We start from the raw sequence: 57,671 nt of genomic DNA on the forward strand, positions 1-57,671 counted from the left end.
GGCGGATCCCGGTGTGGTCGATGACCTCATCGACAACAGGCAGAACCGAAAAGGCGCCTGAGCGCCGACGGACTTCGGACCAGAAATAGGCCGCCCGGCATGACGCCGGGCGGCCTTTTCGTTTGGGCTCTTATTGGTGCAGGCGCGTCCGTCAGGCGCCTTGCACGGGTGCCGGGGCCTCGTCCTTCTTCGGCTTGTCCCGCGAGAAGGTCCGCATCACGAAGACGAAGAAGATCGGCACGAAGAACACGGCCAGCACGGTGGCCGAAATCATGCCCCCGATGACGGCCGTGCCGATGGCGTTCTGGCTGGCCGCGCTGGCGCCGGTGGCGATCGCCATGGGTATGACGCCCATGGTGAAGGCCAGCGAGGTCATCAGGATCGGCCTGAACCGCAGATGCGCCGCCTCGACGGTCGCTTCGATCAGTCCCTTGCCTTCGGCACGCAGATCCTTGGCGAACTCCACGATCAGGATGGCGTTCTTGGCCGAAAGTCCGATGATGGTGATGATGCCGACGGTGAAGTACACGTCGTTCTCCAGGCCCCGCAGCAGCACGGCGGCGACGCAGCCGATGATGCCGAGCGGCACGACGAGCATGACCGCAAAGGGAATGGACCAGCTTTCATAGAGCGCCGCGAGGCACAGGAATACGAACAGCATGGCCATGCCGATCAGGATCGGCGCCTGCGAGCCGGATGCGATCTCCTGCAGTGACTGGCCCGTCCATTCGAAGGCGAAACCCTGCGGCAGGTCTCCCGCCAGCCGCTCCATCTCGGCGATCGCTTCGCCGCTGGAGAAGCCGGGAGCCGCGGAACCGGTGATACGGGCCGAAGGATAGCCGTTGTAACCGATCAACTGCGACGTGCCGACCGTCCAGTCCACCGTCGCCACCGCCGACAGCGGCACCATGCCGCCCTGGGCGTTGCGCACGTTGAGCTGGAGCACCTGCTCGGCATCCATGCGCGCCCTCTCGTCCGCCTGCACGATGACACGCTGCATGCGGCCATTGTTGGGGAAGTCGTTGACGTAGTTGGACCCGAGGCTTGTGGAGATGGTGTTGTTGATGTCGGCAAAGGTGATACCGAACGTGTTGGCCTTTTCCCGGTCGATATTGATGATCAGCTGCGGCCCGTCCGGCAGGCCGTCGAAGCGGACATCCGTCAGGACGGGGCTCTGCGAGGCCGCGCCCAGCAACTGGTCACGGGCAGCGGCAAGCGCTTCCGGGCTCTGGCCGCCCCTGTCCTGAAGGCGGAACTCGAAACCGCCCGCATTGCCGAGACCCTGGATGGGCGGCGGCGACAGGGCGAAGGCGATGGCATCGCGGAACTGAAGGAGACGCATGGTGAAGGCGCCTCCGAGCTCGCCCGCGCTCTGCCCTTCGCCGGTCCGCTCCGACCAGTCCTTGAGCGTGATGAAGGCGAGGCCCGCATTCTGCCCGGTGCCCGAGAAGGAGAAGCCCTGGATGGTGATCATCTTGTCGACGGCCGGGTCGGCAAGGATGAACTCCTCGCTTTGCCGCGTCACTTCGCGCATGCGGTTGGCCGTCGCGCCGGCGGGGCCCTGGAAGCTGGCGATCAGGTAGCCCTGGTCTTCCTGCGGCAGGAAGGCGCTCGGAATCTGGACGTAGAAATATCCGAGACCGGCCAGCAGGGCGATATAGATGAGCATGAGGCGCCCGGCCTTTCGCACCGAGCGGCCCACGATGTTGCTGTAGCCGCGCGAGGTCTTGTCGAAGCCGCGGTTGAACCAGCCGAACACGCCGCCCTTGGCATGGTTATGGCCAGCCTTCACCGGCTTCAGGAAGGTGGCGCAAAGCGCCGGCGTCAGCGACAGGGCCATCAACGCCGAGAACAGGATCGAGGTCACCATCGTCAGCGAGAACTGACGGTAGATGACGCCGACGGAACCCGGGAAGAAGGCCAGTGGGATGAACACCGAAGCGAGCACCAGCGTGATGCCGATAATCGCGCCGGTGATCTGCGACATCGCCTTGCGGGTAGCCTCCAGCGGCGGCAACCCTTCTTCCGCCATGATGCGTTCCACGTTCTCGACCACCACGATGGCGTCGTCGACGAGAATGCCGATGGCGAGCACCATGGCGAACATGGTGAGGACGTTGATGGAGAAGCCTGCCGCAAGCATGACGGCGAGGGTGCCTGACAAGGCAACCGGCACGACGAGCGTTGGAATGATCGTGTAGCGGAAGTTCTGCAGGAAGATGAACATCACCACGAAGACGAGCACGATGGCTTCGATCAACGTGTGCACGACCTTCTCGATCGATGCCTCGACGAAGGGGGCGGTATTGTAGGGGATGTCGTAGGTGACCCCCTGCGGGAACAGGGGCTGCAGCCGCGCCATCACCGCTTCCACGCCCTCGGCCGCGGCCAGCGCGTTGCCGGTGGGCGATAGCTGGACGCCGATCGCGGCGCTGGGCTGGCCGTTCAGGAAGGTGGTGAAGGCGTAGGATTCGGCGTCGATCTCCACATCCGCGACGTCGCGGAGGCGGACCAGCGATCCGTCTTCGTTGGATCGCAGAACGATGGCTCCGAATTCCTCCGGGGTCGACAACTGGCCCCGCACCAGGATGGTCGCGGTGGTCTGCTGGCTGACCGGGTTCGGCTGCGCGCCGATCGAGCCGGCTGCAACCTGCGCGTTCTGGGACTGAATAGCGGTGGTAACGTCGCCAACCGAGAGATTGAGCCCGATGAGCTTGTCGGGATCGAGCCAGATGCGCATGGCCCGCTCGGAAGCGAACAGCTGGGCGCGGCCGATGCCCGGCACACGCCGGATCTCGTTGATGACGTTGCGGCTGAGATAGTCGCCCAGCCCGACGGCGTCGAGGTTCGAATTTTCATCTGCGATCAGCGAGACGACCATCAGGAAGCTTGAGCCCGCCTCCTCGACCTGGAGGCCCTGCTGCATCACGACGGACGGCAGCGACGCTTCCACGCGCTTGATCCGGTTCTGCGTATCGACCACTGCCTGGGCAATATTGGTGCCGGATTCGAACGTGACGGTGATCTCGACCCGGCCGCTCGCATCGCTCGTCGATTCGAAATAGATCAAGCCGGGAACGCCGTTCAGCTCTTCCTCGATCGGCTTCGTGACCTGCAGATAAAGGTCTTCCGGCGACGCGCCGGGATAATTCGTCGAGATGGTCAGCTGCGGCGGTGCGACGTTCGGGTACTGGGAGATCGGCAGGCTCGGGATCGAGATCACGCCGGCCAGTACGATGAAGATCGCGACCACCCAGGCAAAGATGGGTCGGTCGATGAAAAAACGAGGCATCTGGCTGTCGGTCCCTTATTCGGCCGTCTGGGCGGCCGGAGCCGCATCGCCTTGCGGCGCGGCCTCGGTCGGGGTTTGTGTCTGGGCAGCGCCCTCATTCGCCGCGGCCGGATCGGCCCCGGCCGGCTGGGCCTGGGACGGATCGGTCCATTCGACAGGCTCGACGGTTGCGCCCGGACCGGTCTTCTGGAACCCGTCCACGACGACGCGCTCGCCCGCATCCAGACCCTGGGAAACGACCGCACGGTTGCCGATGGCGCGGCCGATGACGACGTTGCGGAGCATGATCTTGTTGTCCGGGTCGAGCACGAAGAGCTGCGCCCGGCCCGCCGTATCGCGCTGCACGGCCTGGCTGGGCACGGCGATGGCGGCCTGGTCGATACCCTGCTCCACCGCGACGCGCACATACATGCCCGGCAGGAGATTGCCGTCGGCGTTGGGGAACTCGCTGCGCAGCGTCACCTGGCCGCTGGCCGGATCGACCGTGGCTTCCGAGAACAGGAGTCGTCCCGGCTCGCCATAGCTGGAGCCGTCGTCCAGCATCAGGCTGACCTTGGCGACGTCCGGCTCGATCTGCTCCAGCTCGCCGCGGGCCAGCGCGTTGCGCAGGCGGATGAGCTCCGTTACCGGCTGCTGGACGTCGGCGTAGACCGGGTCGAGCTGCTGGATGGTGGCCAGCGCTTCAGTATTGTTCTGGCTGACGAGGGCACCCTCCGTGACCAGCGCACGGCCGATCCGGCCGGCGATCGGCGCCCGGACCGTAGTGTAGTCGAGGTTGATCTCCGCGCCGCGCAACGAGGCCCGCGCCGATGCGAGGTCGGCCTCCGCCTGCTTCTGCGTCGCGATTGCGGTGTCGAGGCTCGACTGGCTGGTCGTACGCGTCGAGACAAGCTGGCGTGCGCGTTCGGCGTCCTGGTTGGCCTGCATGAGCACGGCCTCGGCGCGCATGACGGCGGCACGGGCGGCCTCCACCTCGACCTCGTAGGTCGCGCGGTCGATCTCGAACAGCGGCTGGCCCTCTTGCACGTCGGAGCCCTGTTCGAAGACGCGGCGCACGATGATGCCGCCCACGCGCGGACGCACCTCGGCGATACGGGTCGGGGCGATGCGCCCCGGCAGATCGGAGACGACGGGCAAGGCCTCGCGCTGGGTGGTCACGATGCCGACCTGGGCTGGCGGCATCTGCGGAGCGCCGCCGCCGCCGGCCTGCTGCTCGTCCCGGCAGGCGGCCAGAAACAGTGTCGATGCCACGAGGGGCAGCAGGACGAGTGTCTTCAATCTACGCATCGGGATGCCTTTGCTGTTGCGGCGTCGGGCCGCACGGGCGACAGCGCGGACTCCGGGCATGGGTCGACGCGTCTGATTTGCAGTGCGACATAGATACATCGGTGCATGTATGTTCGCAACCCGGGCGTATCGTGAAAATCGCCCGTGCGCGCATTTTGCAATGCAGCATCGCTCCGTCGCAATGGTGCGAGGCTGGTGTTCCCCGACCGCAAGATGCTGCATAAGACGTCCAGTCGCAAGCGCGGTGAACAGCGCGCGTCCTCGGGAGGTCACCAGAATGTCCGCATCGGATCAGTCCGTCGTCATCGTCTCTGCCGTCCGTACGCCGCTGGGGCGGCTGTCGGGTTCCCTCGCGCCGTTCGAGGCGCCGCAGCTCGGCGCCCATGTGATCGCGGCGGCTCTCGAGCGGGCGGGGATCGAGGATGGCGCATCCGTGGACGAGGTGCTCATGGGTTGCGTCCTTCCGGCCGGCCAGGGCCAGGCGCCTGCGCGGCAGGCGGTGCGCGGTGCTGGCCTGCCCGACAGCGTCGCCGCCACGACGATCAACAAGGTCTGCGGTTCGGGCATGAAGGCGACCATGCTGGCGCACGACCTGATCCGCGCCGGATCGGCGTCGGTGGTGGTCAGCGGCGGCATGGAGTCGATGTCGAATGCCCCCTATCTGTTGAAGCGCGCCCGCAGTGGCTACCGCGTCGGCCACGACACGGTGTTCGATCACATGATGCTGGACGGTCTTGAGGACGCCTATGAGAAAGGGCGTCCGATGGGCGATTTCGGCGAGGCGGTCGCCGCCGCCTATCAGTTCTCGCGGGCCGACCAGGACGCCTTCGCCATGGAAACCCTGACGCGTGCCCGGTCGGCGGTGGCCGACAGCGCCTTCGCGGCCGAGATCGTGCCGATGGCCCTATCGGGAAAGGGCGGCGAAACCGTCGTGGACACGGACGAGCATCCGATGAAGGTGCAGCCCGAGCGCATACCTGGTCTGAAGCCGGCGTTCAGGCCCGATGGCACCATCACGGCGGCAAGCGCCTCGGTCAACGCGGATGGCGCGGCCGCGCTGCTTCTGACCACGTCCGCGCACGCACGCGCACACGGCCTGCCCGTGCTGGCCACGATACTGGGCCATGCCACCCATGCCCAGGAGCCGGCATGGTACGCCACGGCGCCCATCCCGGCGATCGCCAGGCTGCTCGACCGGCTGGGCTGGAGCGTCGGCGATGTTGACCTGTTCGAGATCAACGAGGCCTTCGCGCTGGTGGCCATGGCGGCCGCGCGCGAACTGTCGATTCCGCGCGAGCGGCTGAACGTCAATGGCGGCGCCTGCGCACTCGGCCATCCCATCGGGGCGACGGGCGCGCGCCTGATCGTGACTCTCGTCCACGCCCTTCGGGCCCGGGGTCTTCGGCGCGGCATCGCCGCCCTTTGCATCGGCGGGGGCGAGGCGACGGCCATCGCGGTGGAGTGCCCGCCGGCCTGAGGCGCATTGCCCTTGGCCGGCGCCGACCCACATCCATACGGACTCTCAGAATGGAGACCCGATAATGAGTGAAACGGACGAGCGTGCGGCCCTGGATAGCGAGATCCAGATGGTGGAAGCCAATATGCGCGACCTGACGGAGGCCGCGGCAGCGGCCTCCGGGGCAGCCAACGAGGAAAACATCGCCCGTCGGCTGGAAGAGCAGCAGGAGACGCTGGACGAACTGCACCGGCGTCGCAAGGCGCTTGGTGGAGAATAGCTAGCGCGTTTCGGCGCGATGGGCCGCGGCCAGGTCTGCCATGCTGTCGAAGCGAAAATCGACGTGCGGCATGACGCCGGGGTCCATCGTCGCGCCGAAGCCCGATTGCGCGTGCCGACGATAGATCCAGCAGCTTTTCAGGCCTGCGGCGTTGGCGGGCCCATGGTCGTGGAAGAGGCTTTCCGCCGTATGCAGGATACGGCCTTTTTCCACCCCCAGCGCTCCGAGATTGTCCAGCATATACTCGAAGTTCCGGGCGGCCGGCTTGTAGGAGCCGATGTCCTCGGCCGTATAGACGGCGTCGAATGCGACCCCCAGTTTGCGCTGGCTGTGCGCGAAGGAACGATTGTCGACATTGGACAGGATCACCAGGCGATAATGCGACTTGAGGTAAGCCAGCGCCTCCGCTGAATCCGGGAAGGCCGGCCAGTCCTTGACGCTGTCGCCATAGGCCTCGCAGTCCGCCCACGAAACCTCGATCCCCCATTCTTCCGCGAGGCGCTTGTAGACGATGGCCAGGAGGTCGCGGTAGGGGCGGGCCGGGGTCCATGCCTGCTGGGCGGACTCGTGCCGGGCATGCGCCTGCAGGATCTGATCGCGGGTCAGGCTGTTCTTCAGGCGCCCGGTCAGGCTGCGCAAGCCCTCCATCATGCCGCTCTCCCAATCGATGAGCGTTCCGTAGCAATCGAAGGTCAGCGTGTCGAAGTCGGTCAGTTTCATGGCGCGTCCGCCCCGTCTTGATTGGATCGTAGCCTTGGGTAACCGGTTTTGCCTGCCCCGGATTGACGATTTCTACGACGAAGCGGCGTTTTCTCGCATGGCGCGGCGATAGGCGGCCGGCGTCGTATCCAGGGTGCGGCGCATGGCGCGCGACAAGGCGCTCTGGTCGCCGTAGCCGGCGGCAAGGGCGACGTCCGCCAGCGGCAATGTTCCGGTGGCCAGCAGATCGCCGGCCCGCCGCAGGCGCGCCGCGTCCAGGAAGGCGTGCGGCGTGGTGCCCATCGCCGTCCGGAACCGGTCGTGCAGGCGGCTGACGCTCATTCCGGCGGCCTGCGCCATCGAACGGGTCGTCCAGCGGTCCTGCGGGCGTGTATCCACGGCCGCCAGCATGGCATCGAAGGCATCACGGGACGTCGGCCCGGTATCCGCAAGACTGTCGACCAGAAGCGCCAGCCACGGCTGCGCCCCAAGCGCCGCCGTATCGTGCGTGCCTGCCGTCGCCAGCGCCATGTATTCGACCAGGCGGGCCGACATGCGCGATATGGCTGGAAAGGGACGAAGGCGAAGCCGGTCTATCTGGCAGGCCGGCAGCAGCGTCATGTCGACATCGACGATCAGGGACCGGTTTGCGCCGGTCGCCTCCTGGCAATGGGATACGCCTTCTTCCACGAAGGCGGCGCGCATGGGAGACACACGATTTGTGCGTCCGCCGATCTCCATTTCGAAGCTGCCGCGCAACGGCAGCACGAACTGCGCGAAGGTGTGCCGCTCCGGCGGGTGGCACAGTCCGTAGCTTCGGATGTGGAAGGCTGGCTGCAGCATATCCCGGCGAAGTCCGACAGATTGAAGCGTTGTGTTGCCTCTATACTGCGGGACCCCGCCAGGGCATAGGCCTTATCGGTTGGAGAGCCCGGCCGACTGCTCGTCCATGCGGCCGATCCCGAAGAAGAGCGTCTCGCCGGACGAGTCGTCGACACCGTCATTATCGGTGACCACAAAGCCGTAGCCTTCGGCGTCGATGGCGAAGCCTTCGACCTTGTCCACCACGTATCCGTTGGTCTGCGACTTGAGGTCCGGAATGAAGTCGCGGACAAGCTCCTTGCGAACGACCGGAAGGTCGCCGCCCAGCGCGGCCGGCTGCATATCGGCAAGGCTGACGCGCGTCAGGCTTTTCAACGCGGCCTTGTCGCCGATCAGATTGTCGCGCTCGATCAGATAGGCATACCCGTCATGGATCGTCAGCTCCGACAGGCCGACCCAGGCGCCCTCTTGCGCCGGCGCCTCCAGCGGGTAGCGCACGGCGCCCCACTGCTGCGTCTCAAGGTCATAGGCGAGCAGCTTCGTCGTGCCGGCGGGATCGTCGCCCCATGGGCGCTGGATGGCAACCCAGAGCCTGTCGCCGTCGAGCGCGATACCCTCGGCGCCGAACCGCGTCTGGCCGGCCAGGAGGATCTCCGGAAACGCAACCGTTTCGACGATGGCGCCGGATGCGTCGACATGCACCAGCCTGTGTGGAACCTCCTTCGCGGCATCGCCTTCGCTGGCGAGCCAGAAGCGGCCCTTGCCGTCGATGGCAAGTCCCTCGATATCCAGCCTGCCCGCGGGCTCGCCGTTCTCCGTCACGGTGATGGCATCGACGATCCGTGCGGGCGATGCCGTGGCGTCGATGGTGAAGATGGTCGGCGCGCCCTTGTAGACGCTGTCGCTGGCGGCATAGAGCCTGCCGGCCCGCGTGGCATCCGAGGCGAGCGCCCCCAAGGCGCCCCAGCCGATGGGTCTGCCGTCCCGATCGTCGGAAACGAGCTGCGGATAGGCCGGCTTGCCCTCGCCACGCTCGAACAGCATGACATGGCTGCGCGCGGCGCCGTCTTCCACCAGGTCGGCCTCGTTGGCCGTCGCCAGAAGATTGCGTCCGGGGATGGCGACAGCGCCCTCCGGCGATATGCCTGAGGGCAGCAACTGGACGAATTCGGGCTCACCGCCCGTATCGCGGTAGACGCCGACGACGGAGCCGCGCTCCGACAGGACGAAGATCAGGTCGTCGTCGCCGAAGCGCGCGACCTCGAGCCCCTCCGGCTCCACCCCCTTTGCGTCGGACCGCTTGTCCGGATAATGGCCGGCCCGCGCGGCATGCATCTCGAACGACGGCCCGGATTCGTAGGAAACGGTGCCATCGCGGTTGAAGATGGTGAACCCGCGCGTACCGCCCTTCCAGTCGCCTTCATTGGCGATCACCAGACGCTCTCTGCCCAGCCATTTGACGGCATCGGGCTCGCGCGGGCGGGCGTCGAGCGTGTTCGAGTAGGAAAGGACGCCGTCGTCCTCGGTGTCGATCCCCTCCAGCGCAACGGTCCCGGCGCTGAAATGGCCTGTGACGGCACCGGACGCACCGTCGATGATCACGATGTGGTTGTTCTCCTGCAGGGTGACGGCCAGCTCGTTGGCATCGTTGAAGGCGACGAATTCGGGTTCCGGGTCCTCCGGGGCGATTTCGGCAAGCTCCGTCACGTCGACCTTCCTGAGGCTTTGGCAGTCCGGAAGTCCGTTCGACAGCGCAAGCAGCACCACATAGCCGGCCGGCATCTGGGGCAGGGCGCCGTCGTTCAGATCTTCGTCGCGCTCGTTCTCGATCGCGACTGCCGCCAGCGTTCCGTCCGGCGACACGGCGACGGAATCCGGCTGGCCGCCGAGGTCGCAGGTGGCCACGACCTGATGGCCGGACAGTGAAACGACGGCCAGTTCACCCGTCGGGTCCGTCTTCGAATCCGATGTACGAAGGCCCACCAGTACATTGGCCCCGGCCGTGGCGACGGATGTCGGCTCACCCTCGAAGGTCACGTATCCGGCCGCCTTCGGGGCCCTGGCATCCGTGATGTCGATGAAGCCTATGCCGCCATGCGGGCTGTCGGAATAGACGAGCATCGACCCGTCACTGGAAGCGGCGATGATCTCGGCAGAGGTCTCGCTGTCGCGGTCGACACCCTCGGGCAGGTTCAGCGCGACCGGAAAGGACGCGATGCGGTTGAACACGGGCTCGGCCGTCGCGGACAAGGCCGATGACGTCAGAAGCAATGCGGCGAGGGGCAGGGTCATGGGGTGGCGCACGGGGGCGAACCTCTTGCTGTGGCGATGCCGCTTCCAAGCAAAAGGGCGCTACACCCGCATGACAACTCGATGACGAAACAATGACAGGTTGTGCCTGCCGACCGGTCAGAACGGGGTCGCGAGACCGTCGTCGGCTATGCGCAGGAGATACTGGCCATAGGTGCTCTTGCCGAGTTCGCGGCCGAGCGACCGCAACTGGTCGGCATCGATGAACCCGTTGACGAAGGCGATCTCTTCCGGGCAGCAGACCTTGAACCCCTGCCGCTGTTCCAGCGTCTGTACGAACTCCGCGGCCTGCAGCAGCGAATCCGGCGTACCGGTGTCGAGCCAGGCGAAGCCACGTCCCATCGGTTCGACGGCGAGTTTGCCTTCCTCGAGATAGATCTTGTTGAGGTCGGTGATCTCGAGTTCGCCGCGCGGGGAGGGCTTGAGGCTGCGCGCGATCTCAGATGCGCGGCCATCGTAGAAATAAAGGCCGGTGATGGCCCAGTTGGATTTCGGCTTTTCCGGCTTTTCCTCGATGGAAACGGCGCGGCCGTCCGGGCCGAACTCGACCACACCATACCGTTCGGGATCGCTGACGTGGTAGGCGAAGACCGTGGCGCCGTTGGCGCGGCCGGAGGCGTTGCGCAGCAGTTCGGGCAGGCCATGGCCGTAGAAGAGGTTGTCGCCCAGGATCAGCGACGATGGCTCGCCGCCGATGAACTCCTCGCCGATCAGGTAGGCCTGCGCCAGGCCGTCCGGGCTGGGCTGCTCTGCGTAGGAAAGTTTGATCCCGAGCCGTTCTCCGCTGCCAAGCAGGGCCTGGAAGCGCGGCAAATCGTGCGGCGTGGATATGATGAGGATCTCGCGGATCCCGGCGGACATCAGGACAGACAGCGGATAATAGATCATCGGCTTGTCGTAGACGGGCAGAAGCTGCTTCGATGCCACGAGCGTCATCGGATGCAGACGCGTTCCGCTTCCGCCGGCGAGGATGATCCCCTTCATAGGCCTGTCCCACTCCATGCAAACAATCGCCGCCTTCTACCGGAAGACTGCCGGCTGCGAAAGATTTTCCTGCATAGCGCGGCGATACGCCTACCAAAGGGCGATTTTCCTTTCTGCCGGATTTGGTCTAGAGCGATCTGAAACGAATATGCATCGTGGGCCACCCTGCCGAGGTGGCGACTTTCATGGAGAGATGATGCTCGATATACAAAGGCTTGCCTTGCAGGACGTGCTTGAGATCAAGCCCCGCAAGTTCGGCGACGACCGTGGCTTCTTTGCCGAAACATATAATCGGCAGCGCTTTCACGATGCGGGCGTCGGGACCGATTGGATTCAGGACAACCAGTCATTCTCGGCCGAACCGTTCACCCTGCGCGGCCTTCATTATCAGGAGCCACCCTTTGCGCAGGACAAGCTGGTCCGCGTCCTCAGGGGCCGCATCCTGGACGTCGCTGTGGATATAAGAAGGGGTTCGCCTACTTTCGGCAATTGGGTCTCGCTGGAATTGTCGGCGGACGCCTTCAACCAGATACTGGTGCCTGCGGGGTTCGCGCATGGCTTCCTAACGCTGGAGCCGGATACGGAGGTCTTCTACAAGGTTTCCGCGCCCTACAGCGCCGCGCATGACCGCTCCATCCGCTTTGACGATCCCGATATCGGCATTGATTGGCCGCTGGCTGGACAGCGGCCCATTCTTTCGGCGAAAGATGAAGCGGCGCCGCTCCTCTCGCATGTCGAAACGCCCTTCGTTTATGGAGCTTGATCGATGAAAATCCTCGTGACCGGCGGCGCCGGTTTCATAGGCTCGGCGGTGTGTCGTCATCTCATCCACGATACGGAGCATGAGGTCGTCAATCTCGACAAGCTGACCTATGCAGCGACGCTCGGGTCGGTGGCGGAGCTGGAGGGCAACACCCGCTACCGCTTCGTGCAGGGCGATATCTGCGACCGGGCCTTCGTGGAAGGGGTCCTTGGGGAAACGCAGCCGGATGCGATCATGCATCTTGCCGCCGAAAGCCATGTCGACCGCTCGATCGATGGGCCTGGGGATTTTATCGAAACGAATATCGTCGGCACCTATCAGCTGCTGGAAGCGGCGCGCGGATACTGGTCTGGGCTTGATGATGCCCGCAAGGAGCGCTTCCGCTTCCACCATATCTCGACCGACGAGGTGTATGGCCAGCTTCCGCTGGGCGGCGGGTTGTTCACCGAAGATACGCCTTATGCGCCGTCTTCGCCTTATTCGGCCTCCAAGGCGTCGTCTGACCATCTGGTGATGGCCTGGCATCACACCTACCATATGCCGGTGGTGCTTTCGAACTGCTCGAACAATTACGGACCGTATCACTTCCCTGAAAAGCTCATTCCCCTGGTCATCCTGAATGGTTTGGAAGGGAAGGAGCTGCCGGTCTACGGCAAAGGCGAGAACGTCCGTGACTGGCTGTTCGTGGAAGATCATGCCCGCGCGCTGGTGCTGGTCGCCACCAACGGAGAGCCGGGCCGATCCTATAACATCGGCGGGCGCAATGAGCGGTCCAACTTGACCGTCGTCGAGACGATCTGCGATACGCTAGACAGGCTCCGGCCGCTTGCCGACGGGGGCAAGCGCCGCGACCTGATCCGCTTCGTCACGGACCGGCCCGGCCACGATCTGCGCTATGCGATCGATGCGACACGTATCGAAACGGAACTGGGTTGGAAGGCGCAGGAGAACTTCGAGAGCGGCCTCGAAAAGACCGTGCGCTGGTACCTCGACAACGAGGCCTGGTGGCGACCCATCCGCGAGAAGCGCTATAGCGGCGAACGGCTGGGCCAGAAGGTTTCCGCATGAGGCTGAAGCTGCTTGTTACCGGGCGGGATGGGCAGGTGGCGCAGGCGCTTTTGGCGCAGGCTTCCGACGATCTGCAAGTCGTCGCCATCGGCCGGCCGGTGCTGGACCTGACGGATCGTGCTTCCATTGAACGAGTCATTGCGGCAGAGCGGCCGGACATCGTCGTGAATGCCGCTGCCTATACTGCGGTCGACAAGGCCGAGAGCGAGGAAGAGACGGCCTTCGCTGTCAATGCCGAGGGCGCCGGCAATGTTGCCGCGGCTGCCGCCGCCGCGGGGCTTCCCATCATTCACATCTCCACCGACTACGTGTTTCCCGGCGACAAGGCGTCGCCCTATGTCGAAACCGATCCTACAGGGCCGCAGGGCGCTTATGGCCGCAGCAAGCTGGCAGGAGAAGCGGCCGTCGCCGCCGCCAACCCATGTCACGTCATACTGCGTACGGCCTGGGTTTACAGCGCGTACGGCAACAACTTCCTCAAGACGATGCTGCGCGTTGCGGAGACGCGCGATACTTTGCGTGTCGTCGCCGACCAGCATGGCACGCCCACCTATGCGCCGGATATTGCCGAGGGCATCGTGGCCGTTGCACGCCGGCTCGCCTCTGATGGGAACACGCCGGTGGGCGTGTTCCACATGGTGTCGTCCGGCGAAACGACCTGGGCTGGCTTTGCTGAAGAGATCTTCCGCCAATCGAAGGCCCTCGGCGGCGTCCATGCCGCCGTCGAGCCCATCGGCACTGAAGATTACCCCACGCCGGCGTGCAGGCCCGCCAACTCGCGGCTAGACACGGCCCGCTTCACCAGCGTGTTCGGTACGAGGCTCCCGGAATGGGAGTCGGGCGTCGCGCAATGCCTGAAGGCCCTGGGTCAGACGGATTGATAAGAGCAGACCCGCATACGCGCTCCAGCGAAAGCCGCAAACTTGCCTTCATCGTCACGGAGGACTGGTTCTTCGCATCGCATTTCCTGCCGATGATCCGCGCGGCCCGCGATGCGGGACTGGAGCCCGTCGTGATCGCGCGGGTTCGCGAGCATGGCGACAGGATCGCCGAGGCCGGTGCGCGGGTCATCGCATTCGAAGCCGACAGGCGAAGCCTCAATCCCTTCGCGATCCTTGGGTCGATCGCACGCATGGCGGCGATCCTGCGTCGAGAAAACATCGACCGGGTGCATCTGATTGCCTTGCGCTCCATCATCGTGGGCAGCGTGGCAGCCTCGCTTGCCGGCATCGGCAAACGTGTTTTCGCGGTCACCGGCGGCGGTGTACTGACCGCACGAACGGATGGGGTGGGTCGCCTTTCGGCCTGGACACTTGCCTTCCTGGTCAAGGATGTGCTTGCGACCGGTTCGACGCAATATCTGTTCGAGAACAGGGACGACCCTGTCCGCTTTGGGCTGCATCCGGACAGTCCTCGCGTTACCATCGTTGGCGGAGCGGGCATCGATCCGGATCGTCTCCGTCCGTCGCCCATGCCCGGAATGCCGCCTCTGAAGGTTGCGATCGTTGCGCGTATGGTCTGGTCGAAGGGCGTGGACCTCGCGGTCGAAGCCGTGCAACGCGCAAGGGCCCGGGGTGCTGACATACAGCTGTCGCTCTATGGCGCACCGGACGAGCATAATCCGAAGGCGATATCGCAGGCCACTCTGCGGTCTTGGTCCCGGATCGATGGCATAGCCTGGATGGGCGTTTCGCGCGATGTCCGGGCAGTGTGGGAAAAGCATCATCTGGCCTGCCTGCCGTCGCGCGGCGGTGAGGGGCTTCCTCGAACCCTTCTGGAAGCCGCGGCCTGTGGGCGTGGCCTGCTGACGACGGATGTACCGGGCTGTCGCAGTTTCGTTCGCAACGATATCGATGGGCTGGTCGTCGCCCCAAACGATGTGTCGGCCCTCGAAGACGCCTTGATGACCGTCTGGGCCGAACCCGACCGTGTGGGACGCTACGGCGCGTCGGCTCGCGGCAGGGTCGAAAACGGCTACACCGTCGACGACGTCGTTGCAGCGACGACAGCGCTGTATGTCAGGTGGGATGCCTGATGCGGGTGGCGGAACCTTCCATCGCTGTCGCAATAACCGTGTACAGGCCGGACCTCGCCATCTTGCATCGTACGCTTGCGGTTCTGAGGGCAAGCGTGCCGGCCGTTTTTCTCTTTATCGACGGCCCCGTCGGCGAAGCGGTCACCACGGATGAGCTTGCATCGTTGCAGGCCATGCCTTGGGTGCGGATCATCCAGTCGGATCGCAATGTCGGCATCGCCGCAGGCCTGAACAGGCTTGCGGCGGCTGCCGGCAAAAACGGTTTCTCGCGGCTTGTTTTCTTCGATCAGGACAGCGATGTCGGCATCGGGCTGGTGGCGGATCTATCGGCGGCCATGTCCCGCATTGCCGTCAAGGGGAGGCGGCCCGCTGCGCTCGGCCCTTTACCGATCTCGGCTCTCGACAGCGCGACGAAGGCGCCGACCTACCGTGAGTTTGGGCCACGAGTCGGTTCGCTCGCCGATGTCGCCTATCTGATCGTTTCCGGTTGCTGCATCGATTTGGACGCCTGGCGTGACGTCGGGCCCTTTCTGGAAGATCTTTGCATGGACGGCGTTGACCTGGAGTGGTCTTTTCGCGCCAGGAAGCGCGGATACAGCCTGTGGTGCGATACGGCATCGCCGATGCCCCATCGCGTCGGCACCGGTACAGTTCGTCTGGGCCCCATCATCTTTCCGCTGCAAGGCGAGAAGCGGATGCTGAACTACGTTCGAAGCCAGGCCTTGATGCTGCGTCTGCCGCACGTGCCGCTGTGGTGGAAGATCCGATCTTCGCTGTATGTCCCGTTGCAACTCCTTGCATTCGCCATTAGGGGGCATGCGCCGCGCGGCATGGTCCGGCGTGCTATCATGTCGGCGCGGGACGGGTTTTCCGCCGGAGGTGGCCAATGACCGCCGTCGTCGTGTTCGTTCATATCCACTACCCAGAGACATGGCTTCCGATCAGGGACCGTCTCAGTGCGTGCATGGACGTGCCCTTCCGGATCGTCCTGACGACGACCGCGGAGCATTCGGCATTCGATCCGCCGGCTTCTGAGCAACTCGTCGACATGAAGGTTCTTATTGTCGAGAACCGCGGCCGGGACGTCTTGCCGTTCCTGAACGCGCTGCGCGCAACGGAGCCGTTCGAAATCGGGCTGAAGCTGCATGGCAAGAAATCGGTGCACCGGCTGGATGGCGAGTCCTGGCGCGATGCACTCTTGCAATCCCTGCTTCCCGAACGGCCAGAGACGAGGGCGCTCGTCGATCATATGCGGCAAGATTCGCGCGTCGCGCTCGCTGCGCCCTCGTTTTCTCTTTGCTCCATCGACCGTCATATCGGCAGGAATATGGGTGCGATGCGCCGCATAGCTCGCCGCCTTGGCATAGATCTGGCCCCCGCCCTTGCCGCCACGCCTTACTTCGCGGCTGGAACCATGTTTTGGTTTCGCCGTGAAGCACTCGAACCCCTCCTGAAAGTCGATTTCAACGAGGACTTCGCCGTGGAGCGTGGGCAGACGGACGGGACCGCTGCACACGCATTTGAACGACTGTTCTCTGTAGTTGCAGAACAGGGCGGCCGCGTCACGGTGACTGCGGGACACTTGAAGAGCATGAACGGTTGCGTCTCTGCTGCCGATATGCGCCATGCGACAAAACAAACGGTCGATGTCGATACGACCCATGTTCGCCGACCCGGCCGGCTCGGTGCTTTTGCCTTACGCTACCTCTGGTTTGTAACACCCATTTACGCGGCGCTTCCAGGATCCGTGCGCCGTCGGATCAAGAGAGTGCTCCGGCCATTGGCCAGTATTGACGACGGCCGCCCGGCAGCTTGATCCATTGGACACGATAACTCCGTTCGGGCTATAGGCGCTGATCCGAACGATGCGGGATCATACCGAAAGTTAAGTGACGCATCACGATGCAGGGTCGAACTCAGATGACACGTGCGACTGCCCAACATGTTCTGATTACGCGTGGAGGACAGTCTCCCGCTCAGCGGCTGGGCGACTTTTTCAGCGACCTGCGCAACGCGATTGCCATGCGCGAGCTATGGCTGTTCCTCGGATGGAGGGATGTTCGGCGGTTGTATCAGCGATCTGTACTTGGGCCGCTCTGGCTGACCCTGTCCATGGGCGTGATGGTCGGCGGGCTGGGACTGCTCTACTCGCAGATATTCGGCATGGATGTTTCGACATACCTGCCCTTCCTCGCCATAGGGCTGATCATGTGGGGCCTTATCGGCAGTTCGATCAACACCGCTTGCACGGTTTTCACGGCCGCTGCCGGTTCGGTTCGTCAGATTCATCTGCCGCTCATGGTCTATGTGCTTCAGTTCACTTGGGCACAGCTCATAACTTTTGCGCACAACATGCTGATTTACCTGATCGTCGTCATCCTATTTGGAATCAACCCGGGGTGGACCGTTCTCCTGTTCATCCCGGCGCTGTTTCTCATAACCTTGAATGTCGCGTTTTGCGCCATGATCCTCGGCCCGTTCTCGGCCCGGTTCCGTGACATGCCGATGATCGTGCAAAGCATCACGCAGGTCACGTTCTTCATGACGCCGATCCTGTGGAGTGCCACGCAATTGCCGGAGCGTGCGGTTTTCGTGCACTTCAACCCGTTCTATCATTTTATTGAGATTGCCCGCGATCCCCTGCTGGGCGGAACGGGGACGGTCGAAAACTGGGTTGTCGCATCGTTGCTCACCCTCACTCTTGGGGTGGTCGCCACTCTTTTCTTCGCGCGGTTCCGCGCTCGTATCGCGTACTGGGCGTAACAATGGCATCGATCAGCTTGCAAGGGGTCTCCGTTGACATCGTCGTTTTCGATGCCAGCAGCCGCTCTTTGAAAAAGAAGGTCCTTTCGGCGGCAACCGGCGGTCAGATCAGGCCGCAGGAAGGAAAGGGCAAACTCTCTATCCGCGCAATCGATGACCTGACGCTGGACCTACCGCATGGAACGCGGCTCGGACTCGTCGGCCATAATGGTGCCGGTAAGTCGACCCTGTTGCGTGTCCTCGCTGGCATCTACGAGCCGACGGCAGGCACATTGCGTGTGGAAGGCGAGACTGCAGCCATGTTCGACATCGGCTTCGGTATGGACCCGGATGCGTCGGGCTGGGACAATATCATCCTGCGCGGCATGTTCGTCGGGTATAGCCGCAAGGAGATCGAGGCACGGCAGACCGAGATCGGTGAGTCCACCGGGCTGGGTGACTTCCTGAACATGCCGCTTCGTACCTACAGCGCCGGCATGTCGACGCGCCTTGCCTTTGCGATCTCCACGTCCATTACGCCGGAGGTGCTTTTGATCGACGAGGGGATCGGTGCCGGCGATGCCGCGTTCCTGGAGCAGGCAGAGCGCCGGCTGAACGAGTTCATCGGCCAGGCTGGGATGCTCATCATGGCTTCCCACTCGGAAGAACTGCTGCGCAAATGGTGCACGACCGGCCTGTGGATGGAGCACGGTAAAATGCGCTCTCACGGGTCACTCGAAGAGACGCTCGAAGTGTACCGGCAATCTCTTCAACCTGCAGCTTAAACTTCCCGCCAGCGTTGATTCCCTGAATGCTGCCACACTCTGGTGTAGACGCCTTCAGTGTATCCAGAACCGTTGACAAGGGGTCGCGATGATAAACTTGAATATCGGCGCAGCGCTGTTGCAGCCCCCGATGCTCGCAGAGTCTGCTTGGTTGGAGCACGCGCCGTTCGCGGCCTGGCTGATCGAGAAATTAAGACCGAAGTGCCTTGTCGAGCTCGGTACCCATCGCGGTTATTCGTACTTCGCATTCTGCAAAGCAGTTTCTCATTTCAAAACCGGGACCGCCTGCCACGCCGTCGACTCCTTCAAGGGAGATGAACATGCCGGTTTCTACGATGATGAGATATTCAAACAGGTCATTGCGCAAAACAAGCCTTACGAAAACTTCTCCACAATACATCGGATGGATTTTAGCGAGGCACTATCACAATTTACTGACGGGTCAGTAGACCTCCTTCATATTGATGGACGGCACTTTTATGATGACGTTAAAGAAGATTACGAAAGTTGGCTTCCGAAGCTGACCAGTCACGGTGTCGTTCTATTTCACGATATTAGCGTTACTGAAAGAAATTTTGGCGTCGGCAAATTCTTTGCAGAGTTAACCGCGTCCAAAAAGCATTTTGCATTCATGCATAATAACGGCTTGGGTATACTTGCTCCAAACGAAACACCATCGGCGCTCGAGGCGCTCTTCGAACTGTCCGGTCGCGACGCTTTGGAGTTCAAAGAGCTTATGGAAGAGTTAGGGCGGCGTTTCACCCTTCAGTTTCAGCACCGACGCGTCCTGGAAGAACTTGCATTAACCCGCGCGCAACTCACTGAAACTCAGGATAAGCTTGTACTATCTGCAGATCAGCTAACACATGAGATGACGGAACGTAAACGGCAATCCGAGCGGATCATATCACTTGAAGGTAAGCTGGGACCGGCCCTGGCGAAGAATAACCGTCTGCATGAGGAAAAACTGGAGCTTGCGAAGAAGCTTTACTCAATCGAGACGAGCACTTTTTGGCGCCTGACATCGGTACCACGCACTATCGTGCATAAGACGCCTACATCTGTAAGACGCGCCCTGCGTTTGATGGCGCGCGTTTCGTACTGGGCTCTGACTCCGCATCACATGGGTGCGCGGTGGAAGTATCTAAAGGAGAACGGTGCAAAGAAGGTGTTGATCCAACAGCTGTCAGGCGACATGCGCGCTGACGACAGGGCTGCTTACGCGCGATGGATACGCCAGCAGGACACCCGTTCAAACATCGACAGAGAAATGATCGACTGCGCGGTCTCAGCCATGCAGCGCAAACCGCTTCTGTCGATTGTCATGCCAGTCTACAACACGCCCGCTGCTATTCTGGAAAAGACAATCCAGTCCGTGCGCGACCAACTCTATCCGCATTGGGAGCTTTGCATCGCGGACGACGCATCGCCTGCACCCCACGTCGCGGAGATTTTGTCGAGGTGGCAGGCGATTGATACTCGCATCAAGGTCATCCGGCGTCAGTCGAACGGGCATATATCAGCCGCATCCAATTCAGCACTCGAGCTTGCCTCGGGCGACTACATGGTCCTTTTGGACCATGACGACCTTTTGGCGGAGCACGCTCTCTACTCAATCGCAACGGCCTTGGGCGAGCGTCCAGACGCCGACATTCTCTATTCGGATGAAGACAAGATCGACGAATCCGGCTCCCGGTTTGATCCCTATTTCAAGCCCGACTTCAGCTACGACTTGATGCTTGGTCAAAATCTAATCAATCATCTAGGGGTATTCCGACTGGCCCTCGTCAACGAAGTCGGAAGATTTCGCGAGGGATTCGAAGGCAGCCAGGATTACGACTTGGCCCTGCGTTGCCTGGAGAGAACCAGTTTCGATCGTGTCGTGCATATTCCTGAAGTTTTATACCATTGGCGCCAGCCAACGGGCCCGGAATCATTCTCGCAAACTGCTCTGCAACGCTGTGTCGATGCGTCTCGGAAGGCGTTAGGGGAACACCTTTCACGTACTACGCAGGCCGATCTAAGACCTGTCGTTGAGGCTAATCCGTCCGTATGGTCATGGAACCGTGTACGGTGGCAACTTCCGGATCCGCGGCCGCAAGTCTCAGTCATTATACCGACAAGAGACCACGCCGCTCTCCTCAAACAATGCGTCGAGGGGCTTCTGCATCGGACCGATTACGATAACCTCGAGATTTTAATCGCAGACAATGGTAGCTGTGAAGACGAGACCAAGGCGCTCTTCGAGAGCTGGTCAACTATTAGCAACATTCGCGTGGTCGATACGGCTGGCCCCTTCAACTATTCCCGCATTAATAACGACGCCGTCACGGCCTCATCGGGTGACGTCATTCTTCTGTTGAATAATGACGTCGATGTCATCGAACCAGATTGGCTTACAGAGATGGTTTCTCTGGCCGTCCGGCCGGACGTGGGGTGTGTCGGCGCCAAGCTCTTGTATGGCGATGGGCGTGTTCAGCATGCAGGCGTTCGCCTTGGCGCAGGCGAGTTCGATGGTGGTATAGGGGTAGCTGGGCACCTTGGGCTCTTCGCCGCTGCAGATGATTTGGGATATTTTGGAAGCTATGTGCTTCCGCACGAGGTTTCAGCCGTAACAGCGGCCTGCCTGGCTGTACGACGGACGATTTACGAAGAGGTCGGCGGATTGAATGAGTCCGACCTAGCCGTAGCGTTCAACGACATCGATTTTTGCCTCCGCGTCAGGGAAGCAGGCTATCGCAATATCTGGACCCCACATGCAACGTTGTTTCATTTGGAATCCGCTTCGCGCGGGAGCGACCTTACACCCGAAAAGGCCGCCCGCTTCTACGGTGAGGCACACTACATGCGCCGGCGCTGGGGGCCTTATCTAGACCGGGATCCTTTTTACAGCATGCATTTCGATCATCGAAAGAACGACTACGTTCTATCCTAGAAAACCGGCCTCGCTTTACGCCGATGTTCGACGTGACGTGCCCCCTTCCTGATCCCTCGTTTTTGAGTGAGAGTCCGTTTCATCAAGGAGACGGACGTTAAGAAAAGCAGGTTCAACGATGCGCAGATCATCGGTGTGCTGCGCGAGCAGGAGGCCGGGCGCCCGACGGCGGAGGTTTGCCGGCGGCACGGGATCAGCGAGCAGACCTTCTATTGGTGGACGGCCAAGTACAGCGGAATGACGGTGTCGGACGCCACGAAGCTGAAGGCGCTGGAAGATGAGAACCGGCGGCTCAAGAAGCTGCTGGCGGAATCGATGCTGGACGTGTCGGCGCTGAAGGATCTTCTGGGAAAAAACTGATCGGGCCTGCAGCGCGCAGAGCGGCCGTGCTTCGTCTGATGGCGGAGCGCGGCTTCTCCCAGAAGCGCGCCTGCGGGCTGGTTCAGATCGATCCTAAGACGGTGCGTCGCGAGCCTGAACAGGGCGACGTGGAGGTGCGCGAGCGCCTGCGCAGCCTGGCGGCCGAACGCCGCCGGTTCGGTTACCGGCGCCTGGGCATCCTGTTGGAACGGGAGGGCGTCAGCATGAACAAGAAGCGGCTGTTCCGGTGACGTGCCACTGAGTTTTTCCTCCAACTGAGATTAGAGTCCGGCCTTGATTGAAGGACGGACAGATGAAGCGGAAGCGATTTACGGAAGAGCAGATCATCGCGGTGCTGCGGGAGCACGAGGCGGGTGCGAAGGCAGGCGATCTGGCACGCAAACACGGGATCAGCGAGGCGACGCTGTATAATTGGAAGGCGAAGTATGGCGGGATGGACGTGTCCGACGCCAAGCGCCTGAAGGCTCTGGAAGATGAGAACACGAAGCTGAAGAAGCTGTTGGCCGACCAGATGCTGGAAGCTGCGGCGCTTAAGGAGCTTCTGTCAAAAAAATGGTAGGGTCCGCCGTGAAGCGCGAAGCCGTTGCGCATCTGCAGGCCGTCATGGGCCTGTGGGAACGGCGGGCCTGTTCCATCGTCGGCGCGGATCGGAAGATGGTGCGCTACCAGTCGTGCCGTCCGCCGGAGACGGAGCTGCGCGGTCGGCTACGGGATCTCGCCAACGAGCGCCGCCGCTTCGGCTATCGTCGGCTGTTCATCCTGCTGCGGCGGGAGGGCGAACCATCGGGGATCAATCGCATCTACCGTCTCTACCGGGAGGAGGGGCTGACGGTTCGCAAGCGCCAATCACGACGACGAGCAGTCGGCACACGTGCTCCGATCCTGGTTGAGGCGAAGGCAAACGCTCGATGGTCGCCGGACTTCGTGCATGACCAGTTTGCCTGCGGGCGGCGGTTCCGGGTGCTGAACATCGTCGACGACGTGACGCGGGAATGCCTGGCTGCAATCCCGGACACCTCGATCTCCGGCAGGCGTGTTGCTCGTGAACTGACCGACCTGATCGCTCGTCGCGGCAAGCCAGGGATGATCGTGTCCGACCACGGCACGGAGTTCACCTCGAACGCGATCCTGGCCTGGTCGAAGGATCACCGCGTCGAGTGGCACTACATCGCGCCCGGAAAGCCGATGCAGAACGGCTATGTGGAGAGCTTCAACGGGCGAATGCGCGATGAACTCTTGAACGAGAGCCTGTTCTTCGGCCTCGACCATGCCCGCAGCGCCATCGCCGAATGGGTGGAGGATTTCAATACGACGAGGCCGCACTCCTCGCTTGGCTATCAAACCCCGGCGGCTTTTGCCGGGCTTCTCGCCGCAACCGGCAATCCGGTTGCTCAACTCGCGCCTCAGGGCGTAACAGAAACGGACGAGGCTCTAAGCGCCGCTGGATGAAGGTTCAGTGGCACGTCAGACGCTGAGTGTCACTTAAAAACGGACAGGTTTGCCTTCTTCAACGTATCAACCTGCTTTCGCAGCCTTTCGGGATTTGGGTGAACCGCGTGCAAAACCGTTATATTGGCGGGATCGGCAACGATCGCCAAAGCGGCTGCCTGCCGTTGCTTGTGCCAAATCCTGCAATATTGATATGCCAATGTTTGGTTCATCAGGAATATCAGCATGATGGACACTGACATCGACTTCGCCAACGGCGGTCGCAGAAATGAGCTAGCTAGAAACAATGCCGGAGCCCAAAGCATAGCTGAATAGATAAAATATCTATGCGCCGGTTCAAATACTGGGTCAACTGACGTTCTACCTAGAGAAATGGCAGCTAGGGTCCCGTACGAGAAAAGCATTATGCCAAATATCGACAAAAGACGGCTGGACCGGCTTGGATCCCTGACCGAAACCGTCAAGGATTTGACAAACAGGGCTGCCGGAATGATCGTAACTATGACTGTAAGTGTTGCGGCAACAAGCAGTGGGGGATTTCCTCCATCCAGAAATGGAAATGCCGGACCGTAACCAATTTGGTTGATGTACGATGTTAAAATCTTCCTAATGTCGAGAGACGCGTTAACAAAGAGGGGTTCACTATTTCCGTTTGGTGCAACAAGATATAGCGTTGATGCGGCCACCAAGAACGATAAATTTATAATTGCTACAACGTATTTTCTGCTTATTATCGCAATTATTGCGCATACAAGGGGCACTATTAATCCATGAAATGACCATAAAGGCGCTGAGCCCGCTGCAAATGCACCCATGACGGCATACTTCTTGTTCGCTGGCGACGACATCGACGTTAAGATGATGGCTGTGCAAGCAACAAAAGCAAGTCCGACAAAGCCAACTTGAAAAGGCCAGCTGAGGTTTTCAAGATGTCGCCCGGAAAACATGAACGCAGCGGTAATTCCAAATGCCGTGATACGACGCCATGCTGACATCCCTTCGCTTAATACAAAATACATGCATAAGAAAACGCCGATATGGAAGAACCATATTGCTCCTAACGAAAAGCGCCCCGTCGCCGACGCAAATACGGTATCCAACGCATAAAAAATCCGGGGCACTAAAATAAAATGCTCATTATGCCGGGTAAATAGATTTTCTAGATTGTCGTCTAATATGACGACCTCCCAGTAGTCCCACCATGGGAGCGGCGAGTAGGCATAAATCGCCATAGACATAGTACTTGCGGTCAGCAAGACTGCAGAGATAAATATCGTGTAATCTTGCAGCTTGCTTGTGAGGATATATATCTGGTCTGAGTTGCCAATTCTCATTTAAATAGGCCTATGTAGCTCCAATAACTCCAGTCGAATTGGCAATTTTGTCGACAGTCTGTTCGAAGCCTTATCGTTCCATTTTGCGGTATTGATAGCGTAGTGACAAGCGGTCGGAGAGGCTCCGCAGTCTGGAGACCATCGAGACATCTACGCATCAGTACGTCCCATTTCGGCGTGTCCGAGACTGAGCGGGCCTCTACGAAGAAACACACCCCATCCGACAGGCCAGCATGAGGTTTGGATCCCGGCCTCATTCCGAAGTCGACACGCAGCTTGGAATGATCACCAGTTCCGATGACGAGTTCGCTTGGAGCATGGGCGTCTAGGCCATAATCTTCAACCGTCATCGAGGAGCTGGCCAACTCGGCATTGCTCAATAGATTTCTCAATGCGACACGGTCGGCATGCCTGTCGGACACAAAGCTGGGCTGTACCCGGTTCATCCTCAGCGCGAGCAGGTCGATTTCCTGAAAACTTGCTTCGACTCTCTCCTGATATGAGAGACCGGCTAGTGATCCGGCCACGACCTCGACCGATACTGGTCTGCGCAGGGCCATAAGCTGGAGCTCATCCCCCTGCGCAAGGGCAACCCAATCCTCTATCGACGTCAGGGTAGGGGAAATTACCATTCCTTCGCCAATCATGGCCGGGACAAGTCGGTAAGTTTCAGATGTTTGATCCGCATATCGGACCAAAAGCTGGATCGCCGGAGGCCGGAACGCGAAATTAAGAAGGCGGCCGAACAAGGTTCGTTGAATATCAAGGCGCATAAAGATCGGGCCGCTGACGTACGGTAAGTCGATAGGCGTATTGATGAATGACGAGCGGTGCTCCTCGAAGGGCGCCATTACCGTAGGAAGGCTATACTCACGACGCTTAAACGCCACGAACTCATCATTGATGCGATCCACAGCGTAGAGTCGAAGGATATCAGGCCAGAGAGAACCTTCTATCGAAGCCGGATGTCTGCCATCTATGGGCTCCAGCTGTCCTAGAATAAGGTAGGATGGTGGCTTGTCGCCGTTCAGAAACGCTATGTTTTTCGCAATAAGCTCGCGTGTGTAGCTTGTGTACTCCTGAATGGTGGGACGTGGACGATAGTCGAGACCCGCCGCGATGACGGCGGATTGGATCGATGATATCGTATCAACCGTACCGGTGATCCCATCGATGGGGTAAGCCTCCTGGATGCGGTTCAGGGCGCTGTCATATTGCTCGATCTGAGAGTCACGCCATTGCTGAGGCGCCGTCATGAGACGCCACGTATCCTCAATCTGCTCATAGGTTTTTAAGGCCGCTCGAACCGGGTCGTATCGCTGGCGTAGATGGTATTCCCCGGCGAAGATGTTCCCGGCTAATGCAGCCAGTATCACCGCAACGGAAATCTTGGCGTTGAAGGTGAGGCGGTCAGTGACATTCGCCGTGCACCAAACGAGGTATGACGTCAGGGCGAGTGCGCTCCAAGCAATCAGGCTATGCCCATCATGACGAACAAAGCCGGCCTTGAACGACAGAAACAAAAATCCGGCGATTACCAGCGCAAACAGAAGAGGTTCGAGCTTGTATTGTCCTTCGTCACGAATCGCCATGACCAGCCAGGACGTTGCCAATAACGCCGCCGTCAGAAGCCACGCTGCCAACTCCATCGGAGGCCCTGCGATGCTCATCGCTTCGGAGTAACCTGCCGACACCTGAGCTGATGACGAGAGATAGCGTCCTAAATCGAAAGGATCCTGCCCCGCCAGATAAAACAGAATAAATATCATTATAAAGGAAAAAACGGTATATATAGGAACCTGGCGTCGTGCGACGGCCGCGATATCACAGGCAAGGCATGCTAGAACAAGTATCGGGAAGACAGAAAATTTCGCCAAAACAAGGAATGCGGAGAGCGTCGTTCCAATGAGAATATTTGCTAAATAGATCGATCTTCGATGTCGCGCCACCGAAACCATATATAGACACACTGGTATTATAAAATACAACGTATCTATAATAAAAAGAAATGTTGTTATTAATAATAGTAAAAATATTGAAAATACGATTTTCTTATTCGGCAAAAGAACATAAAGGGAGAAAATAATATAGATGCAGCACCAGGCGCGCGCTCCGGACATCAATGCATAGTTATTGGTAAACTGGCGCGTGTAGGCCTCGCTGAATGGGCCGCCTGTGAAGACGATATCGACCCCAGCCCTTGCATGGTGCGCGAACTGATTACTGAGTGCGATCATCCATGACGGATCCAGCCCTACACTTGGCATGTGAAAGGTCAAGGGCGCAATGTTTCCGACCGCGAAAATGATGGCGACAATAATAAAACAGAAAACAGCCAATGAATGCGGGCGGCTGTTCTCTTCAGGATTTGTTAAAAAGGCTATCATGGGAACGTCGTCTTATCGCGCTGGAACGTAAAAAATTTGTGGGCGAAGTAACTCGTAATAACGGGGCTTGCAACCGCCAGTACGTGTGCAATTAACTCGCCGGTCGAAAGTCCTAATCTTGGTATTAGGATGAAGGCCAGGATTATACTAACAAGCCAAACCTGAATGAGAGCAACGCAATTAACCAAAGTGAACCGAAGATACTCTTTATAGGTTTGTCTGCCGGAGGGTTGGAAGACATAGCGTTTTGCCAAAATGAACGCCGTTGTCATGCCGATGAAATAGGCAATGACGATTGACACCTGAAAATCCAGATACCGTGAGAGGACAACTCGCGAAGCGATGTTGGCAACTGCGGCAATCCCGCCCGTTAGGATGAACCGAAGGAACTGCGGATCACGCAATGTCTAATCTCCGTTGGCATGCTTCGAGCTCTTATCGAAGCGCTCTAATTTTCCGGCGGCGGTTGGTCGGGGGATACTGTTCGATGGCGTCATGACCCGATCTGGCCGGCGGGGTCACCAAGACGACCGACAAGTTCTTTCGCAAATCGTACGCTTTCTGAGATACCCCTGTCTTCCGGATAGTAGTAGCAGGTATCAGCAATCTGTAGACCTGGGATCGGAGTTTGCACATCTGGAATTTTGTCTGCAAATCCGGGTTCACAAACCGGTTGTGCATATCTCAGGCGCCCGATCCGGATATCTACGAAATCGTTGTCCGAGAGAGTGGGGTTCAGAATCCTTAGATAGCACTTTGTTTCCTCTTCAAAGAATGCATTATCCTTGCCAAATTTGGGGTGATCTTGCGGCATGTAGTAGGGAACATAGACGACGTGATCGTCCAAAGCCCTTAGATTTGAAAACTCGACGATCCCGGGGATGTCGATACGTGGATCGTTGACGTTTAGCCAGAAATGACGCGTCACGGGCTTTCTGAGTTTGAGGATCACGCATACGCAGCCGATATTTGCGATAGCGTCGTATTTCTCCTTCCATTCATCTGGCAGCCCGGGGACTAAGGCCGAGACGTACGGAGTGGGCACGGTTGAAATGACTTTAGTGTGCTCATGGAGACCACCGTCACGGGTTCTGACACCAACCAATTTGCCGTCACGGGTCGCGATTTCAACGATCGGGTCGTTCAACCTGATTATTCCGCCAAGCCGCTCTATCTCTCTCACGAGCGCACTGACGAGGGTCTGCGAGCCACCCTCGATGTAACCGAGCTCTTCCTGGAACATGGACTTGCGAGACGTGCCGACGCGCTTGATGCGCGTCGCAAGCCACGCCGCGGAAATCGAGTTCGAATAATCAAAGAACTTTAGTTCGATCAGGCGCCGCCATAAAAGTTCGTAGGTCCTCTTGCCCATGGAGCGGATGAACCACTCCTTGGCGTTCAGCTTCTCCAGATCCGCGAAGCTTCGGCGCTTAGTTTGCCAGAAAGCCGTTGCCCCGTAACGAAGCTTTGACAGGAGATCGAGTTTCGGGAATTTCAGGAGCGACACCGGGTCGCCCCAATCATAATGTCGATCGTCGATAAAATAGCCCATAGAGGTTGATCGCCAGATCATCTTGTCAGCGATACCGATCTCGTCCATCAGCGAGAAGAGCGGCAGGTCCGCCTTGCATACGAAATGGTAGAAACGTTCGATCGAAACGCCTGCGAAATCAAAATGGGCGGCCATTCCGCCGGGAACGCTGTCGCCCTCGTAAAGGGTGACGGTATGCCCTGCCTTCAGCGCGTGATATGCCGCCGCCAAACCCATGGCGCCAGCTCCGACTATACCGACATTCGTCATTCTAGAACTCCAGCACCACTTTTGAGTAGACAGGATGTTGGTGTGTCTCTTCCAGAGCTTTGGAAAGTGGCGTAGCCTCGACACCGAAAAGTCCCGGCCAATCGATGATCTCGAACTCGTCCGGAGTCACGAGGGCCTCCAGTTGCCGTGTTGTGAAAGGTGGGTTCTTGTCCGCCAAGGCATACACTCGAAGTAGGACGTCGAAAGCAGCGTACGGTATACGTATGATCGGGGTGCGGGAACGGATAGCCGTCCGCAGCTTCTTTATAAGATCAATATATGTAAGCTTTTCGCGGCCGGATATATTGTGGATTTCGCCAGGACGTGGACGATCGATTGCAGAGATGATGACGTTGCAGAAATCTCCTGCATAGAGGGGTTGGCGGATATATTGCCCGCTGCCGGGGATCGGAAAGACAGGCACCTTTTGCATAAAGCGCGCTAGCCAGCCTAGATGCTTGCGGTCGAACCAGCCAAACATAAGAGTGGGCCGTAACACGCAAACCGGAAGACCGCTTTCCAGGACGATTTTTTCCTGTTCCTTTTTCGTCTCAGTATAGTAATCGTGAGCCATCGAGTTCACGACCGAAGAGGATATATGGACGATATATTTAACGCCGCCCAACTTTGCCGCTTCAAGAACGTTTTTAGTTGCGGTAACATTATTGGTTAAGAATGGCTTTTCGTTCAACGCGCCGATTTGCGCATGGTTCAGGACGAGGGTACCCCCGGAATTGAAGGCATCCTGCCACCCCCCCGGGGTTGCAAGGTCGGCTTCAATAACATCGATTTCTGGATGTAGCCGGCGCAATGTCCCCACGTTGGCGGTATGCTTGTCGATTGCAGTGATCTCGACACCAGGCCTTCCTTTCAGCCGGGTTATCAGGTTCTGGCCTACAAGGCCCGCTGCGCCAGTAATAATGATGCGGCTAGAACTCGTCATGCTGCAATCCCGCTATAGCTTGGTTCGATGAAAGATAAGCGATGGAACCGCCTTGATTACAGCCATGATCGGCCACCAGAACCATGGTAGATAAACGATCGTGCGCGACGGTTTGTCCGCGATCACTACCAGTTTTGCCGCTATTTTTTCTGGTTGCGCCCACAGCATACCTTTCGGATGGATGTGCGCGGTCATCGGCGTATCCACGAAGCCCAGTTTTACCGCAACTGCATGGGCTCCCGAACGTGCAAGACGATGCGATATACCCTGGATAAGGGTGGACAAGCCGGCTTTTGCTGCACCGTAGACGTAATTCGATTGGCGTCCCCGATCGCCAGCGACGGATGAAATTGCGATCAGAACGCCGCTGGCCTGCGCCTCTAGAACATTTGCGATGGCCAAGCTCCAGGCGCTCGCACTATTAAAATTGACGTTCAGGTTCTGAAGGGCGAAATTGATGTCGCGCTCGCTCCGGGTTTGATCGCCCAGAACGCCGTAGAAGATGTATGCTACATCCACCCGTCTGCCTTCGGGAAGAACCGTTCGCAACGTCGTCTCGATATCGCTCTGCGCGGCAAGGTCCAAGCTGACAGCAAGACACCCTTGGGCGCCCCTGACAAGCATATCTTGCTTTAGGCTCTCAAGCCGGTCCCCGTCTCTGGCGACCAGGACGAGCATGTCGCCGCGAGTAGCGTGAAGCCTGGCGGTGGCCTCCGCGATGGCCGACAGCGCGCCCAACACCAGCACCAATTTTCCTGTCATGCGCGCGATACCCTTGTCCAGAAATTGGAATCTGCTCCAGGATCTACAAACCGGGCAAACTCTCGCCAGCGGCTGTAGCCCGATTGAAAGACCCGTGCCGGCATGCGCCCGTCCTTTGCGGGGTATAGTCGCCCGCCTGACGCAAGAACGATCTCATCCAGCTGCGCCATCAGATGGAGCGTTGCCGGGCCGTGATTTGCGAAATCCAGAGCGAGGGTCACGCCCTCCATCGGAAATGACAGCAACCCGCCTGAACTCCGCTGACCAAGGCTCTTGAGCACGGCGAGAAATGATCCTGCGCCGACCTTGAAGATGCATTGTAGTAATTCGGTCAGGCCGGGGCCGGCTGCCTCGTTGGGCAGGACACATTGATACTGGTAGAAGCCGCGCGCTCCATACATGCGGTTCCAGCCGTCGATGGTATCCAACGGGTAGAAGAATGGCCGGAAATGCGTTCTTTGCGGAGAAGGCGCCGCTTTTTGAATGCGGTAGTAGAGCTTGTTGAACGCGGCTACCGAGTAGCGGTTCAAAACGCCGGCCGGCCAGTCGAATGGCATTGATCTGCGGCGCAATCCTTTGTCGAAGGAGAAGTCCTGATCCGCCAGCCAGTCCGCACTCTGGAATATGCCCCGTCCGATTTGGTTTCCGCTGGCGGTACAATCCACCCAGGCGACCGTATGCTCAGATGATGCGTTGTCCGCAGCGACAGAGAGGAATTCTTCAACATTCGCGAAAGGGGTTCGCGTGACCGACAGATAAGCACTCTTGATGGGGGTGAGCTTGAGCTCGGCGGCAAGGATCACGCCCGTCAAACCGAGACCGCCAACGGTTGCTAGAAAGAGTGGTGAGCCCTGCTCGACCCGCGTAACAACCCCGTCACTGGTCAGAAGGTCCAGTGCCTCGACGCCACATCCGAAACTTCCGGCTCTATGGTGGTTCTTGCCATGGACGTCATTGGCGATGCACCCGCCAACCGTTGCGAACCAAGTGCCAGGCGTGGTGGAGGGAAACCACCCCGCCGGCACGGTCACACGCAATATGTCGATGAGCCTGATGCCTGCGTCGCATCGCAGGAAGCCGTTCGCTTGGTCGAAATCGATCAGCCTGTCTATGCCTGTCATGTCGATGACGTTGCCGGCCGAGTTGATATTCGAGTCCCCATAGGAACGGCGCTGGCCGACCGCCAGTGTGCGGGCTTTATTCTCGGGCCTGAGGAGAGCTGCAATCTCGTCGGAAAATCTGGGCTTGGCTACACGCTGCGGAGCACGAACGACGCGGCCCCAGGATGTATAGTCGAGCCAGGTTTCGAAATCGGTCATACGATCGATAACGCGAAGAAGCTAGCGGTCACGAAGCCGATGGCCAAGCTGGCAGGGTCTCGGAGGGCGAATGAGACGGGATCATCGTTCAACTCTCCACGATGCGCCAGAAGCCATATCCGCGTTGACCAAATCAGTACCATCGAGACGACACCCCATAACCACTCCGGATGATTGTAGAGCGCCGCGGGATAAATATCCGTCGCCACGTACAGGCTCAAGACCGTTATGGAAGCGATGTTCGTCGAAACGCCCGTCGCCAGCGTGAGAGGAGCGTCGCCCGTCTTGTACCCGCGATTCAGAATAGAGCTGTCGGGGCCATTGCGGGACGCGGCATTGACGATTTCGACGTGACGTTTAGCCAAGGAGAGTGAGAAAAAGAAGAAAAATGCAAACATAAGGAGCCAATGTGACAATTGGTCACCAATGATAACAACACCAATCAGAACCCTGAGTGTATAGAGGCTTGCGAGCACTAGAACATCAACCATGACCATTCGCTTCAGTAAGAAAGAATAGGCAATAGTCGTTAAAAGATAAACAATGAACAATATAAATACAGGTATTGATAGATTTGCTACAAAAAATAGTCCAGCCGCGATCATCGATCCAGCTGTTACGGATGCTGCCCCGGCGTCGATATCTCCATGGGCGATCGGGCGAAAACGTTTCGTTCGATGTTGTCTATCGGCCGACACATCGACTATATCATTTATAATATATGTGCCGGAGGCCATAATGCTCATGGCGGCAAAGCATAAAACGCACATCATAACTGTATGTATGTCATAGTATCTATGAGATAAAAAAAGCGGAACAAATATCAGGACGTTCTTTGACCACTGATGAACGCGCATAAGCCGGATCCATTGCTTTAATGAGCGGTCCGAGCCTTCAATATCAGCTTCGATTGTGCAGTTCAGCGCCTCGACGGTGCGGCGCGTGCGGGCCTTGACGCCGACAAGGACGGCTGACTTGGCAGCTTTCCAGATTGGAATATCAGCGGTGCTGTCACCGGCATAGCTGAAGCCCGAGGGAAAAGCGGAAATCAGATAGTCCCGCTTATGAATTCCTTTAAGGTTATGATCGCGATTCGTACCGGTCGCCGATCTGAATATCCCAAGCCTTTGGGAAACTGCATCGGCAATCCGCTGGTCGGCTGCGGTGACCAAATGTAGCTCCCGGCCAGCGGATAACTGCTGCTGCAAGTACGATAGCAGCAATTGGTTCACCGCAAGCGCATCGACGTTGATCGGCGCGTGATCGACGATGGCGGCTTTAAACGCGGCTTTTCCATGCCGCAACGATAACAGCGCGCGTAGTGCCAGGTGCGGCGCACGGATAAGCAGGATCAAGAACTGCTCAATCAATGTGTCGGTCTTCAGCATCGTCCTGTCGAGATCGATGATCAGTGGTGGCTGATGACCGGCATGTTCAAACATTTCGATATCCATACAGCGGTTTGACGTGTCATGATGACTAGCTGCTAATCGATCGCCGCTTCTTTCTCCATATGGTTGTAAGACGCACGCTCGACAAAGCCAGGCACTGGCGTTTCACAATTGATCGACGCCGACATAACTTCGTATATGAGTGGTGATGTTGGCTGGGGGACCTGGATTCGAACCAAGACTAACGGAGTCAGAGTCCGCTGTTCTACCCTTAAACTATCCCCCAGCAGGGAGCCGGATTTGGCCGACGGGCGCTCTATAACAATGGCACCGCGTCGATGCAAAGAGAAAATGGCGCCTGTCATAAAAAGATGGATCGTCATGATCGCTTAACAATCGCTGCTCGTCATCTTGTTGCCCATGATGCGCTGCAGTATGGTCGATCAGAGGCGGCTGTCGAGCGCGCCGCCCACCTGTCACAGGCTCCATCATGCTTCCGACAACCGATGTCGCGGACACCGTGCCGCCGGCCGGCAATGCCGATGTTCCCGCCAAGGGTTTCGGCAGCGCGGCGCCGGCCCTGGCAGCCCTGTCGATCGCATCCTTTGCCATCGGCGTGGGCGAATTCGGCATCATGGGTCTTCTCCCGGGCGTCGCCGACGATCTCGGGGTGACCATCCCGCAGGCAGGTCTGCTGGTGACCGGCTATGCGCTGGGCGTCGTCTTCGGCGGCCCGCTACTGGCCGGTCTGACATCGCGCATGGAGCGCCGGCGCCTTCTGCTCTGGATGGTCGTCATCTTCATCCTGGGCAACCTCGCCTGCGCCCTGGCGCCCGGCTACGGCCTGCTGATGGCGGCCCGCGTCTTCACCGCGCTGGCCCATGCCACCTTCTTCGGCATCGGCGCCGTGCTGGCAGCCGATATCTCGCCGCCCGGCCGGCAGGCCCAGGCCATCTCGCTGATGTTCGTCGGGATGACGCTGGCCAATGTGATGGGCGTACCCCTCGGCACGTTCATCGGCCAGGCCTATGGCTGGCGGGCGACGTTCTGGGCCGTGACCGGGCTCAGCATCCTGTCCGGCATCGCCCTCTACGTCTTCCTGCCCCGCAGCTACCCTCTGGCCGGCATTGCCTTCCGGGACGAGATCCGTGCGCTGACCCGGGTGCAGGTGCTTCTGGCCATGCTGCTCAGCGTGCTGGCTTCGGTCGCGTTCTTCTCCGTCTTCACCTACATCGCCCCGATGCTGGAACAGGTGACCGGGCTTGCACCCGCCAGCGTTCCTTACGTTCTGCTGGTCTTCGGCGTCGGCCTGACGATCGGCAATGTGCTGGGCGGGCGGCTGGCCGACTGGAAGATGATGCCCGCGATCATCGGGCTGTTCGTGGCAATGGTCGCCGTCATGATCGCGCTTTATCCAGCCATGACGAACGCGCCGGTCATGATCGGCGTCATGTTCCTGTGGGGCATCGTCGTCTTCGGCCTCGTCGCGCCGATACAGATGCGGATCGTCTCGCGTGCGGTCGGGGCGCGGAACCTGGCTTCCACCTTCAACCAGAGCGCCTTCAACCTTGGCAATGCGATCGGGGCGTGGTTCGGCGGTGCGTTGATCACCCTCGGCCTCAGCTACCGCGATCTGCCGCTCGGGGCCCTCGTCATGGCCGTGCTGGGCGTGTGCGTGGCGCTGCTGTCGCGCTGGCTCGACCGGCGCTCCCGTCAGTCGCAGGCATAAAAAAGGGCCGGCAGATGCCGGCCCCCAAATCGCAAAGCCCCTGGCTTCGATCAACCGCCCTGCAGCGGCGAAATGGCAATCTCGACGCGGCGGTTCTGCGCACGGCCCTGCTCGGTCGCATTGGATGCGACCGGCCGCGACATGCCGAAGCCCTGGATGTTGAGTCGATTGCCGGTGACACCCTGCGTCTGCAGGAACTGGCCCACGCTGGCAGCGCGACGCTGGGACAGCGCGAAATTGTATCCCTCGGCGCCGACATTGTCGGTGTGGCCCATCACGTCAACGATGGTCTGGTTGTACTTGTTGAGCACGATCGCGACCGAAGTCAGCGTCGGGTAGAATTCGGAGCGGACCTGATCCTGATCCGTCGCGAAGGTGATGTTGGACGGCATGTTCAGGATGATGCGGTCGCCCTGCCGGGTCACGGAAACGCCCGTTCCCTGCAACTGCGCCCGCAGATCAGCCTCCTGCCGGTCCATGTAGACGCCGATCCCGCCGCCCGTCAGGGCCCCGACGCCGGCACCCAGAAGCGCTGCCCGTCCGCGATCCACGCCGGCGATCTCACCCACGAGAAGGCCACCCAGCGCACCGACGCCGGCGCCGATGCCGGTACCTGCGGCCGTGCGCGAAATCTGGGACTCGTTGGTATAGGGGTTCGTCGTCGTGCAACCGCCGAGAACGGCAAGGGAAACACAAGCGGCCAGGGTCTTTTTCATCGCGGGCTCATCTCTTAGAAAGCTGGCGCAGGATGTGCGCCGTCCATGGTTAATATTGCATGAACGGCGCTGCAACCATCCGGTGGCCGCACGGCGACCCGGGCGCCGGGCTTGGCCGCCGAGTGAACCCTCAGGCTGCCTGACGCCGGTCCAGCAGCTTGCGGTTGACCAGCAACTCGGCGATCTGCACGGCATTCAGTGCCGCGCCCTTGCGGAGGTTGTCGGCGACGACCCAGAGGTTCAGGCCGTTTTCGAGCGTCTGGTCCTCGCGAATACGTGAGATATAGGTGGCATCCTCGCCGGCCGTCTCGAGCGGCGTCACGTATCCGCCGTCCTCATGCTTGTCGATCACCAGGCAGCCTGGCGCCTCGCGCAGGATGTCGCGTGCCTCGTCCGCTGTGATCGGCTTCTCGAACTCAATGTTCACGGCTTCGGAGTGGCCGATGAAGACCGGTACGCGGACGGCCGTGCAAGTGACTTTGATCCGCGGGTCCAGCATCTTCTTCGTTTCGGCCATCACCTTCCATTCCTCCTTCGTCGACCCGTCTTCCATGAAGACGTCGATATGCGGAATGACATTGAAGGCGATGCGCTTGGTGAACTTGCGGGCGGTGACGGGGTCCGCCACGAAGACGGCGCGGCTCTGCTCGAACAATTCGTCCATGCCCTCCTTGCCCGCGCCCGACACCGACTGATAGGTCGAAACGACGACGCGGCGGATGGTGGCATGGTCGTGCAACGGCTTCAACGCTACGACAAGTTGTGCGGTGGAGCAGTTGGGATTGGCGATGATGTTGCGCTTGCGGAAGCCGGACACCGCATCGGCATTCACTTCCGGCACGATCAGCGGTACGTCCTGCTCGTAACGGAAGGCCGACGAGTTGTCGATGACGACACAGCCCTGCGCCGCGATCCTCGGCGCCCATTCCTTGGCGACCGAACCGCCGGCCGACATGAGCGCGATATCCGTGTCGGAGAAATCGTAGGACTCGAGGGCGCGGATTTTCAGGGTTGTATCGCCGAAGGTGACTTCCTTGCCCTGGCTGCGGCGCGAAGCCAGCACCACGACCTCATCGGCCGGAAAGCCGCGCTCGTGCAGGATGTTCAGCATTTCCCGGCCGACATTACCCGTCGCGCCGACGACAGCTACCTTGTAACCCATCTTGGACCCAGTTCCTCTGCTCCCCGCGACTTCGTCAAACGCCTCCAACCCCGTCCCGGGGGAGTGCGGGACGAAGGTATCAGCCAATCGCGGTTTTAATCATGGAGCGTGTGAACATGGGCTCGCATATGCGCCCTCGGGCGCGCCTTGTCAATCGAAGGTCGCGGCGCTCATCGCGCACCACGACGCCTGTCGCGCTCGTCCCGGTCCTCGTGGCCGAACAGCTTCTTCATGACCCAGCCGATCACGACCGCCTTGATCAAACTTCTGATCATATCCTGAAATTCCCCGTTGAAGTGTCGCTGGACAATACAACGGCGATAACGTCCCTCGCGTTCCGTTGACCTTCAAGGAACACTGCGTGTCGGCGGCAAGCCATGATTTACGCAGACAGAATTTTGCCACTTTTCATTTACGCTGGATAGGTTAGCGTGCCTGTCAACACACATCAGTACACGTCGGTGTGTGCAAGCAATGAGACCGCCTACAAGCAGCGGCCGGGAGGGGAACTACGTGGCAAGCTACAATGATTCGACTGCGTCCCAAAGCCAGACCAGCATGACGCGGGAAGAGCGAAAGGTGATCGTCGCCTCATCGCTCGGAACCGTCTTCGAATGGTACGACTTTTATCTCTATGGCTCTCTGGCGGCCATCATCGCCGCGCAGTTCTTTGCCGGTGTCAATCCAACGGCGGGCTTCATCTTCGCGTTGCTGGCTTTTGCCGCCGGCTTCGCGGTGCGCCCCTTCGGCGCCCTCGTCTTCGGGCGGCTGGGCGATCTCGTCGGACGCAAATACACCTTCCTCGTCACGATCATCATCATGGGCCTGTCGACCTTCCTGGTCGGTCTCCTGCCCAACTATGCGTCGATCGGCGTTCTCGCCCCGATCATCCTGATCATCCTACGCCTCCTGCAGGGCCTTGCCCTCGGCGGCGAGTACGGCGGCGCCGTGGTGTACGTCGCCGAGCATTCGCCCAATGGCAAGCGCGGCTACTTCACCTCGTGGATCCAGACAACGGCGACGATGGGCCTGTTCCTGTCGCTGATCATCATCCTCGGCACCCGGACAATCATGGGCGAGGCGGCGTTCGCCGAATGGGGCTGGCGTATTCCGTTCCTCATCTCCATCGTCCTCCTGGCGATCTCGGTCTGGATCCGCACCAAGCTGAACGAAAGCCCGGTGTTCCAGAAGATGAAGGCAGAGGGCAAGGCGTCCAAGAGCCCCTTGCGTGAATCCTTCGGCCAGTGGTCGAACCTGAAGATCGTGCTTCTGGCGCTGTTCGGCCTGACCGCCGGCCAGGCGGTGGTCTGGTATACGGGGCAGTTCTACGCCCTCTTCTTCCTGACGCAGACGCTGAAGGTGGACGGCGCGACCGCCAATATCATGATGGCGGTGGCCCTTCTTCTGGCGACGCCCTTTTTCCTGATCTTCGGCATCCTGTCGGACCGGATCGGACGCAAGGCGGTCATCATGGCGGGGCTTGCCTTGTCGGTGGTGACGCTGTTCCCGGCCTTCCAGATGCTGACCCGCATGGCCAACCCCACCCTCGCGGCGGCGCAGGCTTCCGCTCCCGTCCATGTGACGGCGGACCCGGCGACCTGCTCGTTCCAGTTCAACCCGGTCGGAACGAGCCGCTTCACCAGTTCCTGCGATATCGCCAAGGCGTTCCTGGCCAAGAACGCCGTGAACTACGACAATATCGAAGCGCCTCCCGGCACGGTGGCCAATGTGCGCATCGGCGACGTGGTCATCGAGAGCTTCGAGGGCGATGGCCTGTCGGCCGCCGACCTGAAGACACAGACGGATGCCTTCGGCGCATCGGCGACGAATGCGATTCGGGCGGCGGGCTACCCGGCGGCCGCGAACCCTGCCGAGATCAATTATATCGGCACGACGGCGATCCTGTTCTTCCTGGTCCTGCTGGTCACGATGGTCTACGGACCCATCGCGGCCTATCTGGTGGAACTCTTCCCGACGCGCATCCGCTACACATCCATGTCGCTGCCCTATCACATCGGCAATGGCTGGTTCGGCGGCTTCCTGCCCACGACGTCCTTCGCCATCGTGGCGGCGACGGGCAACATCTACTCCGGTCTCTGGTATCCGGTGGTCATCGCCGCGATGTCGCTCATCGTCGGCATGATCTTCCTGCGCGATACCCGCCACGTCGACATTCACAAGCTGGACTGACGGCACCGGCATCACCATGAAAAAGGGCCCCGGTGGCGACACCGGGGCCCTTTCACATCGGGTCTTCGCTGCGCGATCAGGCGGCAGCGAGCTTGTCGCGGAATACCGCGGCGATCGCATCGCCCATCTCCGCCGTGCCGACCTGGCGGGTACCCTCGGCGACGATGTCCGCCGTGCGGATACCCTTTTCCAGTACGTCCGCGATCGAGGCTTCCAGCTTGTCGGCCTCGCCGACCATGCCGAAGGAATACCGCAGGCACATCGCGAACGAAGCGATCATGGCGATGGGGTTCGCGACGCCGCGTCCGGCGATATCGGGCGCCGAACCGTGCACCGGCTCGTACATGGCGCGCCGGCGTCCCGTCGCATCGTCCGGCCGGCCGAGAGAGGCGGACGGCAGCATGCCGAGCGAGCCGGTCAGCATGGCGGCGATATCGGACAACATGTCGCCAAAGAGATTGTCAGTCACGATGACATCGAACTGCTTGGGCGCGCGCACCAGCTGCATCCCGCCGGCATCGGCCAGCATATGCTCCAGCGTGACGTCGGCGTAATCGGCATGGGTTGCCGTGACGACCTCGTTCCAGAGGACGCCGGACTTCATGACGTTGCGCTTTTCCATCGACGTGACCTTGCCGCGCCGCGTGCGCGCCAGCTCGAAAGCCGCGCGTGCGATGCGCTCGATCTCGTAGGTGTCGTAGACCTGCGTGTCGATGCCGCGCTTCTGGCCATTGCCCAGATCGCGGATTTCCTTCGGCTCGCCGAAATAAACGCCGCCCGTCAATTCCCGCACGATGAGGATGTCGAGCCCGTCGACCAGATCACGCTTCAGCGAAGACGCGTCGGCGAGGGCCGGATAGCAGATGGCCGGGCGCAGATTGGCAAAGAGTTCGAGTTCCTTGCGCAGGCGTAGAAGCCCGGCTTCCGGCCGCTTCTCATAGGCAACGCCATCCCATTTGGGGCCGCCGACGGCGCCGAACAGCACGGCGTCCGCGGCGAGGGCAAGCGCCATGTCGGCATCGGAGATGGGCACGCCATGGGCGTCATACGCGGAACCGCCCACCAGGCCGCGCTCGATGGTGAAACCCGTGCCCGCTTCCGCGTTCATGAGGGCGATCAGCTTCTCCACCTCGGCCATGGTCTCCGGGCCGATCCCGTCTCCGGGAAGAAGAAGCAGGTTACGGGTGGTCATGCGGCGGTCCTCCAGCCGTTAAGCAAGATCATGAAAGATTGGGCAGGGCTGGTGTCGTCAGGCCCAGGGGCGGTCTTCGGCGAGCTTCTGCTCGAAGGTCGAAATGCCGGGCGCCCGCTCGAGGGTCATCCCGATATCGTCGAGGCCGTTGAGAAGCCGGTGCTTGCGCGATGCCTCCAGGTCGAAATGGATCACCTGCCCGTCCGGGCGGCGGATCTCCTGCGTTTCGAGATCGATGGACAGCCGCGCGTTGGAGCCCTTCTCGGCATCCTTGAGAAGCTCTTCCAGTTCCCCCGGAGTGACGCGGATCGGCAGGATGCCGTTCTGGAAGCAGTTATTGTAGAAGATGTCGGCGAAGGACGTGGAGATGACGCAGCGGATGCCGAAATCGAGCAGGGCCCAGGGGGCATGCTCGCGCGAGGAGCCGCAACCGAAATTGTCCCCCGCGATCAGGATCTCGGCCTTGGAATAGGCCGGCTTGTTCAGCACGAAATCCGGATCGGGCGACCCGTCCTCGCGATAGCGCATATTGGCGAAAAGGCCGACGCCGAGACCCGTGCGCTTGATCGTCTTCAGGTAATCCTTGGGGATGATCATGTCGGTATCGATGTTGACGATGGGCAGCGGGGCGGCAACGCCCGTCAGCGTGTCGAACTTCTGCATCGGCATGTCTCCTCGGCTGCATGGCTTTTTCCGCTTTCCGATATATCAAGGTGGCAGGCGGGTCAAAACCATTGCGGCCTCCGGCGGCATTTGGCAGGAAGCAGGGATGACACAGACGCCGCGCTTTCTGAGATCCGCTTTGTTCGTGCCCGCCGCGAACGGCCGCGCACTGGCGCGCAGCGCCGATTTCGACGCGGATGCGCTGATCTTCGATCTGGAGGATTCCGCCGCGCCGGAGGAAAAGGCCGGGGCGCGCGAGCGCCTGCGCGATCATCTGGCAACGCCCCGGGGCAGCGCCATGCGGGTGGTGCGTATCAACCCACTGGCGACGCTGGAGGGCACCGAGGACCTGCTGATGGCACGCGGCGCGCATGTGGATGCGATCCTGGTTCCGAAAGTGGACAGGGCCGCCGACCTCCTCGAGGTCTCCGCCGCGCTGGAGCAGACGGACGCCCCGCCGGCTCTGCAGGTGTGGGCGATGGTGGAAACGCCGCTCGGCATCCTGAATGCAGGTGCAATCGCGGCCGTACGGATGGCCTATCCCCTGGGGGCGCTGGTCGCGGGGCCAAACGACATCGTCGCCGCCGGCCGGCTGCGCCCTTCCGCCGGGCGGCCCGAACTCATCCCCTGGCTGGCCCAGATCGTGCTGGCCGGACGGGCCCATGGCATTCCCGTGCTCGATGGCGTCTACAACGACTTCCGGGATGCCGAAGGTTTCGCAGCCGAATGCACCGCCGGCCGGCGCATGGGCTTCGATGGCAAGACGCTGATCCACCCCTCGCAGGTGGAGCGCGCCAACGCCGCCTTCGGCCCCACCGCCGAGGAGGTGGAAGCGGCGCGTGACATCGTCGCCGCCTTCGACGACCCGGCCAATTCCGGCCGCGGCGTCATCCGCATCGGCGGGCGCATGGTGGAGCGGCTGCATCTCGTCGACGCAAGGCGGCTGCTCGACATCGCCGAATCGATCCCGAAACCGAAGGACAGGTCATGAAGCTTTATCGTCTGCTGACAGGCGTCGACGACGCCGCCTTCTGCCACAAGGTTTCCCTTGCCCTTTCGAAGGGGTGGGAGCTGGCCGGCAGCCCCGCCTATGCCTTCGATGCGGCGGAGGGTGTCATGAAATGCGCCCAGCCCGTCACCAAGGTGGTCGAGGGCAGGGATTACGATCCCTCGATGAAGCTCGGCGAACAGTAGGCCGGCGGGCCGGCATCAGTCGGCCGCGGCTTCCAGCGCTTCCATGTCGTCGTCGGACAGGCCGAAATGATGGCCGATCTCGTGGATCAGCACGTGGCTGACGAGCATGCCCAGCGTTTCCTCGTGCTCGGCCCAATAGTCGAGTATGGGCCGGCGATACAGCAGGATGCGGTTGGGCATTTCGCCCGTCATTTCCGTGGCGGAAGCTGCGACGGCGCGCCCCTCGAACAGGCCGAGAATGTCGAAGGGGGAGTCGAGTTTCATCTCCGCCACGACGTCATCTTCCGGAAAGTCGGCGACATGGAATCGGATATCGCCGCATAGCGCACGAAATTCCGCCGGAAGACCGGCATAGGCATCGATGGCAAGCTGCTCGATTTCGTCGAGGCTGGGCGCCATGCGCCGCGACCAGTCGTCGCCATGATCGAGTTGTCCCATCCTCTCAAAGCCTCCGCAGGATACCGGTTGCCGCTCTTTTAGACGAAGCATCGGCCACCCGCCATCCATTCGGCGTTCCCTTGACTCTGCGCCGGTGCTCTGGAATCCATAAGAACATAACAGGAACAAAACCCTTGGAGCTTCTATGGAGCGGCGATGCGACCCATCTGCCGGGATGCCACCGTCATTGCCGGACAAAGCCCGACAACTGGCGGAATTGCGAGATCGGATCGCACGTCTGGAAAAGGCGTCGCCGGCACTGGATGCCGGAAGCGAAACGGCGTCCGGCGGGCAATTCGTGCCCCTGCGCGTGGCTTCGGCAGACAGGGTGCTCGGGGGCGGATTTCCATCCGCGGCGCTGACCGAGATCCGACTTGCCGAACCGCGTGGTGGCGGTGGCGGGGCGGGCTTCCTGGCCGGGGTGGCCAGCCTGTGCGGCGCTTCCGCCGAACGTCCCTTGCTGTGGATCAGCGAACGGCACGTCAAGGCGGAGCTCGGCGTCTTCTATGCTGCCGGCCTGCGGACATTCGGGCTGGACCCGTCTTCCCTGCTTCTGGTGCATACGCGGCGGTTGCAGGAGGCCCTTTGGGCGGCGGAGGAGGCGGCCGGTTCGGGCGGTGCGGCGCTGGTCGTGCTCGAAGTGTCCGGCAACCCGCATCTTCTGGGGCTGGAAGGAACACGGCGACTGCATGTGCGGGCCCGTGCAAGCGGCCTTCCGCTGGTGCTTTTGCGACAGGCCGGGCGGCCGGAGGCCACCGCGGCCCCGCTGCGCCTGCAAATTGCCCCGGCCGCCGCGGGGGCCGTATCGGACCTTGCCCATATCGGCCGGCTCGTCGGGCAGCCGGCCTTCGATGTCGCGGTGGAAAAATCGGCGTCGGGCCGGCCCGGCAGATTTCGACTGGAGTGGAACCAGGATGAGCGACATTTCACCGCCGCCGAGCAAAATTCTGGCCGTGTGCCTGCCTCATCTGTCGACAGACAGGCTGTTTCGCAAAAGCCTTGGCCGGTCCTGGCGCCGGACGTTTCCCTTGCACGGCGTCGCCACGCCTGATTCGCCCGTTGCGGGCAGCCTTGCACCGGAGGCTGCCGCAACGGCGGGCCTGTTCCGCGAGGCATCGGGCAGCGCCCATCGCGCACCGCGCGGGGGTGGGTTGGCGGCCGAGGCGCGGCATCCGGCAGGGCAGGGCGCGCCGGACGGACTCCAGCCGCTGGCGCTCTACGACAAGGATGGCGGCCTCATGCGCATCCGGGCGGCATGCGAGCGCGCCCGCATGGCGGGGCTCGTGCCGGGCCTTTCGCTGGCAGAGGCGCGCGCCCGCTTCCCCTTTGTCCGATACGAGGAAATGGACAGCAGCGCGGATGCCGGATTGCTGGCCGCAATCGCGGATTGGTGCGATCGCTATACGCCGCTGGTTGCGCTGGATGGGCCGGCGGGGCTGTTTCTGGATATTTCCGGCTGCGCGCATCTGTTCGGTGGCGAGGACGGCCTGATGCGCGACCTTGCCCACCGCATGGAAGGGCAGGGCCTGGCGGCCGGGTTGGCCATCGCATCATCGGCCGGGCCGGCTGCCGCGCTGGCCGTCCATGCTCCGGGGACGGTGGCGCGGCCCGGCGAAGAGGTCGGCCTCCTGTCGCCCTTGTCCTGCCGCGCGCTGCGTTTCGAGCCGGCACTGTCGGCGACGCTGGACAGGCTGGGCCTGCGCCGCGTCGGCGAATTGCTGTCCATGCCGCGCGCCTCTCTCGGGCGGCGCTTCGGCGCCGCCTTCATGGAGCAACTGGACTTCGCGATCGGCCGCAGTACCCGCCCCTTGAATCCGCGACGCCCGGTGCCGGCCCTTATTCATGAGCGACGTTTGTTCGAGCCGATCGGGCGAGTGGAGGATATCGAGAACCTCGTCCTGCATCTGGCCCAGCGCCTGAAACCGGACCTCGAGCGTCTGGGGCAGGGTGTGCGCCAGCTCGAACTGTCGCTGTTTCGCGTCGATGGCGTCGTGGAGCGCATCGCCCTTGCCACCGCGCGTCCCATGCGGGACCCGGCCTCCATCCGCCGCCTGTTCTCCGAGCGTCTCAAGGCCATCGGCGACGAGCGCGATGCCGGTTACGGCTATGACCTCCTGCGCCTGTCCGTCTTGTCCATGGATGTCCTCGGCGACGACCAGTCCAACTTCCTGGCAAGCGGCGTCACGGCCGAAAAGATGGTGACCCTGGTGGACAGGCTGACGGCGCGGCTGGGGCCTGGAGCCGTCCAGTCGCTGCGGGACGTAGCTTCGCACTGGCCGGAAAAGGCGCAGGTCCTGGTTGCCGGATTTTCCGGTACCGCCGCAGCCGCGGATACCGCAGAAGAAGGCCTGCCCCGCCCCTTGCGTATTCTGGACCCGCCCGAGCCGGTCGAGGCCATCTCCGTCCTGCCGGAAGGAGAGCCGATCCGTTTCGTCTGGCGGCGGGCCGCGCACAGGGTGCTGCGCCTCGAAGGTCCGGAGCGGATCGAGCCGGAATGGTGGCATGACGACGTCACGACCGCGGCCCCGGGTCTGTTCCGCGATTACTTCCGGATCGAGGACGATGCGGGACGGCGCTACTGGATGTTCCGCGAGGGCCTGGCCGACATGCGGCCGGCCCGCTGGTTCCTGCACGGCATATTCCCATGACCAAGGACACAGACAGGATAGCGGCCGCCTTCCGGCCCATGGGCGCCGGCTTCTGTGAAATCGGCGTCCAGTCGAGTTTTTCGTTTCTGCGGGGGGCTTCCTCTCCGCAGGAACTCATTGGCACGGCAAAGATACTCGGATTGGGAGGCATGGGCCTTGCCGACAGGAACAGCGTGGCAGGGGTGGTCAGGGCCCTGCAGGCTGCGCGCGACTGCGATTTCGCCTTCCGGCCCGGGGTTCGCCTGGTCTTCGCCGACGATACGCCGGATATCCTCGCCTATCCCGAGGATCGGGAGGGTTGGGGAAATATTTGCCGGCTTATCAGTTTGGGAAATCTGCGCGCCGACAAGGGCGAATGCCATCTGGAGCTCGACGATCTCGTGTCATGGAGCGGGCACTGCCGGTTCGCAATGATCTGTCCGCGGACGCTGGCGGGCGCATCGTGGGCCGATATCGCCGATGGTTCGGCGCGGGCACTGACGAAGCTGCATGAGGCTGCGCCCGGCCGCGTCTGGCTGGCGGCCGCGGCCCGGCAGGACGGGCGGGACAGACGTTTCCTGGCCCGCGCGAGCGGTCTGTCGGCGCGAGCGGGCGTGCCCATGCTGGCCACCAACGACGTCCTCTACCATGTGCGGGAAAGGCGGATGCTGGCCGATGTCGTCACGGCCATCCGTACACACGTTCCGCTCTCCCGGGCGGGGCTTCACCTGGCGCGCAATGCCGAGCGTCATCTGCGCGACACGGCGGGCATGGAGTTCCTGTTCCGGGACCACCTGCAGGCCGTGGCGGAAAGCCGGCGCTTCTTCGCTGGGCTGAACTTCAACCTGAAGACATTGCAATACGAGTATCCGGATGAAGGGTTGACCTTGTCGCGCTCGCCGGCGGCCGAACTGCGCCATCTCGCCTATGACGGGGCGAACAGGCTTTTCCCGGCGGGACTCCCGCAGAAGATACGCCACGAGATCGAGCGGGAACTGGCGATCATCGAGCAGAAGCAGTACGAGCCGTATTTCCTGACCGTACACCGCATCGTCGTGGCTGCCCGCGACGTGGGCATACTGTGTCAGGGGCGCGGATCGGCCGCCAATTCCACCATCTGCTATTGCCTCGGCATAACCTCGGTAGACCCGGAGCGCGGCAACCTGTTGTTCGAGCGCTTCATTTCCCCGGAACGGGACGAGCCGCCGGATATCGACATCGATTTCGAGCATGAAAAGCGCGACGACATCATCAACTGGATCTACGAAACCTACGGGCGGGACAAGGCGGCCATCGCCGCGACGGTGATTTCCTATCGCTCGCGTTCCGCCGCGCGCGAGGTCGGCAAGGCTTTCGGCCTGTCGGAGGATGCGGTCGGGGCGCTGTCCGCCTCCGTCTGGGGCACGTCGCATTCGGCCCTCGGTGCCTGGGAGGCGCGCGCGGCAGGCCTCAGCGAAGCCGACCCCACCACGGCCAACGTCCTGCATTTCGCGCATGAGCTTGCCGGCTTCCCGCGCCATCTTTCGCAGCATGTCGGCGGTTTCGTGCTGACGCGTGGCAGGGTGGACGAGACGGTGCCCGTCCTGAACACGGGTGACAAGAACCGGATCATCGTCGAGTGGGACAAGGACGATCTGGAAGAGATCGGCATCCTGAAGATCGATATCCTGGCGCTCGGCATGCTGAGCTGCCTCAAGCGCGGCTTCGCCATGCTGGATGCGCATTATGCCGAGGATTTCGGCGGTCATGCCCCGCTTCGGCTGGGTGTCCTGCCCAAGGAGAAGGAGAGCGGGCCGGTCTGGAAGATGATGGAGCGCGCCGACACGCTGGGCGTGTTCCAGATCGAAAGTCGGGCGCAGATGTCGATGCTGCCCAAGCTCAGACCCAGGGAGTTCTACGACCTCGTCATCCAGGTCGCCATCGTGCGCCCCGGCCCCATCCAGGGAGACATGGTGCATCCCTATCTGCGGCGGCGCATGGGTCTGGAGGATGTCAATTACCAGAAGCCGGAATTGGAGGATGTCCTTGGGCGGACGCTCGGCGTGCCGCTGTTCCAGGAGCAGGCCATGCAGATCGCCATGGTGGCCGCCAATTTCTCCGGCTCCGAAGCCGATGAGCTGCGGCGCGCCATGGCGACCTTCAAGCGCACGGGCAAGGTGCAGGACTTCCGCGACAAGATGATCGGCGGCATGGTCGAAAACGGCTATGATGCTGAATTTGCCGCCCGATGCTTTCGGCAGATCGAGGGCTTTGGCGAATATGGCTTTCCCGAAAGCCATGCGGCTTCCTTTGCCGTGCTCGTCTACGATTCGGCATGGTTGAAATGCCACTATCCGGATGTCTTCGCAGCCTGCCTGCTCAACGCCCAGCCCATGGGGTTCTACGCGCCGGCGCAGATCGTGCGGGATGCACGGGAGCATGGGGTGGAGGTGCGCCCCGTCTGCATCAACGCATCCGATTGGGACAATGGGCTGGAGGAAGCCGCATTCGACGCGACGCGCATGGCGCGCCGCAATCTGGACATGGCGTCCCATATCCGCACCCGCCATGCCGTGCGGCTGGGCTTTCGGCAGGTGAAGGGCCTGTCTGAAGCGCAGATGAAGCATCTTGTGGAGGTGCGCCGACGACGCCCCTTCGATTCCGTACGGGATGTCTGGCTGCGCACGGGATTTGCCCGTGCGGTCGTGGCGCGGCTGGCGGACGCCGATGCCTTTGCCGCGCTCGGGCTTTCCAGGCGCGATGCCCTATGGGCCGCAGAGGCTTTGGATGCCGGCGGAGCGGCCGAGCACCTGCCGCTGTTCGCAGTCGCATCATCGCAGGATCTGCATCGCGAGCCGGAAGCGAACCTGCCGCCGATGCCGCCGGGCGAGGAGGTCGTGAACGATTATCGGTTCCTGTCCATGTCGCTAAAGGCGCACCCCGTATCCTTCCTGCGTGGGGATATGCGCGCCCTGGCGGTAACCCCGCATTCGAGCCTGCCGGATATCCGCTCCGGCCGGCGCCTCACGGTGGCCGGCCTGGTGCTGATCCGGCAAAGGCCGGGTTCTGCCAAGGGCGTGATCTTCATGACGCTGGAAGACGAGACGGGCATCTCGAACGTCATCGTCTGGCCCAAGGTCTTCGAGACCTATCGCGCGGTGGTTCTGGGCGGACGCTTCCTGAAAGTGCGGGGCCGGCTGCAGGCCAGCCACGGCGTTATCCATGTGGTCGCGGAAGAGATCGTCGACCTGACATCCATGCTGGCGCGCATCGCAAGGGGCGGGCTGGAGGGTGCCCGCCTTCTTGCGCCGACGGACCATGTCAAAAGTCCGCTACGCAACCACCGTCCCGATCACCGTGCGCCGTTGCCGCGTTCGGACGAGGTCGCCGAGGCGGCGGCTGCGCTTGGCGCCGCACTGGCCCGCGCCGACGAGGTTCGCCGCCCGGATCCAGGCTCGCATCGCGGAAGCCGCGCCTCCGCACGACGATAGGCGCGTGCTACGTCCGCTTACTTTTCCAGCATGGCGCCGCTGAACGCCTTCACGACCGGCTTCATCAGATATTGCAGAACGGTACGCTGGCCCGTTCGGATATCCACCGTCGCCGTCAGCCCGGGCTTGACCAGAATCTGGTCGGATTTCGCATTCCAGCTCTGATCGTCGTCCAGCCGCACATGGACCCGGTAGTAAGGCGTGCTCTGCCCGTTGGCGGCAGTATCGGTCAGCGTGTCCGGGCTGATCAGGGTGACGCGCCCATGCAGCGAGCCGTAGATGGAATAGTCGAAGGCGTCGATCTTCACCGAGGCCGGCAGGCCTTCCAGCAGCTTGCCGACATTGGCGGGCGGAACCTTTCCTTCGATGATGACCCCGCCATCGGTGGGCGCGATCTGCATCAGTTCGTCACCGGGGCGCAGGACGCCGCCGACGGTGTTGATACGCAGAAACTTCACCACGCCGGTCACCGGCGAGACGAGGTCGGTATGCTTGAGGATATCCTGCCGCTCGTCGATCTTGTAATCGGTAGAGGACAGTTCCTCTTCCAGCTTGGCGACCTCGGCTCTGGCATCCTGGATCGACTTGTTGCGGATGTCGGCGATCTTTCCGTCCAGTTCCAGCACGGCGCGCTGGGCGCGCAGCATGTCCAGCTTGCTGACGTCGCCGTCCTTCAGCAGGCGCTCCGTCATTTCGAGCTCCTGCTTCGCCATCTTGAGGGCTTCGTTCAGGGTATCGAGCGTCTCGTCGATCGCCCGCTGGCGCTGCTCGTGAAGGCGCGTCTGCGCCTCGACGAATTCGGGATACTGGGACAGGTCTTCGTCGAAGCTCAGGTCGCCGTTGACGGCTTCGGCGCGCGCGCGCGCCAGCGATGTGCGCAGGGCGGCCCGCCGGGAGCGGCTTTCCTCGTATCCCGCTTCGGCGCGGCCGCGTTCCAGCACGGCAAGCTTCTGGCCTGCCGTGACGACCTGCCCTTCCTGGACGAGGATCATCGACACGACACCGCCGTCCACCGACTGGATGATCTGCGTGCGTTCGCTTGGAATGATCTGGCCCGTCATGCGGACCGCCTCGTCGATCTCGAAGAAGCCCGCCCATCCCACGAAGATCGCAAGCCCGATTGCCAGCAGGACGGACATTGGAAACCGACGTCCATGGGAGCGGTCGGCATGATGGCTGGTCGTCGTGCTCATGCGGGTACCTTTTCGGCCTGGCCCTGGCTCATCTGCTGAAGGTGACGCAGCACCGCATCGCGCGGGCCGTCCACGACGACCTTGTTTCCTGTCACGACGATCAGCCGATCGACGAGGGAGAGCATCTCCGGCTTGTGGGTGACGATGACGACCGTGTCGTCCTTGCGGATTTCGCGGCGGAGGGCCTGTATGACCATCTCCTCGGTCGCGCGATCCATCGAGGCCGTCGGTTCGTCGAGCAGCCATACCCTGGGCTTGCGAAGGAATGTGCGGGTCAGGTTGACCAGCTGGCGCTGCCCGCCGGACAGCCCGATGCCGCCTTCGAAGATGGGTTGCTGCAGCCCCTTGGGGTGACCGGCTATGACAGCCGTCATGAGCCCGGTAAGCCGCGCAGCCTCCAGTATGGTATCGTCGCCCGGGTCGAGCAGGCCGAGGACGAGATTATCGCGCAGCGTCCCCGCGAAGAGCCGCCCTTCCTGCTGGAGGTAACCGACATTCTCGGCGATGACCGGTTTGGACAGATGGGACAGATCGACGTCGTCGAGGGTGATGCGCCCCTTTCCCGGCTTGTACATGCCGCTCAGGAGCCGCAGCAGCGTCGTCTTGCCGGCGCCGATCGGCCCGATGACGCCGATCTTTTCGCCGGCGTTGATGTCGAGCTTCTCGACCTGGAAGGCGACACGCTCGCCGTAGTAGGAAGCGACCGTTTCGAAGCGATAGCGCCCGCTCAGTTGCGGCAGGATCACCGGATGCTCCTCGCCGTCGTGATCGTCCTTGAGCTGCCACAGCCTGTCCAGCCCCTGGATCGACGCCCGTACGTTGGACCACTGCACGAGCTGGCCGGGAATGGCGGAAACGGGAGCCAGAGCGCGCCCCGACAGGATCGAGCAGGCGATGAGGCCGCCCATCGTCACGTGGCCGGTACTGACGATCAACGCACCGGCGGCAATCAACCCCGAATAGCAGAGCTGCTGCATGGCCGCGGCGATATAGGCCGCATGTTCCGAGACGTGCCGCATCTCCATCTCGTTCTGCCGGGCGTCGTCGGTGACGCTGAGCCAGCGTGACAGCATCCGCCAGCCGCCCTGTCCGGACTTGATCGTCTCCGCGCCCTCGATGGTTTCGACCAGAAGGCCGTTCTTGAGGTTGCTCGCGGCATTCGCCTTCAGCGCCAGGGCGTCCATGCGCCGCCTGTAGTACAGGCCGATGCAGATGCTGGCGACCAGCATCACGACGGGGATCGCGGCAATCCAGCCGACGATCGACCAGATGATGAGGATGAAGAAGATGGCGAAGGGCGCATCGACCAGAAGGTAGGACGACACCGAGGTGAGGAAGGCGCGCACGGACTCGTAGCCGCGGATCTGGGCCGCCAGGGAGCCGACGCTCTTCGGCATCTGGTCCAGCCGCACCGACAGCAGCCGCATGTAGACGGCGCGCGTCAGATGCTGGTCGACGAAGTCGACGAGGCGTTCGTAGGCCGCGCTGCGGGCGTATTTGGAGGCAAGTTCGAACATGATCGCGGCGAAGACGCCGATGGTCAGCACCAGGAGGGTCTGCGTAGCACCGGTGGGAACGACGCGGTCGTAGACCTGCATGGAGTAGAACGAACTGGCGATCGCGATGAGATTGATGAGAACCGTGCTGAGCATGATGTCGCCAAGGGTCTTCCAGTGCGAGAAGACCTCGTCGCGGATCAGATGGAAGACCTTGCTGCTGGACGCCTTGAACGGCAGCGCCATGCGCATGCGGTAGAAGCCCGCATTGGCGACTTCGGTCCAGACGCCCTCCACGAAACCCTGCTTCTCGGCGTCCCAGCTCTCCATGACCCATTGGCCCTGGCTGTTCTGCCCGCGCAGGATAAACCACCGGTCTTCGCTATGGACAACCATCGGCACGATGGCCGGGTCGGGCCGCTGCATCTGCCGAAGCTTCGGCAGATGCAGGCGCGCAATCACGAACTGAAGCTGCGCCAGCGGCTTCGTACCGGCCTTCTCCGCGGCTTCGGCGGCGTCCTTGAGAGCGAGTCGGTCGACGACCTCGCCCTGCAGGGTGGCAAGGCGACTTAGGATTGCGAAAAGCACGCTCAACTGCGTTGCCCTTTCGTGTTCGGAGCAGAGGGTGAAACGCCTTCGGCAAGGATGTGCAGTCGCCACTTGACGATGACGGCGGTTGCCCGCGCCTCGGCCAGCTGGACCTTCATGTCCATGTGCTCGCGCGCCGCGTTCATGACGTCGAGCCAGGTCTTGCGGCCGGCGACGAACTGCCGGTCCCACGAATCCTTGGTCATGCTGGTCGACTGGACGGCGTTTTCCAGATTGCGGATGCGTTCGTCGATCGAGCCGGCCACTGCGAGGTCGGATGACATCTGTTCGACCAGCGACAGCTCGCCCGAGCGGATGGCCAGTTTGGCCACATCGCGGTCGTAGCTTGCGTTCTGTATATCCAGGACGTTCGAGAAGCCGGCACCGAACTGGCTTTGGACGCCGACGAAGACACTGTCGACGGGTTGGTCGATCTTGATGTCCTGGCGTCCATACTGGCGCTGCGCCCGCACGTAGATTTCGGGAGACAGGCTGGAGCGCGCCCGCGCGACCGACTGGTCGGCAACCTTGACCTCCGCGCCGAGACGCCGGAGCAGGGGGCTGCGTTCCCGCGCCTGCTCGATCAGCTGTGGCCCCTTGGACAGATCGACGGATGGGCCGGTCAACTCCTCGGCGAGTTCGCTTGCAACGAGCGGCCCGCCGATCAACTGGCTCAGGGCCGCGATGGAGGTTTCCTCGTTGGTCTGCATCTGGTTGATGCTGACGCGGAGCTGATCCACCCTGCTCTGCAGCATCAGCATGTCGCTCTCGGCCGATGCGCCCGCATCGATCCGCCGGTCGATCAGATGGGCGAGATCCGTGTAGAGTTGCTCGCCGTCCTGCATGGCCCTGCGCTTCAGGCGCGAAGACAGCCATTGGCCGTATTTTTCGAGGATGCTGAGGGAGACGCCCTGCCGCTCATGGTCAAGGTCCGCCTGGGATACCTCCACGCCCGCCTTGGCGCGGCGCAGGGTCGAAGTCAGCCGCCCACCCGTCCACAGCGGTTGCTGCACGCGCAGCACCGTGACGGTGCTGTCGCCATGAAGATACGGGTCGTCCTGGCTTACGGCGTTTTCGACGGAGACGCTCGGCGTCGCCATGAACTGGAGCTTGGCGACATTGACCTGGTTCTGGGCGCTCTGGATCTTGCTGGCCTTGATGCGCAACGACGGACTGTCCCGTTGTGCCCGATCGATCAGGTCGGTGATGCCGTAGCCATTGCCGCGCAGCGGTGTCACCGGGGCGACGGCAGGCGGTTGCGATGGGGTCGGTGCGGCGCCGGAGGTATCGGTGTGGGAACCGGCCTGCGTCGATGCCGCGGCGCCTTGGGAGGCGCTTTGCGCCGGATCGTGCTTGATCAGGTCTGACAGGAAAGCCACGCCCTGACCGCCGTGGGAACCGTCGCCGACCGTACAACCGGCAAGACCCTGCAGGAGGGCCGCGCTGAGGACGAGCCCATATCTGAAATCGCTGCGCATTCGGACCTACTGTTCCAGCCGAGAATTAAAATATCCTAATACATATATATTAATAAACTCATGCATTGCGATGCTGGTCCCTGCTGCCGCATGGGCGCACGGTCTCGATGCCAGCCCCATTGCCGGCACTCAAACATGCAATCGATGACTTGTAAATGCTATAGGTAATAGTGATTGAGATATGAAACGCCCGGCAAAACTTCAGATGCTGTTGAGGCGGTGCATCTGCGGCGAAGCGAGATCGGAAATGCGACCATTTGTCGCTTCCAGTTCCTTGAGGATCGGGCAATCCGGCCTGTCGTCGCCGCGGCAGCCTTCGGCAAGCGTCTCCAGCGTGTCCACCATGGCCTGGATTTCCCGGATCTTGTCTCGCAGGTGACTCAAATGAGCCTCGGCGATGCGTTTGACGTCCCGGCTCGGCCGGCTGCGGTCCTGCCAGAGCGACAGCAACTCGCGGATCTGCTCGATGGTGAAACCGAGATTGCGGGCGCGGCGGATGAAACCGAGCCTATGGATGTCGTCGGGCCCATAGACCCTGTAACCGCTTCGGCTGCGTCCGGCGGGACCGACCAGACCCGTCGCCTCGTAGTAGCGGATCATCTTTGCCGATACGCCGGATGCTGCCGCAGCCTGTCCGATATTCATGGTGCCGGTCCTGTCTCTCGATTCGTCCACCATGTGTGTACCGCAGACGCCTTGCGCAAATTACTTGATATCAACATATTGAATCCATGACGATTTCCAAGACCGACGAGAGACCCGTTCCCTATTCGACGACCCTGCTGGTCCGCGATACATGCATCTGCCTGCATGTGCAGCGCGCGGCGCGGGCCCTTGCCCGCCGCTTCGATGCGATCCTGGCGCCGCACGGCGTGACGAATGGCCAGTTTTCGCTTCTGATGTCGCTGAACCGGCCGGAGCCACCGGGAATGGGTTCTGTCGCCGCCCTCCTGGCGATGGACAGGACGACGCTGACGGCAGCGCTGAAGCCCCTGCAGCGGCGTGGCCTGGTGGAGGTACTGATAGACCCTGCGGACAAGCGCAGCCGCCTCCTGCTGCTGACGCCCGCGGGCCAGGAGATACTGGCGGCGGCCTTGCCCCTGTGGTGCGAGGCGCACGAGCGCCTGGAGCGGCAGATGGGGCCCGGGGTCCTGGACGATCTGCGCGCCGGTCTCGTCGGCCTAGGCGGTTAGCTGCCGGCTGAGGATATAGGAATCCATGATCCAGCCGTGCCTTGCGCGCGCGTCCTGGCGATAGGCCGCGATCGTTCCGGCAAGGGCGTCGAGGGACCCCGCGAACAGCTGCTCCTGCGGCATGCCGACATAGGCCCCATAGTGAATGGCATAGTCCGCGCCGCACGCCTCCCGGAAGGCGTCCCGGCTGTCCAGCATCACCGCCACCGTCTCCGGGCGCTGCGACATCAACGCGGCCAGCCCCCGCCCGGGCGTGATCGTCACGGCGCCGCCGATGGCGTTAAGCGGAATGCGATGCCGGGCCGCCAGCGCCTGCAGGCTGCTGATGCCGGGAATGACGGAATAGTCGACATCGTCCCGCCCGTGGCAGACGGCCCGCATGATGCGCAGCGTGGAATCGTAGAGGGTGGGATCGCCCCACACCAGGATGGCGCCGGATTGTCCAGGCCCGACCTCGGAGTCGATGAGCTCTGCGGTCAACACCCGCTTGCGCGCGTTGAGATCGTCGACAACGGCGCCGTAGCCGCTTTCGCGGCTGGCCCATTGCGGGCTTTCGCCCCATACGAGACGGTATGGCGCGCCGGCCTTGTGCCGTTCGATCAGATGGCGGCGAAGGTCGGTCAGCTGCGCTTTGTCCTCGCCCTTGTCGAACAGGAGGAAGACATCGCTGGCGGCGATCGCGGAGACGGCCTCCATGGTCAGGTGGTCGGGATTGCCCGCTCCGATGCCGATGATGTGAATATGCCGCATGTCTGCCGAACCGTGACCCCTGTGCATCAGGGAAGCTTATGGACAACGCGTGGGCGACCGTCCACCGTTGTCGCCTGATGGACAGGGAGTCGCGTGGCGTTGGACAGCCTCATCAATCTGGGAACTGCCTATCTTCTGGCGGAATGGATCGTCCGCCTCGTGATGCTGGGGGTGGCGCCGTTGCGGCGCACCCCGGATGCCGCCCGAAGCTGGCTGCTGCTCGTGTTCTTCCTGCCGATACCGGGGCTGATCCTGTTTCTGCTGATCGGACGGCCGCGCTTTCCGCCCTGGCGAGCCGCCCGCTTCGCAAGTTTCGCGCCGGCGCGCGATCGCGTCATGGAGGCGATGCGGCACCGCGATCTGCCGGCTCTGCCCCGGCGCGAAACGGAATTGTCGGCCCTGGCAAACCGGGTCGGCGCCTATCCGCCGGTTACCGGCAACCGGCTCGAATGGCTGGGCGATTACGACCGCATGATCGAGCGCCTCGTCGCCGATATCGATGCGGCAAAGCATCAGGTCCATATCCTGGTCTACATTTTCGCGGACGATGAGACCGGTCGGCTCGTCATCGATGCGCTGCTGCGGGCGGTGCGCCGGGGCGTGACGGTACGCGTGCTGATCGACGCGCTCGGCTCGCGCCGCTGGATGAAGCGCACCCTGCGCCTGCTCCGCAGCGGCGGCGTCGACGCGCGTCAGGCACTGCCGCTGCGTTTCCTGCGGGATCGGACGCGCGGCGACATGCGCAATCACCGCAAGCTGTATCTGGTCGATGGCCGCATCGGCTATGCCGGTTCGCAGAACATCGTAGCCAAGGACTTCAGGCCCGGTATCCTAAACAAGGAACTGGTCGTCCGGGTGGAGGGGCCGGCCGTCGCGGCCATGGGCTCCGTCTTCCAGAGCGACTGGTTCCTCGAGACGGAGGAACTGCTGGACGATCCGCCTTTGCCCGAACCCTTCGACGACGGCATGGTCGCCCAGGTGCTGCCTTCCGGCGCGGACTATCCGGTGGAGGGTTTCGAGACGCTGCTCGTGTCGCAGATCAACGCGGCGCGCTCGCGCGTCATCATCACCACGCCATACCTCATTCCCGACGCGGCCCTTCTCAACGCGCTGCGAACGGCCGTATTGCGCGGCGTCGAGGTGCATCTGATCGTCTCGCTGGTGGCCGACCAGCTACTCGTCAGCCTGGCGCAGCGATCCTATTACGACGAACTCCTGCACATCGGCGTGGAAATCCACCGCTACAGGCACTTCCTGTTGCATGCCAAGCATGTCAGCATCGACGGGCGCGTGGCGATCGTCGGGTCCAGCAATGTCGACATCCGGTCGTTTCAACTGAACGCCGAAGTCAGCGTCCTTTTGTACGACGCGGGCGAGGTAGCCATCCTGGAGGGCATTCAGGACGGCTACATCCACGCGTCCGAAAAGGTCGATCCGAAGACATGGCAGGGGCGGCCCCTGAGCCGGAAGCTCATGGAAAACTGGGCGCGCCTGATCAGCCCGCTGCTGTAGAGCGTCAGCGGCCTGTAGGCCGCATGGCCTCCCGGACCGCGGCCAGCCCGCGTATCCCTTCGCGGTTGCCGGTGGCCGCCACGGCCTTGAACACCCGCTCCGCATCGCGATAGCGGCGGAGCTGCATGTAGGAATAGCCGCGCAGCACCATCAGGTCGAGTTGCTCGGGCACGATCCGGGCCCTCTGGTCCAGCGTCATGATGGTTTCGACCGGGCGGCCGGCGTCGAAATTGCTGGTTGCGCGCTGCGACAGGATGGACCCCTCCAGCTCGATCCTGCGCGCGCGGGGCTGCGGCGCCATGGTGGCGGCGACAGCCGCCTTGTCCACCAGGTTCTGCCGAAGATAGGCCAGCGCCAGACCGTAGGCGGCATCCTGCCGGGTCGTCGGATTGGTCGTCTGGAGGCCAACTTCGAAGGCCGGAGCCGCCTCCATGGGGCGGTTCAGCTCCATCAGGCACCAGGCGCGGTTCAGCGCGGCCTGCGCCGACAGGGTTTGCGGCGGCACGAAGCCGCGACAGCCCGTCGTGCCGCCGCCACCGGATGCGGCCGCGCGCGGGGCGGGTGCCTGCTGCGGAGCGGGTGCCGGCTGCTGCCCGGGCACCGCCGGCTGTACCCTGGGCGCCGGTTCCGCATAGGCCATCGCCTGGGGCATAGGCTGGGCCAATTGCGGTACGGCTTGCTGCTGTTGAACCTGCGCGATGGGTTGCTGCGGCGCGGGCGGCAAGGTCTGGGCCGGTGCCGTCGCCGCGGCCGGCGGCGTGGCGCCCCGCCAGTCCCGTCCGATGTTTGCGATGCGCTCGGAACGTCCGGCCCATTGCTGCTGGATCGCCCGAAGGCCCGCCGCATCGCCCAGCC

47 protein-coding genes, 1 tRNA gene and 1 pseudogene (2 of these 49 cut by a window edge) are annotated in these 57,671 nt (G+C 61.8%); 23 read left to right on the forward strand and 26 right to left on the reverse strand.

The annotated features are described in order from the left end of the window. Positions 1-61 carry the 3' end of an acetate--CoA ligase gene (gene acs / locus IGS74_RS02125; RefSeq protein WP_192388991.1) on the forward strand. The gene continues 1,898 nt to the left of window position 1, outside the view, so 61 of the gene's 1,959 nt are visible here — the last part of the coding sequence; its start codon lies beyond the left edge, outside the window; its stop codon occupies positions 59-61. Between the two features lie 90 nt (positions 62-151). Here the strand turns inward: acs and IGS74_RS02130 are convergent, their stop codons facing one another. After that, positions 152-3,292 carry an efflux RND transporter permease subunit gene (locus IGS74_RS02130; RefSeq protein WP_192388993.1) on the reverse strand — a complete coding sequence of 1,047 codons (3,141 nt, stop codon included), beginning with the start codon at positions 3,290-3,292 and terminating at the stop codon, positions 152-154. A 15-nt stretch (positions 3,293-3,307) separates the two neighbouring features. After that, complete coding sequence (locus IGS74_RS02135; RefSeq protein ID WP_192388995.1) at positions 3,308-4,579, reverse strand: efflux RND transporter periplasmic adaptor subunit; 1,272 nt, start codon at positions 4,577-4,579, stop codon at positions 3,308-3,310. Positions 4,580-4,856: 277 nt separating this feature from the next. Between IGS74_RS02135 and IGS74_RS02140 the strand changes: the two genes are divergently transcribed. Both IGS74_RS02140 and IGS74_RS02145 read left to right on the forward strand, forming a co-directional pair. Further along, positions 4,857-6,056: an acetyl-CoA C-acyltransferase gene (locus IGS74_RS02140; protein WP_192388997.1), complete on the forward strand. Its 1,200-nt coding sequence runs from the start codon at positions 4,857-4,859 to the stop codon at positions 6,054-6,056. A gap of 64 nt (positions 6,057-6,120) precedes the next feature. Next, positions 6,121-6,315 (forward strand): hypothetical protein, encoded by a 195-nt coding sequence (locus IGS74_RS02145; protein WP_192388998.1) that lies wholly within the window; start codon positions 6,121-6,123, stop codon positions 6,313-6,315. Here IGS74_RS02145 and IGS74_RS02150 read toward each other — a convergent pair whose 3' ends face one another. The 4 genes from IGS74_RS02150 to rfbA form a co-directional block, all read right to left on the reverse strand. Next, on the reverse strand, positions 6,316-7,035 hold the full coding sequence (locus IGS74_RS02150) for a haloacid dehalogenase type II (RefSeq protein WP_192389000.1): 720 nt from the start codon (positions 7,033-7,035) through the stop codon (positions 6,316-6,318). It abuts the gene before it with no gap. A gap of 72 nt (positions 7,036-7,107) precedes the next feature. Further along, positions 7,108-7,857, reverse strand: coding sequence for an AraC family transcriptional regulator (locus IGS74_RS02155; protein WP_192389002.1), 750 nt, complete (start codon positions 7,855-7,857; stop codon positions 7,108-7,110). Between the two features lie 72 nt (positions 7,858-7,929). Further along, the gene (locus IGS74_RS02160) at positions 7,930-10,128 is read right to left on the reverse strand and encodes an esterase-like activity of phytase family protein (RefSeq protein ID WP_192389004.1); all 2,199 of its coding nucleotides are present in this window, start codon (positions 10,126-10,128) and stop codon (positions 7,930-7,932) included. 117 nt (positions 10,129-10,245) lie between these two features. Then, on the reverse strand, positions 10,246-11,130 hold the full coding sequence (gene rfbA / locus IGS74_RS02165) for a glucose-1-phosphate thymidylyltransferase RfbA (protein WP_192389006.1): 885 nt from the start codon (positions 11,128-11,130) through the stop codon (positions 10,246-10,248). A 196-nt stretch (positions 11,131-11,326) separates the two neighbouring features. On the opposite strand from rfbA, the gene rfbC reads away from it, so the two are divergent. The 11 genes and pseudogenes from rfbC to IGS74_RS02225 all read left to right on the forward strand — a co-directional run bounded on the left by rfbC (position 11,327) and on the right by IGS74_RS02225 (position 23,288). Next, entirely contained in the window at positions 11,327-11,893 is a 567-nt protein-coding gene (gene rfbC, locus IGS74_RS02170) for a dTDP-4-dehydrorhamnose 3,5-epimerase (RefSeq protein ID WP_192391303.1), read from the forward strand. 3 nt (positions 11,894-11,896) lie between these two features. Beyond that, entirely contained in the window at positions 11,897-12,961 is a 1,065-nt protein-coding gene (gene rfbB, locus IGS74_RS02175) for a dTDP-glucose 4,6-dehydratase (RefSeq protein WP_192389008.1), read from the forward strand. Positions 12,962-12,963: 2 nt separating this feature from the next. Beyond that, positions 12,964-13,842 carry a dTDP-4-dehydrorhamnose reductase gene (gene rfbD / locus IGS74_RS02180; protein WP_192391304.1) on the forward strand — a complete coding sequence of 293 codons (879 nt, stop codon included), beginning with the start codon at positions 12,964-12,966 and terminating at the stop codon, positions 13,840-13,842. Further along, complete coding sequence (locus tag IGS74_RS02185) at positions 13,839-14,996, forward strand: glycosyltransferase family 4 protein (protein ID WP_246722829.1); 1,158 nt, start codon at positions 13,839-13,841, stop codon at positions 14,994-14,996. Before rfbD ends, IGS74_RS02185 begins: the two co-directional genes overlap by 4 nt. Then, positions 14,996-15,886: a rhamnosyltransferase gene (locus IGS74_RS02190; protein ID WP_192389012.1), complete on the forward strand. Its 891-nt coding sequence runs from the start codon at positions 14,996-14,998 to the stop codon at positions 15,884-15,886. The genes IGS74_RS02185 and IGS74_RS02190 overlap by 1 nt, the downstream gene beginning before the upstream one ends. After that, positions 15,883-16,812, forward strand: a complete 930-nt coding sequence (locus tag IGS74_RS02195) for a rhamnan synthesis F family protein (protein WP_192389014.1) — start codon at positions 15,883-15,885, stop codon at positions 16,810-16,812. The genes IGS74_RS02190 and IGS74_RS02195 overlap by 4 nt, the downstream gene beginning before the upstream one ends. A 104-nt stretch (positions 16,813-16,916) precedes the next feature. Beyond that, on the forward strand, positions 16,917-17,759 hold the full coding sequence (locus IGS74_RS02200) for an ABC transporter permease (RefSeq protein WP_192389016.1): 843 nt from the start codon (positions 16,917-16,919) through the stop codon (positions 17,757-17,759). A gap of 68 nt (positions 17,760-17,827) precedes the next feature. After that, the gene (locus tag IGS74_RS02205; protein ID WP_246722831.1) at positions 17,828-18,523 is read left to right on the forward strand and encodes an ABC transporter ATP-binding protein; all 696 of its coding nucleotides are present in this window, start codon (positions 17,828-17,830) and stop codon (positions 18,521-18,523) included. Between the two features lie 97 nt (positions 18,524-18,620). Further along, positions 18,621-21,458: a glycosyltransferase gene (locus IGS74_RS02210; protein WP_192389020.1), complete on the forward strand. Its 2,838-nt coding sequence runs from the start codon at positions 18,621-18,623 to the stop codon at positions 21,456-21,458. A gap of 81 nt (positions 21,459-21,539) precedes the next feature. Beyond that, positions 21,540-22,066 (forward strand): annotated as a pseudogene (locus tag IGS74_RS20175) (transposase); the annotation flags it as partial. Between the two features lie 65 nt (positions 22,067-22,131). Next, positions 22,132-23,288, forward strand: a protein-coding gene (locus tag IGS74_RS02225; protein ID WP_192389026.1) for an IS3 family transposase whose coding sequence is annotated in 2 segments (ribosomal slippage) — positions 22,132-22,384 and positions 22,384-23,288 — 1,158 coding nt in all. Because the reading frame shifts where the segments join, the coding sequence is not laid out codon by codon here. Positions 23,289-23,317: 29 nt separating this feature from the next. Here IGS74_RS02225 and IGS74_RS02230 read toward each other — a convergent pair. The 9 genes from IGS74_RS02230 to IGS74_RS02270 form a co-directional block, all read right to left on the reverse strand. Then, complete coding sequence (locus IGS74_RS02230) at positions 23,318-24,622, reverse strand: hypothetical protein (protein ID WP_192389028.1); 1,305 nt, start codon at positions 24,620-24,622, stop codon at positions 23,318-23,320. Beyond that, entirely contained in the window at positions 24,619-27,009 is a 2,391-nt protein-coding gene (locus IGS74_RS02235; protein ID WP_192389030.1) for a hypothetical protein, read from the reverse strand. The genes IGS74_RS02230 and IGS74_RS02235 overlap by 4 nt, the downstream gene beginning before the upstream one ends. Beyond that, complete coding sequence (locus IGS74_RS02240; RefSeq protein WP_192389032.1) at positions 27,006-27,413, reverse strand: GtrA family protein; 408 nt, start codon at positions 27,411-27,413, stop codon at positions 27,006-27,008. The genes IGS74_RS02235 and IGS74_RS02240 overlap by 4 nt, the downstream gene beginning before the upstream one ends. Before the next feature lie 89 nt (positions 27,414-27,502). Further along, complete coding sequence (locus IGS74_RS02245; protein ID WP_192389034.1) at positions 27,503-28,810, reverse strand: NAD(P)/FAD-dependent oxidoreductase; 1,308 nt, start codon at positions 28,808-28,810, stop codon at positions 27,503-27,505. Between the two features lies 1 nt (position 28,811). Further along, positions 28,812-29,753, reverse strand: coding sequence for an NAD(P)-dependent oxidoreductase (locus IGS74_RS02250; protein ID WP_192389036.1), 942 nt, complete (start codon positions 29,751-29,753; stop codon positions 28,812-28,814). 12 nt (positions 29,754-29,765) lie between these two features. Continuing rightward, positions 29,766-30,515, reverse strand: a complete 750-nt coding sequence (locus IGS74_RS02255) for an SDR family NAD(P)-dependent oxidoreductase (protein WP_192389037.1) — start codon at positions 30,513-30,515, stop codon at positions 29,766-29,768. Then, positions 30,512-31,834 (reverse strand): FAD-binding oxidoreductase, encoded by a 1,323-nt coding sequence (locus IGS74_RS02260; RefSeq protein WP_192389038.1) that lies wholly within the window; start codon positions 31,832-31,834, stop codon positions 30,512-30,514. Before IGS74_RS02260 ends, IGS74_RS02255 begins: the two co-directional genes overlap by 4 nt. After that, a complete protein-coding gene (locus IGS74_RS02265; protein ID WP_192389039.1) occupies positions 31,831-33,276 on the reverse strand; it encodes a UbiA family prenyltransferase in 1,446 nt (481 codons plus the stop codon). Before IGS74_RS02265 ends, IGS74_RS02260 begins: the two co-directional genes overlap by 4 nt. A gap of 161 nt (positions 33,277-33,437) precedes the next feature. Then, a tRNA-Gln gene (locus IGS74_RS02270) sits at positions 33,438-33,511 on the reverse strand. A 204-nt stretch (positions 33,512-33,715) separates the two neighbouring features. Between IGS74_RS02270 and IGS74_RS02275 the strand changes: the two genes are divergently transcribed. Beyond that, complete coding sequence (locus tag IGS74_RS02275) at positions 33,716-34,954, forward strand: MFS transporter (protein WP_192389040.1); 1,239 nt, start codon at positions 33,716-33,718, stop codon at positions 34,952-34,954. Between the two features lie 50 nt (positions 34,955-35,004). On the opposite strand, the gene IGS74_RS02280 is transcribed toward IGS74_RS02275, so the two are convergent. After that, complete coding sequence (locus tag IGS74_RS02280) at positions 35,005-35,670, reverse strand: OmpA family protein (protein ID WP_039194996.1); 666 nt, start codon at positions 35,668-35,670, stop codon at positions 35,005-35,007. A gap of 130 nt (positions 35,671-35,800) precedes the next feature. Then, positions 35,801-36,832: an aspartate-semialdehyde dehydrogenase gene (locus IGS74_RS02285; RefSeq protein ID WP_039194998.1), complete on the reverse strand. Its 1,032-nt coding sequence runs from the start codon at positions 36,830-36,832 to the stop codon at positions 35,801-35,803. A 558-nt stretch (positions 36,833-37,390) separates the two neighbouring features. On the opposite strand from IGS74_RS02285, the gene IGS74_RS02290 reads away from it, so the two are divergent. Then, entirely contained in the window at positions 37,391-39,022 is a 1,632-nt protein-coding gene (locus tag IGS74_RS02290; RefSeq protein ID WP_039194999.1) for an MFS transporter, read from the forward strand. A 76-nt stretch (positions 39,023-39,098) separates the two neighbouring features. Here IGS74_RS02290 and leuB read toward each other — a convergent pair whose 3' ends face one another. Continuing rightward, positions 39,099-40,214: a 3-isopropylmalate dehydrogenase gene (leuB, locus tag IGS74_RS02295; protein ID WP_192389041.1), complete on the reverse strand. Its 1,116-nt coding sequence runs from the start codon at positions 40,212-40,214 to the stop codon at positions 39,099-39,101. Positions 40,215-40,271: 57 nt separating this feature from the next. Further along, the gene (leuD, locus tag IGS74_RS02300) at positions 40,272-40,877 is read right to left on the reverse strand and encodes a 3-isopropylmalate dehydratase small subunit (RefSeq protein WP_192389042.1); all 606 of its coding nucleotides are present in this window, start codon (positions 40,875-40,877) and stop codon (positions 40,272-40,274) included. Between the two features lie 106 nt (positions 40,878-40,983). On the opposite strand from leuD, the gene IGS74_RS02305 reads away from it, so the two are divergent. Together IGS74_RS02305 and IGS74_RS02310 are read left to right on the forward strand one after the other, a co-directional pair. Next, a complete protein-coding gene (locus IGS74_RS02305; RefSeq protein WP_192389043.1) occupies positions 40,984-41,868 on the forward strand; it encodes a CoA ester lyase in 885 nt (294 codons plus the stop codon). Further along, the gene (locus IGS74_RS02310; protein WP_192389044.1) at positions 41,865-42,071 is read left to right on the forward strand and encodes a DUF1737 domain-containing protein; all 207 of its coding nucleotides are present in this window, start codon (positions 41,865-41,867) and stop codon (positions 42,069-42,071) included. Before IGS74_RS02305 ends, IGS74_RS02310 begins: the two co-directional genes overlap by 4 nt. Positions 42,072-42,086: 15 nt before the next feature. Here IGS74_RS02310 and IGS74_RS02315 read toward each other — a convergent pair whose 3' ends face one another. Continuing rightward, on the reverse strand, positions 42,087-42,509 hold the full coding sequence (locus tag IGS74_RS02315) for a metallopeptidase family protein (protein WP_039195006.1): 423 nt from the start codon (positions 42,507-42,509) through the stop codon (positions 42,087-42,089). 187 nt (positions 42,510-42,696) lie between these two features. Between IGS74_RS02315 and IGS74_RS02320 the strand changes: the two genes are divergently transcribed. From IGS74_RS02320 to IGS74_RS02330, 3 genes are read left to right on the forward strand one after another with little or no spacing between them, the layout of a single operon-like run. Next, the gene (locus tag IGS74_RS02320) at positions 42,697-43,560 is read left to right on the forward strand and encodes a hypothetical protein (protein WP_192389046.1); all 864 of its coding nucleotides are present in this window, start codon (positions 42,697-42,699) and stop codon (positions 43,558-43,560) included. Next, positions 43,538-45,157: a DNA polymerase Y family protein gene (locus IGS74_RS02325; RefSeq protein WP_246722834.1), complete on the forward strand. Its 1,620-nt coding sequence runs from the start codon at positions 43,538-43,540 to the stop codon at positions 45,155-45,157. Before IGS74_RS02320 ends, IGS74_RS02325 begins: the two co-directional genes overlap by 23 nt. Beyond that, positions 45,154-48,606, forward strand: a complete 3,453-nt coding sequence (locus tag IGS74_RS02330) for an error-prone DNA polymerase (RefSeq protein WP_192389048.1) — start codon at positions 45,154-45,156, stop codon at positions 48,604-48,606. Before IGS74_RS02325 ends, IGS74_RS02330 begins: the two co-directional genes overlap by 4 nt. A gap of 17 nt (positions 48,607-48,623) precedes the next feature. Here IGS74_RS02330 and IGS74_RS02335 read toward each other — a convergent pair whose 3' ends face one another. From IGS74_RS02335 to cueR, 4 genes are all read right to left on the reverse strand, one after another. After that, the gene (locus IGS74_RS02335) at positions 48,624-49,799 is read right to left on the reverse strand and encodes an HlyD family efflux transporter periplasmic adaptor subunit (RefSeq protein ID WP_192389050.1); all 1,176 of its coding nucleotides are present in this window, start codon (positions 49,797-49,799) and stop codon (positions 48,624-48,626) included. Then, positions 49,796-51,883 (reverse strand): ATP-binding cassette domain-containing protein, encoded by a 2,088-nt coding sequence (locus IGS74_RS02340; protein WP_246723106.1) that lies wholly within the window; start codon positions 51,881-51,883, stop codon positions 49,796-49,798. Before IGS74_RS02340 ends, IGS74_RS02335 begins: the two co-directional genes overlap by 4 nt. A gap of 2 nt (positions 51,884-51,885) precedes the next feature. Next, entirely contained in the window at positions 51,886-53,361 is a 1,476-nt protein-coding gene (locus tag IGS74_RS02345) for a TolC family protein (RefSeq protein ID WP_192389061.1), read from the reverse strand. Between the two features lie 201 nt (positions 53,362-53,562). Continuing rightward, positions 53,563-54,006, reverse strand: a complete 444-nt coding sequence (cueR, locus tag IGS74_RS02350; protein ID WP_192389063.1) for a Cu(I)-responsive transcriptional regulator — start codon at positions 54,004-54,006, stop codon at positions 53,563-53,565. 86 nt (positions 54,007-54,092) lie between these two features. Here cueR and IGS74_RS02355 point away from each other — a divergent pair, with 86 nt between their 5' ends. After that, positions 54,093-54,554: a MarR family winged helix-turn-helix transcriptional regulator gene (locus tag IGS74_RS02355; protein WP_192389065.1), complete on the forward strand. Its 462-nt coding sequence runs from the start codon at positions 54,093-54,095 to the stop codon at positions 54,552-54,554. On the opposite strand, the gene cobF is transcribed toward IGS74_RS02355, so the two are convergent. Continuing rightward, the gene (cobF, locus tag IGS74_RS02360) at positions 54,543-55,304 is read right to left on the reverse strand and encodes a precorrin-6A synthase (deacetylating) (RefSeq protein ID WP_192389067.1); all 762 of its coding nucleotides are present in this window, start codon (positions 55,302-55,304) and stop codon (positions 54,543-54,545) included. The genes IGS74_RS02355 and cobF overlap by 12 nt on opposite strands. A 99-nt stretch (positions 55,305-55,403) precedes the next feature. Here cobF and cls point away from each other — a divergent pair, with 99 nt between their 5' ends. Continuing rightward, positions 55,404-56,816 carry a cardiolipin synthase gene (gene cls / locus IGS74_RS02365; protein ID WP_246722843.1) on the forward strand — a complete coding sequence of 471 codons (1,413 nt, stop codon included), beginning with the start codon at positions 55,404-55,406 and terminating at the stop codon, positions 56,814-56,816. A 4-nt stretch (positions 56,817-56,820) separates the two neighbouring features. Here cls and IGS74_RS02370 read toward each other — a convergent pair whose 3' ends face one another. After that, a protein-coding gene (locus IGS74_RS02370) for a tetratricopeptide repeat protein (protein ID WP_192389069.1) crosses the window boundary here: on the reverse strand, positions 56,821-57,671 show its 3' end. The gene runs 1,351 nt beyond the window's last position; 851 of the gene's 2,202 nt are visible here — the last part of the coding sequence; its start codon lies off the right edge, out of view — the gene reads right to left on this strand; it ends in the stop codon at positions 56,821-56,823.

This window comes from Aureimonas sp. OT7, assembly GCF_014844055.1.
Taxonomy (GTDB): domain Bacteria; phylum Pseudomonadota; class Alphaproteobacteria; order Rhizobiales; family Rhizobiaceae; genus Aureimonas; species Aureimonas altamirensis_A.

Excerpts from the sequence above, each read along its gene's own strand:
- IGS74_RS02130 (WP_192388993.1), bottom strand. The coding sequence starts at position 3,292 with ATGCCTCGTTTTTTCATCGACCGACCCATCTTTGCCTGGGTGGTCGCG.
- IGS74_RS02135 (WP_192388995.1), bottom strand. The coding sequence starts at position 4,579 with ATGCGTAGATTGAAGACACTCGTCCTGCTGCCCCTCGTGGCATCGACA.
- IGS74_RS02140 (WP_192388997.1), top strand. The coding sequence starts at position 4,857 with ATGTCCGCATCGGATCAGTCCGTCGTCATCGTCTCTGCCGTCCGTACG.
- IGS74_RS02145 (WP_192388998.1), top strand. The coding sequence starts at position 6,121 with ATGAGTGAAACGGACGAGCGTGCGGCCCTGGATAGCGAGATCCAGATG.
- IGS74_RS02150 (WP_192389000.1), bottom strand. The coding sequence starts at position 7,035 with ATGAAACTGACCGACTTCGACACGCTGACCTTCGATTGCTACGGAACG.
- IGS74_RS02155 (WP_192389002.1), bottom strand. The coding sequence starts at position 7,857 with ATGCTGCAGCCAGCCTTCCACATCCGAAGCTACGGACTGTGCCACCCG.
- IGS74_RS02160 (WP_192389004.1), bottom strand. The coding sequence starts at position 10,128 with ATGACCCTGCCCCTCGCCGCATTGCTTCTGACGTCATCGGCCTTGTCC.
- rfbA (WP_192389006.1), bottom strand. The coding sequence starts at position 11,130 with ATGAAGGGGATCATCCTCGCCGGCGGAAGCGGAACGCGTCTGCATCCG.
- rfbC (WP_192391303.1), top strand. The coding sequence starts at position 11,327 with ATGCTCGATATACAAAGGCTTGCCTTGCAGGACGTGCTTGAGATCAAG.
- rfbB (WP_192389008.1), top strand. The coding sequence starts at position 11,897 with ATGAAAATCCTCGTGACCGGCGGCGCCGGTTTCATAGGCTCGGCGGTG.
- IGS74_RS02190 (WP_192389012.1), top strand. The coding sequence starts at position 14,996 with ATGCGGGTGGCGGAACCTTCCATCGCTGTCGCAATAACCGTGTACAGG.
- IGS74_RS02195 (WP_192389014.1), top strand. The coding sequence starts at position 15,883 with ATGACCGCCGTCGTCGTGTTCGTTCATATCCACTACCCAGAGACATGG.
- IGS74_RS02200 (WP_192389016.1), top strand. The coding sequence starts at position 16,917 with ATGACACGTGCGACTGCCCAACATGTTCTGATTACGCGTGGAGGACAG.
- IGS74_RS02230 (WP_192389028.1), bottom strand. The coding sequence starts at position 24,622 with ATGAGAATTGGCAACTCAGACCAGATATATATCCTCACAAGCAAGCTG.
- IGS74_RS02235 (WP_192389030.1), bottom strand. The coding sequence starts at position 27,009 with ATGATAGCCTTTTTAACAAATCCTGAAGAGAACAGCCGCCCGCATTCA.
- IGS74_RS02245 (WP_192389034.1), bottom strand. The coding sequence starts at position 28,810 with ATGACGAATGTCGGTATAGTCGGAGCTGGCGCCATGGGTTTGGCGGCG.
- IGS74_RS02250 (WP_192389036.1), bottom strand. The coding sequence starts at position 29,753 with ATGACGAGTTCTAGCCGCATCATTATTACTGGCGCAGCGGGCCTTGTA.
- IGS74_RS02255 (WP_192389037.1), bottom strand. The coding sequence starts at position 30,515 with ATGACAGGAAAATTGGTGCTGGTGTTGGGCGCGCTGTCGGCCATCGCG.
- IGS74_RS02260 (WP_192389038.1), bottom strand. The coding sequence starts at position 31,834 with ATGACCGATTTCGAAACCTGGCTCGACTATACATCCTGGGGCCGCGTC.
- IGS74_RS02265 (WP_192389039.1), bottom strand. The coding sequence starts at position 33,276 with ATGTTTGAACATGCCGGTCATCAGCCACCACTGATCATCGATCTCGAC.
- IGS74_RS02275 (WP_192389040.1), top strand. The coding sequence starts at position 33,716 with ATGCTTCCGACAACCGATGTCGCGGACACCGTGCCGCCGGCCGGCAAT.
- IGS74_RS02280 (WP_039194996.1), bottom strand. The coding sequence starts at position 35,670 with ATGAAAAAGACCCTGGCCGCTTGTGTTTCCCTTGCCGTTCTCGGCGGT.
- IGS74_RS02285 (WP_039194998.1), bottom strand. The coding sequence starts at position 36,832 with ATGGGTTACAAGGTAGCTGTCGTCGGCGCGACGGGTAATGTCGGCCGG.
- IGS74_RS02290 (WP_039194999.1), top strand. The coding sequence starts at position 37,391 with ATGACGCGGGAAGAGCGAAAGGTGATCGTCGCCTCATCGCTCGGAACC.
- leuB (WP_192389041.1), bottom strand. The coding sequence starts at position 40,214 with ATGACCACCCGTAACCTGCTTCTTCTTCCCGGAGACGGGATCGGCCCG.
- leuD (WP_192389042.1), bottom strand. The coding sequence starts at position 40,877 with ATGCAGAAGTTCGACACGCTGACGGGCGTTGCCGCCCCGCTGCCCATC.
- IGS74_RS02305 (WP_192389043.1), top strand. The coding sequence starts at position 40,984 with ATGACACAGACGCCGCGCTTTCTGAGATCCGCTTTGTTCGTGCCCGCC.
- IGS74_RS02310 (WP_192389044.1), top strand. The coding sequence starts at position 41,865 with ATGAAGCTTTATCGTCTGCTGACAGGCGTCGACGACGCCGCCTTCTGC.
- IGS74_RS02315 (WP_039195006.1), bottom strand. The coding sequence starts at position 42,509 with ATGGGACAACTCGATCATGGCGACGACTGGTCGCGGCGCATGGCGCCC.
- IGS74_RS02330 (WP_192389048.1), top strand. The coding sequence starts at position 45,154 with ATGACCAAGGACACAGACAGGATAGCGGCCGCCTTCCGGCCCATGGGC.
- IGS74_RS02335 (WP_192389050.1), bottom strand. The coding sequence starts at position 49,799 with ATGAGCACGACGACCAGCCATCATGCCGACCGCTCCCATGGACGTCGG.
- IGS74_RS02345 (WP_192389061.1), bottom strand. The coding sequence starts at position 53,361 with ATGCGCAGCGATTTCAGATATGGGCTCGTCCTCAGCGCGGCCCTCCTG.
- cueR (WP_192389063.1), bottom strand. The coding sequence starts at position 54,006 with ATGAATATCGGACAGGCTGCGGCAGCATCCGGCGTATCGGCAAAGATG.
- IGS74_RS02355 (WP_192389065.1), top strand. The coding sequence starts at position 54,093 with ATGACGATTTCCAAGACCGACGAGAGACCCGTTCCCTATTCGACGACC.
- cobF (WP_192389067.1), bottom strand. The coding sequence starts at position 55,304 with ATGCGGCATATTCACATCATCGGCATCGGAGCGGGCAATCCCGACCAC.